This window comes from Flavobacterium tyrosinilyticum, assembly GCF_023656565.1.
Classification (GTDB): domain Bacteria; phylum Bacteroidota; class Bacteroidia; order Flavobacteriales; family Flavobacteriaceae; genus Flavobacterium; species Flavobacterium tyrosinilyticum.
In genome coordinates, this window is sequence record NZ_JAMOKG010000001.1 from 183,799 (window position 1) to 241,469 (window position 57,671).

Genomic DNA, 57,671 nt, shown 5'->3' on the forward strand with positions numbered 1-57,671 from the left:
CCTCGCGCATGTTTTCCAAATTGCGCTGTTCTAAGAAAAAGTTGATATCTCCTAAATATTCTTTAATCTTCTGATCTTTAAATTCGTAAACAATATTTGACATTCCTTGAAGGAAATCCCTGTCGTGAGAAACTAATAATAAAGTTCCGCCAAATTTTTGAAGAGCAGCTTTCAAAACGTTTTTAGATTTAATATCTAAGTGGTTCGTAGGCTCATCCATCAGCAAGACGTTAATTGGCTGCAACAACAATTTACAAAGTGCCAAACGGTTACGTTCACCCCCAGAAAGTACTTTCACTTTTTTCTCCACATCATCTCCACGAAATAAAAACGAACCTAACATATCACGTACTTTCATACGATTTGTATCAGTTGCTGCATCTTCCATAGTTTGAAGCAAAGTAATTTCTCCGTCTAAATATTCAGCCTGATTTTGAGCAAAATATCCTAACTGAACATTGTGTCCTAATTTGATATTTCCTTCATATTCAAATTCGTTTACAAGAGCCTTGATGAAAGTCGATTTTCCTTGTCCGTTTTGTCCAACAAAAGCAATCTTACTTCCTCTTTCAACCAGTAAACTTATATCTTTAAGAATCGTTTTGTCTCCGTAAGATTTTGTTACGTGTTCAGCTTCAATAACAACTTTCCCTGGTTCTTTTGAAACTGGAAACGAGATATTCATTACTGAGTTATCATCTTCGTCAACTTCGATTCTTTCTACTTTATCTAACTTTTTAATCAGCGATTGCGCCATTGAAGCTTTTGAAGCCTTTGCACGAAATTTCTCGATTAATTTTTCTGTTTCTTCAATCTTTTTCTGCTGATTCTTTTGAGTCGCCAATTGCTTTTCGCGAATTTCATGACGTAACTCTAAATATTGAGAATATGGCTTATTAAAATCGTATGCTTTTCCTAACGAAATTTCAATTGTTCTATTGGTAACATTATCTAAGAACATTTTATCGTGCGATACAATTACCACAACTCCAGGATAATTACGAAGGAAATTCTCTAACCAAATGATACTTTCGATATCTAAGTGGTTGGTTGGCTCATCCAGAAGCAATACATCGTTGGATTGTAATAATAATTTAGCCAATTCGATACGCATTCTCCATCCTCCGGAGAAGGTTTCAGTTTGATTATTAAAAACTTCTCTTTTAAAACCAAGACCTAAAAGAATTTTCTCTGTGTCTCCTACATAATTATAACCTCCAAGAAGTTCAAAACGATGTGTGTAATCAGATAAATCTTCAATGATTTGTCCGTATTCTTCACTTTCATAATCGGTTCTGGTAACCAATTGATGATTGATTTCTTCCAGCTTTTTCTCTACAACTTTAATCTCTGTAAAAGCTTCATACGCTTCTTCCAAAACGGTTCTTCCTTGTTCAAAATCAATATCCTGACGTAGAAAACCCATTCTGATATCTTTCTCTTGCGAAATAACTCCTGAGTCTGGTTTAAAATCTCCTGCCAGCATTTTTAGCATTGTAGATTTACCCGCTCCGTTTTTACCAACAAGACCTACGCGGTCGCCAGCCCCTAAACGGAAAGTTACTTCTTCAAATAAATAGGTTCCTCCAAAAGAAACAGAAAGATTGTGTATATTAAGCATAATTTGAGCAAAAACTAAAGGCTGTGAAAAACCTTTATTTTATTAATAAAAAACAAACTGTAAATAAACCTTTGGCATTTACAATTTTGAAAGTGCAAAAGTATAACTTTTAATTGAAGTTTTTGTACTGAAAAACAATCGCTTTTACAATATTCTAAACAAAAAACGGATTGAAAATTCAATGTGATTTTCAATCCGTTTTTTAAAATTTAAATTATTGAATACTTTTTTAAGCTTCTTTAGGCTCTGGCATTAAGATCGAAGCTAAAACAGAAATTAAAAGTACACCTCCAATTACTAATAAAGAATAAATAGATTCAATATGGTAGAATGGAGAAATAATCATTTTTATTCCGATAAATGACAAAATAATAGCTAGACCGTATTGTAATTTACTAAACAAGTGAATAAAGTTGTCTAACAAGAAAAACAATGCTCTAAGCCCTAAAATCGCAAAAATGTTAGAGGTATAAAGAATAAATGGATCATTTGAAATTGCGAAAATTGCTGGAATAGAATCTACTGCGAACAATAAATCTGTAAATTCAATTACGGCTACAACTACTAAAAGTGGAGTTGCTAATTTTTTACCATTTTCGTATGTAAAGAATTTATCTCCGTCATACTTATCGCTAACTTTAAAGAACTTTCTAATCAATCTTGCTCCTCTTGTGTTGTTGAAATCTTCATCTTCGTCATCGTCTCCAGAAGACCAAGATTTGATACCTGCGTATACAAGAAACAATCCAAAAGCAGTCATAATCAAGTTAATATCATACTTAAATCCTTCTAACCCTGCCAGACTTAAAAGCTTGTTTAAATACGTCAATTCGATTAAGAAAGCACCAGAGAAAATAAAGATTGCTCTTAAAACTAATGCTCCGATGATTCCCCAAAATAACACCTTGTGTTTGTTCTGATTCGCAACATCAAAAAATTTAAATACTAATATGAATACAAAAAGGTTATCAACAGAAAGCGCTTTTTCGATCCAATATGCCGATTGAAATTCATAGAATTTAGCCGCACCTGCAAAATAGTACACTAAACCACTAAAGATCATGGCTAAACTGATCCAAACTAATGACCATGTTATCGCTTCTTTATTTGTTACGACGTGACTTTTTTTGTTGAAGATTCCTAAATCTAGCAACAGCATAATAACTACTGCAACCGCAAAAACAATAATTAAACCGGGATGTTCCGAAAAGATTGGGTGTTGATTCATTTTTAGATATTAATTAGGTTAATTTTTTAAATTATGTATTGGCCATTGTTACCATAATGACTCTTCCGCCCTCTTCGTTAGAAAGCAGTATTTTTTTTCCGTGCGTAAGTTCTACCATTGTACCAATTGGAACTTCTTTGTCTTCGGTTAAATCTTTTAGCGAAGTCAGTTTTTGATTGACCAAAACCCACTTCCCATTAAAAAAAGTAAAGTAACCAACAGGCACTTTTTGCTGCGGTGTTAATTTCTCATTTCTGGCAATATTACGATTAACATGCCATTGAAACAAATATTGATCATTATAAACCATCAATCTATGATTCTCGGGCTTCCAAGTGGTTTCTTGAAACTGATAATACAGGTCTAGAACAGGAAGTGTTCCTTGATGTGGAGTACCACAGAAAGGACATTTTGGAGTATTGGTATTATCAAAAACATACCATTTTTGGTCGCATGTCGGATTATGACATTTCTGCATTAAATCGGTTGTTTTTAACAATGCTATTTCCCATTCTTCTGCATTTGGTCTTTGCATCGGATTGTGTAATCCGTCTATAAAAACTTTATCAAACAAAGTCTTTAAATAAGGCCCTGTGATGCTATAAGGCAATTTTGCAATATCTGCCCAAGGCAAATCCCACTTCGAAACTTGATTTAATTTTGGTCTGTTTGTGGCATCGGTTGGATGTTCGATAAACATCGCTTTCTCGCCCATTGACAACAAATCGTCTTTTTCGGTATCCAAATCATGGACTTTTCCTCCTTTTAACGGATGTCTATGCAATAGAAACATATAAATCAAAACCGGAAGTGCATGCAAATCAGTTAATCTGTTTGGTAATTTTCTGTTCGGGTCATTTTTATCTAAATGTTTGCTAGAAAGTACTTCTGGCGCTATAAATTCAGCTGTTCCAATTACTTCTGCAGGAAATAATCCCGGAACAACTAATCCGTCCAAATCTATCATACAAGCCGATCTTTCTATCGGATCGATCAACACATTATTATACGATAAATCAGAGTGTGCCAATCCCATGGCGTGCATTTTTTTTACGCCTCTAGAAAGATTTACGCAAACCTGAAAATAGCTTAACCAATCGCCCAATTCAGAATTTGCAACACGTAACGGAAAATGCGGGTTTCTAAATTTTGGTCCTGCAAACCATTTTCCGTTCTTTTCTTTTCCTTGAATTAATTCACTGGTTTGATATCCCTTTTTAAAGAAGAATTTTGGCTTATAAACAGGGACAATAATTCCCGTTAAACCATTGTATTCAATAACGTCCGTTGGCCATCTGAAAACTTCATTTAAATAATAATCTCCAGCTTCTCCATTTTGAATTTGAGAATAGTATTTATTGGTAATTTTTTGAAGTCTTTCTTTCTGATTGAAGTCTAATTTATCTCTAAAAATGGCGACTACATATTTTCTGTCGGGACTAAAATAAACATCTTTTACACCACCGCGCATGGGTTCTCCGTTATCAACAAATTGATACGTTTTTGTAGTGTCGTTTATTGATTTTACTGTAACTGTACTCATATTAGTAAATTATAGCAAGAGTTCTGTCATCATGATTTCCTGGACTCCAAAAGTCCATCCAAGTTGAAAGTTGCGCTGCAATATCTGCATTTTCATCTTCAAAATCAACTTTAGATCCGTCTTCATTTTTGCCATGTAAATCAGACAGAAACTCATTCCATTTTTCTATTTTTTCCAAATTGGCTTCGACCACAAATTTAGGATCGTAAATTCCATCTGTCATCAGCATTAAATAAGAGAAATCGTCTACCAATTTAAAGCCAAAACGCGAAGAAAGTTTATCGCTTTGAAAAATTTCAGGCATGGTAATAAATCGTGTTCCACCTCCAAATTCGCCGACATCGATAACATTCATCAATGTAATTTCGGTTAAATCTTTATTTAGCAAACCAATAGGACAATCGCCAACTCCAAAAGTTAAAATGGCGTATCCGAAATCATATTTTTTAACTAATGCGAAAATTAAAGTCGCATGAAATTTTTTCAGTTCTTCGTTATTTGCCGTTGCAAATTCTTCAATTTTCTGATTTACAAAATGAGCCGCTTTTGATAATATATTATAACCAAAATGACTTATTTTTTTTGATGAATCTGAATCTGTTTTATTATAATGATGAAGTAAAATCTCGTCAAATTCTTTTAAATTTTCTTTATCTAGATTTTCTTCGAAATACTCAATTAAAGTATCGCAAGCTAATTTTGAACCTTTTCTCGACAAAGCTGCCGAACCCGCTCCATCTGAAACAGCCAAAACGCTCCAGCCATTTGTATCAAAATTTTTGAATGCAAAATCGTCTTCTCTAAAAGAGCCCACATTAGCATGACTTCTTCCTCGTTTTGAAGCCACAACAATTTTTTTATCTAAAAAAGTACTCGCAACCGCAACATTATCTTCTTTAGCAAAAGGAGCATTTTTATCACTTTCGATATTTTTCCAAAGTGATTTCGGATCAGGATTTATAATTATGGTAAAAACCTTTTCATTTAAAGGCGCTTCTTCCGATTCTCCATCAATTTTAAAAAGCATTTTTATTTTTAAATCCCCGCTTATTTTCGGATTTCCAGAAAGCGCTTCTTCTTCGCGATCAAATGAAAGTCCGGTTTCTTCTAAATTTTCCATTTCGTACGCAATAATATCATCCCAGCCCAATTGCACGAAATCAATTTTTGCTTGGTATGCTTTATTTACAGTACCGTTTGGCAGAAAAACAGATTGATTCGTAATATCATCTATTCGATTTATTAAGTTCCAATTTTGCATGATCATCTGCTGTTTTTCTTTTATTGTTTTTACTGCTGCAATATTGTTTTCACTAGAAATAAAATCTTCAAAAAGCGATTGTTTGCCTTTTGGAATATCGATTTTATTCTGGAATAAAAAAGACTGAAGATATCTTTTGGTCTCTTCCATATGTATTATCCTTGCGTTCTGTTTACATCAAAACCACCTTCGCCATAACCGTAAGATCCTTGATTGTTACACCACGGGCATGTACTAATTTGCTCGTCGCCAATACAATGTATTTTTTCGCAAACACAAACTGCAAATGCAATTTGATTGCCGCAACATGGACAAGTTGGTGCACCAAACAATTCTTCTGTATTTACTTTTGTATTGAAATTACTAGTATCAGCCAATTCAAAATAATTATTGTCAACTTGATAAGCGCCAACTAATTTGTAATTTTTTGAAGCCAATTCGATTCCTGCATAAATAGATGGCGCAATATTTTTGCGGTATTTCATCAAATATGGTCTTTTGGTATTTTGACATTTTCCGCTCAAAACCACATAATTATCATCTACATATTGTTTGTTTGGCTCTTCTTTTGTCAAGTCAATTTTAGAAAGTGTTTCTCCGTCTAATTTTGCCAATTCAAATCCAGATGAATTATTTTCTACACTAATACTGCTGGTTTTAATAGAATCTGTAACCCATTTAAAAAACTCTTTGTACGATTGTACATTGGTGTTTTTAAAGTGAAGTACGTTTTCTGTCAGCTGCCCTAATAGTTTTGTATCAGTTTCGTTTCCAAATGAAACCGCAATTAAATTTGCTGTTCGCTGCCAATTATTTTTCCATTCGTTTATTGCCGCCTGCGTATCGTCTGTCGGAACTCCGTCGGTAAATAAGAAAACAATTGGTTTCCAGTCTCCTTTTACTTCATAAGTCGTTTTTACAATATTATTTCTTAATTCAAACATTAAATGACCTAAACCTTTACTAAGCGATGTCCCGCTTCCGATTGGAAATCTAGGCGGATAAAAACTCACTATTTCCTGCAAAGGCACTAAAGTTTTTGGCTGTCCAGCAAATACAATTATAGAAACATAAACGGTTTCTAAAGCATGCGGATCTGTTTTTAATGCCTGAATAATAGTAGCCAAACCCTCTTCAACTTGCTGAATAGGTTCTCCAACCATTGATTCTGAAATATCAATTAAAAAATATATTGGTAATCTTCTCATTTTAAAGGAATTTTAATAGCATTAAAAAAATAAATAAAAGGATAATTTGTGTCATATCAACTGCCAATCCAACGCCGACTTGAGCAGGTTTTACAAATGTTTTCAGAAAATTTAATATGGGGGAAAATATACTATTGAAAAAATCAAAATACGATTTAAACTGAGGATGAAGCTTATCTTTATATGGCAATAATTTGGAATAAAAAAATAATGCAATAATCAGAATTTCAATAAGAATTTTAATTGTATACATTATGAAAGTGCCTTGATTATCTCGCTCGCTATTTCCTTAAAAGCCTCTCTTTCTGCGGTATTTTTAGTTGGATAGCCGTAAACTGCTATTCCGTTATTTGGTTCCATATAATTTATAGAGAAACAAGCGCCATAACATTTATTTCCTCCATTTAAAGGTATATCATGTTTCACTTTTAGATAAGCACAACTTCTTCTAACAATAACATCGTGGATAATAAAATCCTTTTTCATGTAATTCTGCTTTAAGATCTGCTCTACATTTTTAATATTGAAATTTTCAATACCTGTTGTCCCGTAACACATATTGATATTATCTATATTCATGGTGTCTAATATCTCATCTGAAGTTTGCTCTAAATTTTCAAGCTCATTTTCTTTTCCTTCATAATAAGCTTCATCCACTGCTGTGGCAACATGTATAAGCACTTTTGAAAATGTAAATAGCATATCAAGCATTTTTTTTTAAAATTAAATCACAACTGTTATTTCGCTTGGCGGTGGCGGAAGTGTTACACTTTCTCCAGTTCCTTGGCTTTTATTACCTTGTTCGATAGTTTCAGAAACCCATTTAAAAAATTGCTTTAAAGTCGAACTATCAGCAGAATCTAAATGCACAACATTATCTGTAAGCTCTTTCAAAATACTGTCGTTCGCCATATGTCCGGCCGCACAACCTACAACTGCACCAAAATTTAAAGCTTTTATTTCTTGAATTTTCTCTCTGTAGAATTGTATATCTGATGGTTTTCCGTCTGTAAAAACAAATAATAATGGTTTCCAGTCGCCTTTTAAAGTTGCAGATCCTTTTATTACTTCTGTTTTTACTTTCTGAATTACAAAATCTAAACCTGCGCCCGTATTGGTCGGACCACTTTGCGGACAAGTTATTTCAGGAAGCTGAAAATGAACCAATTCGGTTAAGGGTACAATTTCTTTTACTTCTCTGTCGTAGGTTATAATACTAATCCAAAGAGAATCTAATGCCTGGGCGTCTGAACGCAATGTATTAATCATACCGCTCAAAGCATTATTCAAAGCCTGAATTGGCTCTCCGTACATTGAACCCGAAGTATCTAGCAAAAAATATACTGGTAGTCTTCTCATAATAATTTTTAAAAACTAATAAAACAATGAATTCGTGAACTATTAATTAGACGGTATAGCCCCGCCTTTTACTGAATTTAAACCACAATGTTTAATTCAGATGGTGGCGGAGGTAATTCTTTTACATTGGTAAATTCTCTGCCTAAATCTTCAATTTTTGTAGAAGTTACACCAATTGAAGCTGTTACCCATTGAAAAAACTTGCCAATACTAGCACTATCTGCATTTTCTAAACTTACTACAGTATCTGTAATTTGTTTTAGAACATTGGTATCTGCACCGCCTCCCGCTGCACAAGCAACCGTAAAAGCTGTTTTTACTTTTCTAAATTCTGCCAGACCGCTTTCCCAATTATCTGTCGGAATTCCATCAGTCATAATAAAAACCAATGGTTTCCAATCGCCTTTTTGTTCTGTTGTTGTTTTGGCAACTTCCGTTTCTATTTTCTGCGCGGTCAATCTTAAAGCATCACCCAAAGCCGTAACTCCAGTCGCTTTTAAATCAACCATTTGAAAAGATGCCAAATCCGTCAAAGGAATAATTTGCTGCGCCGTAGTGTCAAAAGTAATGACGCTTAAAAAAGCAGTTTCTATGGCTTGCGGATTTTGTCGCAACGAACTGATCATCATTTGTACGCCGTTTTTAACAGCTTCAATAGGTTCGCCAGTCATTGAACCAGATGTGTCTAAAAGTAAATATACAGGCAGTCTTCTCATGATATAACGATTTATACAGGAATAATATAGGTTGGAGTTTCAAAAGCGCTATAAATATTAGAGCTTCTTTTTAAAGTCGCTACTAAAAATGAAATAATGCATGAAAATATTACAAGTTTCTCAGCTTGATCATCAGAGATATATCACCTGAGAAACTGTAATCTATTAATGTTTTCAATTTATAGGTAAGATTGTACTATTTTATGAATAGTCTGTCCTAAAAAAGTATCGTCTGTTGGATCTCCAATTGCGCTGAATTTCCATTCTCCATTACGTTTGTACAATTTACCCATAATGATAGAACGCTTGTTTACATATTGACGGTCTGCGGCTACATTATACGAAGCAAATTCAGAAACTACTTTGGTTGGAGTTCCTTCATACATTCTAATTTTTGCATAAGGAATTTGAGAAAAGTCTTCTTTTCCTGCATTATTCAAAAAGAAAAATATCTGATTTACTTTGGCATCAACTTTTGAAAGGTCAACTGTAATAATTTCATTATCCAAACCATCGTCACCGCCTGTATCACCTGCAAGGTCATCACCAGTATGTTTCAATGCACCATCTACACTTATCAATTTACCTTTTGGCAAACCAAATTGTTGTAAAACCTCTACTCTGTAAAGTGGGGAATACAAATGATCGCATAGTTTGTTTTGATCGTCGATTAATACACAGCTTAAATCTAAATCAATATCCACTACATTTTTTGATAATCCTAAAAAGCCTTTTGTTTCAATAGCTCCCCAGTTTACTCCAACACAAAAGTTGGTTAATGTTTCACCACTAGTTTTTCTTAAATCAATTTTTTGACCTTTGGTTAAGTTAATTGCCATTTGAGTTAATATTTTAAAATTAATTATATTTATTTAAGTAATCTTGTAAACCGCCTTTCATTCCAATACCAACAGCTTCAAATTTCCACTCTTCATTTCTTTTGTAAATTCTACCAAATTCTACGGCCGTTTCTATAGAAAAATCTTCGTCAAGTTCATATTTTACTAACTCAACATTAGATTGATCTAAAATTCTAATAAATGAATTTCTAACTTGTCCAAAATTTTGTCTTTTTGTATCTGCATGATGAATGGTAACCACAAAACAGATTTCGTGAACTTCTGGAGAAATTTTCGATAAGTCGATGTATACTTTTTCATCATCGCCGTCACCATCTCCTGTTAAGTTATCACCTGCATGCGTAACTGCTTGATCTGGAGATTTTAAATTATTGTAATAAATAAAATGATTGTCATTTGGAATTTTTCCATTTGCACCAACTAAAAAAACTGAAGCATCCAAATCAAAACTTGATCCTGTGTTGCTTGAATTACTATCCCATCCTAATCCAACAGTAAATTTTGGAGCATCGATACTTTGTCTTTGTCCTTTTTCTAAGTTAATTGCCATTTTATTTTTTTAATTAATATTAATATTCAACATTGTTTTTAAAATATTAGTCTGTTCGTCAACATTCTGTAATTCATCCAGAAAATCGACAGACGAAATTTTTTCTAGATATTCATTTAGCACTTCTAAAACACTTTCAGGCAGTGTTGTTTTTATCGTACTAAGTTCATTTTTTAGGTCCGCATTTTTATTTTTCAGCCCTTTTATAATAACTTGTTTAGAAGAATCATTTTTAGAAAGATCAATTCCTTTTACAGCTTCTTCATTTAAGAAATAGAATGATTTTTCGTTAGCAACAAAAACAAATTTGTCATTAGAATCCCTGAATTCATAAACTTCTATAATCTCATTATTACAAACTAATCCGCAACAAAATTTGATCTTAAAACCTAAAATATTTAGTCGTCCTAAAAGCTTTCTTTCAAATCGTGCGTGTGCATTTTCATATACACTTTTATTAAACTGCGAAAGCTTCTCGTATTGATCAATAGTAATTTCTCTATAATATTCTGCTTGAATGCTTTGTGAGAAAGTCAACAAATCATTCCAATTAAAAAAAACATCTTTTTCTGTGACAAACAATTGATAGAGTTCTTCTATCTTTCTTGACATATTTTGAGCATGAAGCTGCAGTTGTTTTGCAAGCTTTGTCTCCCCGATTTCCGATTTTAATTTTGCTAAAATATCTTCGTTAATGTAAATCTCATCTGAAATTAAAACATACTGCTGTTCTTTTGATTTTTTTAGTTTTTGAAACAAATCAATTAAACTGTTAGTATATTGAATATGAAAAAGTTCCAATTTATTAATATCTAAAATTCTATTTTGTTCGAAGAGTTTATGAATGATTTTTGTTCGTACCAAAACTCCAACAAGATCCTTGTGATTAAAGAAATTGGCTAACAATTCTAAAACCACTAATTTTCTATTACTCTCTTTTATTATTTCAAGATATCTTTCCTCTTCCTCCTGCATTTATTTAATTTCCAAACATTCAATTTTTATTAATCTTAGCTTACAACGCCTTTTTTCAATTCTTGTTCTAGACTTTGTAAACCGGCATCAAGTTGTCTTCTGGTTTCTGCACCTTGCTCATGAATTTGCTTCACTTCTGTCAAAGTATCAATCAAAGATTTTGTTGTCATCTTAAGTGTTTCAAGAGAAACGACTGTATTTTCGTTTTCTTTAGCCACTTCAATACTATTTTGTTTCAGCATTTCAGCGTTTTTCTGTAAAATAGTATTTGTTGTTTCTGATACTTTTCTTTGTACTTCTATATTTTGTTTTTGTCTTTGAAGTGCTACCGCAAGTGTAAGCTGGTTTTTCCAAACTGGCATTGTTGTAGTCAGTATAGACTGTGCTTTTTCTGCAATAGAAGTGTTATTGTTTTGCACCACTCTAATTTGTGCCAAAGACTGAAGCATGATAAAACGTACAATCTTCATATCAGCAAGACGTTTATCTAAGCGATTGATGAAAGTTCTTTTATCTGATATTTGATAATCCTGATATTGAGCGCTATTTGCTTCCATTACAGCAAGCTCTTCGTTTAATTCTTTAAAACGAATTTGTCCTGCAATAATGTGTTTTTCCATTTCTTTGATAAGATTCACATTGCCATCAAACATAGTTTGAAGTGCGCTGTTATCTTTCACAGAATTAATCATTCCTGCTTTTACCTTATTACTGATTTTATCAATATTTACAGTAATTCTGTCGTATTCCTGGAATAACTTTTTTACATCAATAATAAACTTATTAAGCAATGGAATTTTTGAAATGAATCTTTTAAACGGACTTTGATTTAACTGTTCAACGTCTATATAATTCAATTCAGTCAATAAATCATTAATCAAACCTCCTACTTCGCCAGAATTATAAGTTCTTACATTCGTTAAGAAATTATCGCTTTGTTTAGCAATAGAATTTTGAATTTCGGCGCCATAATTCAGAATAGAATTGGCGTCATTTTCATTCAATTGATTCGAAATGCTTTTATAACTATTTACTTCTGCTTCTGTAATTGAAGCTAAGTTTACATTTCCATCTTTATCAATCAAAGCAGTATTCTCCTGAGTAACTAATTGATTTTCCATGATTTTTATAAGTGATTCTGTTGAATTGTAACAATAGTTTGTTCTAATTTTTTATCGCTTGTTGGTACTCCAACTGCATTAAATTTCCATTCGTCATTTCTTTTATAAAAAACACCTAAAATCATGGATACGTTTCCAGCAAAGGAAGCATCATTTGCAACATCGTAACGTGCAAATTCTTGAGTTACTCTAGTTGGAGTACCTTCGTATATTCTGATAGATGCGAAAGGAATATCTTTAAAATCCTGACCTCTAAAACTGTTTATAAAAAACGCAACATGACTTGCAGAAGGCGTTAACTGAGAAAAATCTAAAGTAATAACTTCATTATCCAATCCGTCGTCACCATTTAAATCTCCTGTTAAATCATCTCCACTGTGTTTAATTGCACGATCATTAGAAATTAATTTTCTAAAGTTTACCGAATCAATATGATTTTTCTTGTCGTCATAAACAGCACAGCTAGCATCTAGATCTACTGCTTCTTTTTTTGTACCAAAAAAACCTTTTTTCTCGATTGCTCCCCAATTCACACCTACACAGATGTTTACTAGTTTTGAGCCATTGCTTTTTTCAAGATTAATACGTTGTCCTTTTTCTAAATTAATTGCCATATCTTAGTTATATTTATTTAAATAATCTTCCAATCCGCCTTTCATTCCAACACCCATTGCCTCAAATTTCCACTGTCCATCTTTATTGTAAATTCTTCCAAATTCAACTGCAGTTTCGATAGAGAAATCTTCTTCCAATTCGTATTTAACCATTTCTGTATTGTTAGAATCATCTACAATACGAATAAATGAATTACGCACTTGTCCAAAATTCTGTCTTCTTTCTTGAGCATCATGAATTGTAACCACGATACAAACTTCTTTTACAGCGGGATTTATTTTAGTTAAATCTATTTTAATTTGCTCATCATCACCGTCTCCATCCCCTGTTAAATTATCTCCTGTGTGAATAACAGATTCGTCTGGAGCTTTTAGATTATTGTAAAAGATAAAATGAGAATCGGATAATATTTTTCCGTTAGCACCAACAATAAAAGCCGAAGCATCAAGATCAAAACTAGAACCTGTACTGCTGTTGTTTGTATCCCATCCTAGACCAATTGTAAATTTTGGTGCATTAATATTTTCTCTTTGTCCTTTCTGTAAATTAATAGCCATAATCTAATCTATTTTTATTACGTTAATATTGTTTTGATATTCTAAAATCTGATGATAATTATTACTAATTGCAAGATGAAATAATTCGTTACTTTTTTTTCTAGAAATATTAGAAATTAAATAAGCAAATTGTTTGTCATCAAGGCTTAATATATATTTTACGATTCTCGTATTGTATTGAAAATCTTCACTATTTACAATAGAGACAATATCTTCTACGTTTTTAACCGCAAAATAATTGTAATGATTTTCTATTTTCGGATGAATCTCTTTATTAGTCAATTCTGCGTAGTAAACAAATAGAAAATCTCCTTTCACATTATACTGATCCAAAATTTTATTTACTGTATGCTCGTGACTACCTGTTATTTTAATATCGTCTACAAAAATGCATAGTTTGCCTTCAATAAAATTACGATCGATGTAATACGTATCATTCGATATTAATTTTACTCTTTGTTCAAAATCTAAATTTCCGTAATCTGTTACGTAAGTTTGATTTCTATAAATTTTAGATTCAATACAAGCTTTTTTCCCATTTTTAAACAAATAGCTGTTTAGCTCTTTTTTAAAATAATAGCACAAAAAGTTGGATGCAGTTGGAATAGACAAATAAGGACTTGGTAAAATAACAATGTCTTTATTTGATAAAATTAAATCTTTATGTTGAGCAACAAATCCGTCGAAAAGATCTTCTGCAAATTTCTCTGCAAAAAACTTATCTCCAAACTTAAATCGGCTGTATTCTGCCTCTTCAAAAGGACAGATTTCTTCTTCAGCAATTTTATGTAAACTATAGCTTATATTCACTTTTATATTTTTAATAGATGTGCATCAAAACCAAACTTTAATGCTCCATTATAATCAGCAATACTATTATCGCCAATATGTAAAACATCCTTTTTTTCTATTTTTTTATACTTATTAACTTCATCAAATACCAGTTTAAAAATTTCAGTATTTGGTTTTGAAAATCCGACTTCATCAGAATATATCTGAAATTTTAAGTATTCGACCAGATCATAATGTTCCAATATTTTTCTTAAAACCTTCCCCTTAATAAATGCTGTATTACTCAAAATATTTATCGATTTACCTTGATTGGTCACTTCTTTAAACATCTTTTCAATATCAGAATAAATTAAAACTGGCTTATATTTTAAAAATAGTTCTTCTGTATGGCCATAAAACTCCTTTAAGCGATCTGTACCATTTTTATCAAAATCAACATTTAAAGCCGCTAAAATTAAATAATAAATTTCGTACGTATCAATATTTAATCCTGTTTTTTCGTTAATATTATTGCATAAAACATCGTAGTATCTTACGACTTCATTTACCCTTTCAATTCCATGCTCTATTTCAAAAAAGTCCTTAAATAATAGATTTCTTTTTTGTTTAAATTCTGGATTTGATTTTATTAATGTCAGCCACAAATCAAAAGAAAGATGGCTGTAATTTTCATGATTTATTTTCAAGTATCTCGTTTATTTAATTATTTCTCCCGAATAATATTTCTCCAAGAAGAAACCTAAATCGGCTCTGTAGCCAATTCCTGAAGCCTCAAATCTCCAGTTACCGTTTCTCTTATATAATCTTCCGAATTCGACACCTGTTTCAATAGAAAAATCTTCTCCTAATTCATATTTAGCAATCTCCTGACCATTGGCATCGTCAACAATTCTAATATAAGAATTTCGGACCTGACCAAAGTTTTGCTTTCTGCGCTCAAAATCTTCAATTGTAACTACAAAAAGAATTTCTTCTATTGCATCGTTAATTTTAGCTAAATCTACCTTTATCGCTTCATCATCGTCTCCATCACTATTTCCTCCAGTAGGATCGTCACCTGTATGCAATAAAGCTCCATCTGGAGATGATAAATTATTATAAAAAACAAAATAGCTTTCACCTAAAAGTTTTCTGTCAGCATTAATCATAATGGCTGAAGCATCCAAATCAAAATCATGGCCCGTTCCTTCATTTGGATCCCATCCTAAACCAACAGTAATATTAGACAGGCCTATATCAATTTTTTGTCCTTTTTGTAAATTTATTGCCATTATATTATTTTATATTAAAAAAATTAACTTGCACAATAATACGAAAAAGAAGACCATTAATAATGAGGAAAACCGTAAAAGCAAAAAAATTATCAACAAATTAAAGTACAATTCTATTAAAATTGCGTTGATTTAATTTTTACATAATAAATTATTTACCAACAAAAAATTACGACAAAGATTTATCTTAAACTAATGAGAATACAAGACCGAGCAAAAAACAAACATTATTGCTATATTTACATTTTATTCTAAAAACTCAAAATTGAAATTATAAGTGCTTTTATTAAAGATCAATTCTTAGTTTACAATATTTCTAAAATTACATCAGCATTAAAATGTTTAAAAGAGGTTCCAAATTAAATAGCATTATAACAGGAAGTTGTCCAAAATGCCAAAAAGAAAGCATGTATGAAGACAAAAATCCGCTTCATTTGAGTAAAGTTCTCAAAATGAACGAGCATTGCAGCCATTGCGGATTCAAATACCAAATTGAACCTTCTTTTTTTTATGGCGCAATGTATGTTAGTTACGGATTAAATGTTGCGGTAGGAATTGCAGCTTTTATTGTTTCGTTTGTCTTTTTTGGAGCCACAATCGAACAAGCCTTTATTGCAATTATCTTGACATTAGTTGCATTGTTTCCTTTTGTACTTCGTCTTTCAAGAAACTTATACATTAATATGTTTGTTTCTTACGATCCTAATGCCGGTCAGGAGTAAGAGATTTTAAATATCTTTTATGGAAGCGTTTTATATCTGCTTCTTTGTCTATTGGAGTTCCGCTTTCAATATTATCATACAACATTTTCGCTAAAGCCGGTCCGAGCATTACACCACGTGTCCCTAATCCGTTAAGAAGATGAATCGATTCGTATGCTTCATGAGTACCTACCAAAGGTCTTCTGTCGGCAACTGTTGGTCTAACTCCAGCAAAATGCTTTACAATTTCAAAATCGCAGGTAATAATTTCTTTAATGCGATCTAAAAGCTCTTGTTTTCCTTCTTCGGTGGGAAGATCTGTTTTATCATGCCAATTGTAAGTAGCTCCAACTTTAAATAAATTGCCACCTACTGGTAAAATAAAAACACTGGTATTAACAATTAAATCCAATTTTAAATCTGGCGCTTTTATTAAAAACAGTTCCCCTTTTGTTCCATCCAAAGGGAGATAATTAAAATAAGGGTTTTTATGCAGCCCAAAACCCTCTGCAAAAATGATGTGGCGTGCTTTAATATTTTTATACTGAATTCCTAAATCAAGAATTTCCAAGAAAGAACTATGGAAAGATTCTTCAAGAAGCAAGTTATTTTCCTTTAAGTAAGCTTTATAACTTTCCAATAGTTGTCCAGTTTTAACATAGCCGGTATGCAGAACTTCTCCATAATCATAAGGAGAATCAATACCTTGATACTTCTTAGTAATTAGTTTTGTTGACAAAAAAGGAGCTAAGTTTATTTTATCTGACGCTGCAAACCAGTTATTCTGTTCTTCAATTGAAAAAAACTTTCGAAGAATTGGCATTTTAAAATTGAATTTCTCCTGTAGCTTATCTTCAACCTGTTCGTAAAACTCATTCATTAAAACCAAATGTTCTTTAGCGTTCCAGACTTCACTAAATCGCTTCAGAATAACGGGATTGTACAAACCTCCAGCAATTCTCGAAGAATTCTGAGATTTGTCATCAACAATTAAAATAGATTTATTGTTTTTTAAGGCGATTTCGGCAAAAGAAATTCCAGCCAATCCAGATCCGACGATTAAATAATCAAGCATTGTGAAGTGTATAGATAAAATAAAAAAAACTCTAACTACAAAGGTAGCAAGAGTTTTTCTTATTATGAGTTTATGAACTTAGTAATTCCACATATCTTGTTCAAAATTACGAATCTTCTCTTTTACCCTTTCAGACTCTAGCAATTGGCTTTGTGCATTATCTCTAATATAATCTTTAATCTCACGATCACCATAGACATTTTCTTCCTTATATATCATAGCATTGAAACGTCTTGAGTTTAAAATCTGATCAAAGGAAATTGGTAAGGCCGAATTCTGATCATTAAAAGCTTTTCCTTCATGTAGTACTTCTCTAGCGTTGGGGAAGAAAACCCAGAATAGTTCAATATAATCTTTTTCATCACTATTCATGGTATAAACATCGGGCGTTACAGGGCAAATGCCAAGCAGACGATATTTCAAATCGCTCTGTCTTTTATCAAAATACCAAAACCCTTTAATTTTATATTGACTTACATCAGCAGCCGTAAGATCTTGCTTCAAAATATATTCAGCAGGAACTGTTCTAGTTGGTCCTACTGTCTGGTCAACATAAGTTACTTTCTTATTTTTTCCTGTGCCTGTAACTACTTTCTTCTTAACCACACGCGTTCTATAGTCATCAGGATATTGATTAATAAGCTCTCTCCCCGCATCTGTTGTATCAACACGAGATAAAGATCCTTGAATGTCTTTTAAAGTCTTTTTTGTATTAAAATAACTGTCTGTATAAACTTCTGTTATTTTACCGTTTCTCATTGCTTTGGTTAATATATCATAAAGCGAACGTCTATCTGGGCCAATATTGGCCGTATCCACAGGAAAATATAATGGAAAATTAATTTTTTCATTTAAATCAATAATTTCCCAAACCATCTTTCCCATCAAAACATCTCGATCATCAACATAACCATACGCTAGAGGCTTATCATTATCAGATATCATTTGAGCAGGTGTCTTATACCCTATCTGATCGGCAGTTTTGGCATTAAGTAAATTAGACTGAGCATTAGAAGATATGCCTCCTAGAACAGTAACAATAGCGATTAATAAATTTCTTACTTTCATCATGATAATTTTTACAAGACATTAAACGAAATTTTATTACAAATATTGTTATTTTTCTTACATAAATATAAAATAATATATTCAACCTATAGCAGACAGCTTATAATAATATATTGACATAAAAAAAACTCTTACTACAAAGGTAGTAAGAGTTTTTTAATTATCATGCTATGTATCAACTTAGTAGTTCCACATATCTTGTTCGAAGTTGCGAATTTTTTCTTTCACTCTTTCAGATTCCAACAACTGATTTTGTGCGTTGTCTTTCATATAATCGCTAATTGCCCTGTCTCCATAAAGGTTTTCCTCTTTGTAAACAACCGCATTAAAACGTCTTGAATTTAAAATCTGATCAAATGAAATCGGAAGAGCTGAGTTGTTGTCATTGAACGCTTTTGCTTCATGCAATGCTTCTCTGGCATTTGGGAAGAATACCCAAAACAATTCAATATAATCCTTTTCATCACTATTCATTGTATAAACGTCCGGAGTTACAGGACAAATTCCTAGTAAACGATATTTTAATTCACTTTGACGTTTATCAAAATACCAGTATCCTTTAATTTTATACTGAGTAACATCTGCAGCAGTAAGATCTTGTTTTAAGATATATTCAGCAGGAACCGTTCTTGTTGGTCCAACTGTCTCTTCAACATAAGAAACTGATTTGTTTTTACCTTTACCTGAAACAACTTTTTTCTTCACAACACGTGATTTGTAGTCATCTGGATATTGGTTAATTAACTCTCTACCTGCATCTGTTGTATCAATACGAGATAATGAGCCCTCGATGTCTTTCATAGATTTTTTAGTATTGAAATAACTGTCAGTATAAACTTCAGTAACTTTTCCACCTTTAATAGCTTTAGTTAAAACGTCATAAAGAGAACGTCTGTTAGGACCAATATTAGCTGTATCTACTGGAAAATATAAAGGAAAGTTGATTTTTTCATTTAAATCAATGATCTCCCATGTTGTTTTTCCCATCAAGATATCTCTATCATCTACGTAACCATAAGCCAATGGCTTATCATTATCAGATATTAATTGAGCAGGAGTTTTAAGTCCAATCTGAGCAGGAGTTTTAGCGTTTAGCAAATTAGATTGCGCATTAGAAGCAAAACCTCCAGCGATAGAAACAATAGCTATTAAAAAATTTCTTACTTTCATCGTGGTATCGTTATAAGATATTGAATGTAGCTTACACTACTTTATTATTGTATTTCGTAAATTACAGGAGCAGTTCTTGGCAATAAATAACTACCAGCTCCAACAAGTTTAGTTTTAATTTCAGAAATAGTAACTTGGTCTCCTTTACCTGCTCTTGAAAGTACTTGTTTACATTGTGCATTCATTTTGTTTCCTGTAACAACAACTGTAGGTTGTCCAGCAATTTTCATATTGAATCCAACAACATCTAAACCAACTTCAAAATCAAAATCAAGAAGTTTTGCACCAATAGTAGCAATCTCTAAGTTAGATTTAGGACCTTTAACAACTCCCATCTCACCTCTAATTGTTCCTGTTGGACCAGGAATACCTTTAATTCTGAATGTTTTCTTATCAGTTACTTTATCACCGTTTGGTAAAGTACCTGTTACAGAAATTGTAGTTTCAGTACCTTGACCTGGGCTCATGTTATATTTTCCTGGTTTTCCAGCAGAAGCTAAACCTGGAGCACTTGCAACAATTTTGTTTGCATCAACACCAGCAAAAGACACAGAGATTGGGTTAACAACTCCTCTATATACTACGTTCATTTTATCTGCAGAAATTGTAGCAGCGTTTGGTCTTGGAACTACAACATATTTTCCAGAGAATTTTAAAGGAATATTTTTTCCATCCTCTAAGAACGTAAATTGTCCGTTGATGTCTTGTTCTCCAACTCCACCAGCAGTTAAAGAGATAACAGCTTGTCCGTTTACGATTTGCCCTGGACCTTGGAAAGAAGTTGGTGTAGTGTTTTCATCGTAACGACCTAAAACAACTTTACCAGTAACTTTTTCTCCTTGGAAATAAGCATTTTTATCCAAAACAACGATTGCTTGGTAGTTGCTATAAGAAGCAGCAGCAACTGCAGCTTTACCTAAAGCACTGTTGTAAACGTCTGTTTCAACTTTTTTAACGTCATTCTGCCAAGCTGAAAGTTTTGCAGCTGTAGCGATTGCAGGAAATCCTTTAAAGTGGTACGCTAAGTATTTTTCTTTAATTCCCTCTTTGTTTTTAACATCAGAAACATCAAATTTCTTTTCAACCTCAGCAATAATTGATGCGTACTTTTTGTCTGTTCCTAAAGCTGCTTTGATATCAGCTTTATATTTTTCGATTTTAGATATAATTTCGTTACCTTTTTTAGTGTAACCGTCTCCTGTAAACCAGTCGTCGATATTATCTCCTCTATCCATAGCCTCATAAGGCATTTTTCCTGTTGCTTTATCAACTTCGAAACCTTTAACTGCCTGAGCTTTTAGAGTAGCTATATAATCATAAAAATCTTTTGTAATTGTTTCAACTTTGTGAGCTGTTACTGCAGCAATAGCAAATTCTCCTTTTGCTTCAGCAGCTTTTTGATCTAAAGAGCTTAATAAACCAGCGTTTGACTCTATAGAACTAGTGTTTGCACCTTCGAATTTTTCATTCATCAAACCAAAAGCAGAAATTACTTCTTTTGATACGTTCATTGCTAACATTGCGATGAAAACCAGGTACATCAGGTTAATCATCTTCTGTCTAGGGGTTAATTTTCCTCCTGCCATTTTTCTTTAATTAGTTCTTATTAATAAATTTAATATTTAGTTAAAAACTAATTATCCTTTGTTACTCATTGCAGAAAGCATACCACCGTAAACACTGTTTAAAGAAGCAATGTTTGCTGTCATAGAAGCCATTTGTTCTTTTAATTTAGTAGCGTTATCAGCGATTTCTTTGTTAGCCTCAGCATTTCTAGAAGCACTTTCCAATTGTACTTTGTACAAACTGTTTAATGATTCCATTTGAGTAGCAGCCAAAGTTAATTCATCAGAATATTTCTTTTGCCCAGCGATTGAATCTACAGTTGGAGCAATTCCTTTAGCAGCAGATTCGAAATTTTTGATGCTGTTTCCTAAACTTGACATTAATTCACCGTCAATTTTAGCTTCTTTTAATAATGTGTCTAATTTTTGAGATAATAATCCTTGAGCATCAGTTGTAGATTCAGGTTTAGCTTTTTTCTCTCTTGCTTGTCCATTAGCTAATTCTGGGTAAACTAGAGTCCAATCTAGTTCTTCTTCAACTGGTTCGAAAGCAGAAAGCGCAAAAATTAACGCCTCAGTAACTAATCCTACTGAAAGCATAACTGTACCTGTTAATGGTCCAATCTCAAAGTGAGTAATTTTGAATAACGCTCCAACGATTACCACTGCCGCTCCCATACCATAAGCGAAATTCATTGCTTTTTTACTTAATAATGCCATAATACTTTTTTTTTAGGTTTAAAATAGATTTGTTGGATATTGATAAAATTATAAAATTACTTTTTTCTGTTTCCTGTAACTTGAGTACCCATGTAATCTTGTACAGTTCTGAATCCGATATAACTTCTAGCAGAATCAGCATATTCGTGGTCACGAGTACTTACCTGTAGGAAATAAGCAACGTCTTTCCAAGAACCTCCACGAACTACTTTTCTTTGATTTTTACCATCAATTACGTTTGGATTCATTGTAGAAACATATTCGTATGCATTTGGATTGTAAGCTGAATCTGTCCACTCTGAAACGTTTCCTGCCATGTTATATAATCCGTAACCATTTACGTCATATGATTTTGCTTCTACTGTATATAAAGCTTCGTCAGCAGCATAATCTCCTCTACTTGGTTTAAAGTTTGCTAAGAAACAACCTCTATCACTTTTAGTATAAGGACCTCCCCATGGGTAAGTAGCAGACTCTAGACCTCCTCTAGCAGCGTACTCCCACTCTGCCTCAGTTGGTAATCTGAAAGAGTTTACAAGATCACGCCCTTTTTTCTTAGATTTAATATAACTGTTTTTGTTTAAAGTTCTCCAAGCACAGAATGCTTTAGCTTGTTTCCAAGTAACACCAACTACAGGATAATCTCCATAAGCTTTGTGCCAGAAATAATCGTTGTGCATTGGCTCATTATATGAGTAAGCGAAGTCTTTAATCCAAACTGCAGTGTCAGGATAAACATTTACCTGCTCTGTTTTTACGAAGTCACTTCTTTTTCCAACTTTAGCTTTTGCAGCAGCTTGAATATCCATCCAAGAATAACGGAATTTCAATTTATTTACGTCAATTGTTCTTAAACCATTGTATGATTCTTCAATTGGTAAATACATAGAATCCATTACTTCAGCATAATACTCATCTGGATATGCTTTTGTATCTTTAATTAACTTAACTTTTCTGTTTAATTTTCTTCCAGCATATGGATCATCCTTAGTACCAACACTATAGTAGTTGTCATACATGTATTTATCATAAGCTGTCATTTTTTCTGGATCAGAATCATTAAAAGCGTAATCAGCAATGCTTCCGCCTTTTTTACCTTTTCCATCAGTAGCTTTTTGTCCAGTTTCATCTGCAAGGATTGCTAAACGAACTCTCATTGTAGAATCTTTCACCCATTCTACGAATTGACGATATTCACTATTTGTAATTTCTGTTTCATCCATATAGAATGAACGCACGGTTACAGTTTTAGTTGGAGCATCTTCTACGTTAGCTAAATCAGCATCTGATTTACCCATAATAAAAGATCCGCCCGGAACTAATGTCATTCCATAAGGCTTCTCGGGATGCCATTTCCCTCCTGTAACACCAACTAATTCACCTTTGTCACCTGACTTACCACAGCCGATTACTAGTGTTAACATTGCTGCAAATGCAATAAACTTCTTCATATAAATTTGGGATTATCTATTCATTATTAAAAGTCCGTAAACGTATTTATTATTTATCTAAAAAACAATACTACTTGCGAATTTATTTTACCGTTCAAAAATAATGTTAAATAAAATAAAAAAAAAATATTTTATCGATAAACTGTTCTAAAAAATCGATGTAAAACGTTAATTTTTATATATTATACGTATTTTCTTACTAATTAATTTTAACTATTTTAAACAAGTTTTAAAAATTTAAGATTTCGCTTAAATTTTCGAACTACAAAGCGTTTTTTCGTTGCGCTTTCCACCATCTTTCTGGCAATTCTTGATTGCAAGCCGACAAATATTCGTCGTAAGAACAGGGTAATAACGTATTTCTTTTCAATTTATTGTTGCCGTTTGATTCGAATGGAATTTCGATCCACCAACGATCTGTTTTGTCACTTTTATAGAATATCAATTCTTCATCATCTAACGGAACTATATACTTTAAATAGTTTGCTCGGCTTCCAAATGGATATTCTTTTGAGCGATAGTGATAACCTTCAATAAAATACCAAACAATCTGAGCAATAATAGCCGACTCTGCCGTTGTACTGTTATGATTAAAGATTCCAAATGAAGATACTTTATCACTAATACCAGCATATCTTGCTAAAGCACAAATTTCTTTTCCATTAAATCCGTTTGGCTCAAAAGTAACCATATTTGCTGAAGCAGAAGATTTTACAGAATTCAAATCAATACTAACCAAGTCTGCATCTCTAAAAACTGGCTCAGCCAAAGTGATTTTGTTTGAAATTTCGCCCAATCGATATGCATCAAAGAATAACTTTTCGATTAGATCAATTTCTTCTTGCGAATTATAATAGGTTTGATACCCTATATTACAGTAATTGAAAAGGTTATTTGGTTCATCAATAATAATTTTTGTCAAGTACGAATTAGCCGAAACTGATTCATTTTCCTTTCCAAAATCAAATCTATTATCAACTGCAACCAAATTTACCATTTGCTCTAAATCATCGTAAGCACGATACAAAGCATAGGTCAAATCCTGAGAACCTCCTAGAACTATAGGAATGACTTTATTCTTAATTAATGTAGCCGTAACCTTCTTTAATGCATAATAAGTATCCTCTACAGAATCGCCTGCAAGTATATCTCCAAGATCTGCGATTGAAGCATCCCAATTGCCAGGAAACATCCCATAAAGCTTTTTACGCACAGCTGTTAGATTAACTTCATTAATCATATTGATATTTGTACGGTCTTCTAAAACCCCAATTATAGCAATATTAATCTGTGCAATATCAGGAAACTGATCTTGGGTATGGAAGACAACTTTGCTTCCAAGCTCTTGTGAAGACAGTGCGCCGACGAATTTTACAATTGCGTCATTAACTGGTTCTAGAAAATCAAATTCCATTTATACTTATTTCTTTTTAGCAGCCGTTTTTTTAGCTGGAGCTTTTTTAGCCGTTGTTGTTTTTTTAGCAGCAGTTTTCTTTGCTGGTGTTTTTGCCGCGATCATTTCTTGAACTTGAGCCAATGTTAATTTTGTTGCATCAACATCTTTACTTAATTCAATTTTGATTTTTCCTTTCAGAATCACAGAGCGTCCCCAACGGGCTTTTTCTACTACAATTCCTTCTTCTTCCCAATTATGAATAACCTTATCAATGTTTTTCTGAAGTTTATCTTCAATCAATTCCTCAACATCAGCTTGAGAAAGATTATCAAAATTATATTTCTTGCTTACGTTTACAAAAAGTCCGTTCCATTTAATGAATGGTCCAAAACGTCCCACTCCTTTTTGAACAGCTTCTCCTTTATAAACAGCAATTGGCGCATCAGCAAGTGCTTTTTCATCAATTAATTCCTGAGCTCTTTCTTTAGAAACACTTAGTGGATCTTCTCCTCTAGGCAATGAAATAAAAACGCTTCCGTGACGAACATAAGGACCGTAACGGCCATTGCTCACTTCCACTTCTTCTCCTTTATATTCACCTAAACTTTTTGGAAGCAAGAACAAATTCAATGCCTCTTCAAGTGTAATGTTTCCTATATTTTGGTCTGCCATTAAACTAGCAAACTTTTTATCCTCATCATCTGCTTCTCCAATCTGCGCCATTGGCCCAAATTTTCCTAAACGAACAGAAACTTGTCTACCGTCTGCATCTTTTCCTAGAATTCTTTCACCACTTTCACGTTCAGCATTTGCTTCAACTTCTTTTACATTTGGATGAAATTTATTGTAGAAATCCTGCATCATTTTTGCCCAGTCAATATTTCCTTCAGCAATTTCGTCAAAGTCCTGCTCAACTTTTGCAGTGAAATTATAATCTAGGATGTTTCCGAAATTCTTTACCAAGAAATCAGTAACAATAGTTCCGATATCTGTTGGAACCAATTTCCCTTTATCAGAACCTGTATTTTCTTTTAGAAGCTTCTCTCCTACTTTACTATTCTGCAAAGTAAGTTGTGTATAATTACGTTCTACACCCTCAAGAGTTCCTTTTTCAACGTAATTTCTATTGATAATTGTCGAAATAGTTGGTGCGTATGTAGATGGACGCCCGATTCCAAGTTCCTCTAATTTTTTAACCAAAGATGCCTCAGTGTAACGGGCAGGCGGTCTTGAATATCGTTCTGTGGCTGTAATATAGTTATTCGCCAGTTTTTCGTTTACTTTTAAAGCCGGAAGCATTCCTTCTTGCTCTTCTTCATCGTCATCGTGACCTTCTAAGTACACCTTTAAGAAACCTTCAAAAAGCAATACTTCTCCAGAAGCTGTAAAAATTTCGCTGTGATTATCTGCTTCGATTTTTACGTTTGTTCTTTCCAATTGTGCGTCGCTCATTTGCGAAGCCAAAGTTCTTTTCCAGATCAAATCGTATAAGCGAGCTTGGTCACGGTCAATATTTACGGTGTGACGAGACATATCAGTCGGACGAATTGCTTCGTGCGCTTCTTGTGCTCCTTTACTTTTATTAGCAAAAACTCTCGGCTTAGAGAATTCTTTTCCGTAAGATTTGATAATTTCTGCTTGTGCAGCATCCATTGCTTCTTTAGAAAGGTTTACCGAGTCGGTTCTCATATAAGTAATAAGTCCGGCTTCGTATAGACGCTGTGCTAATTGCATGGTAATTCCAACTGGCAAGTACAATTTTCTTGCTGCTTCTTGCTGCAATGTAGAAGTTGTAAAAGGTGCTGTTGGAGATTTTTTGGTAGGTTTAGTTTCTAAATCAGCTACCTTATATTTAGAACCGATGTTTTGATTTAAGAAATCTTCGGCTTCTTTTTTAGTGTTGAAGTTTTTTGGAAGTTTTGCTTTGAAAGCTTTTCCTGCTTCGTTTACAAATTCTGCAACAATAGAATATGTTGCAACTGCATTGAAGCTTTGTATTTCGCGTTCTCTTTCTACAATCAAACGCACAGAAACTGACTGTACACGACCAGCTGAAAGTCCGCCTTTAATTTTTCTCCATAAAACTGGAGATAATTCATAACCTACTAAACGATCTAAAACACGACGTGCTTGTTGTGCGTTTACTAAATTATAATCAATTTCTCTTGGATTGTCGATTGCCTTAAGAATCGCAGATTTTGTGATCTCGTGAAAAACAATTCGTTTGGTTTTTTTTCTATCTAGCTTTAATTCTTCCGCCAAGTGCCATGAAATAGCCTCTCCCTCGCGGTCCTCATCGGATGCTAACCAAACCGTTTCGGCATTTTTAGAAAGTGACTTCAGCTTCGTTACCAAGGCTTTTTTATCCGGAGAAACTTCATATTTAGGTTTAAAACCATTTTCTACATCTACTCCTATTTCCTTTGATGGTAAATCTGCTATGTGTCCATAACTTGACTCCACCTGAAAATCACTCCCAAGAAATTTCTCGATCGTTTTCGCCTTTGCAGGTGACTCCACTATTACTAAATTCTTTGCCATTGCTCTATTTTTCTGCAACAAAAGTATTTATTTTTTTTAAATATTAACCTTACGAATGCATTTTTGAGGTATTTTGATATTATGAAACTTAAAATTGCAGATTTATCTGTAATAATCTCGATAATATATATAGGTATAACTTTTAGTGATTTTTAACCAAGAAATCCCTTTTAATTTTAGATTTCAGAGCTGAAATTTTAAATTGTAAAAAACATTTCTTAAAATCTACGATTCAACCTACAATTTATTTTAATTACGTTTTCCTTTGAAATCGAATTTCCTAGCCCAGATTGTAGCGAAAAGCCCGGAGTAAAAAAAGCAAAAGTTTCTTGTTTTAAAAAAAGCGACCAACGGAAGCTCTTTTTGAAACATTAGAAACTTTGCTTTTTTTATGAGGACTTGAAGTGAAAAGCTGGAAATAGCTCCTAATTACCCTTAAATTGAGCTCAAAGCATTAGGTATCAACATTTCTCAAAACATTGTTAATTCTTTATCTGACATCTTGTCATATTAGATTCAATTACGCTATCTTTGCACTTTGAATTTTTACAATGGAAAAGATTATTGAAGAAAGCAAACAGGGCGAAAGTCTTGTTTTGGAAAATAAACCTGAAAATACTAAAAAACTATTTATAGAAAGTTACGGCTGTGCGATGAATTTTTCGGACAGTGAAGTCGTAGCTTCCATTTTGTCTGACGGAGGTTATAACACTACTTCTATTCTAGAAGAAGCCGATTTGGTTTTGGTAAACACTTGCTCTATTAGAGATAAGGCAGAACAGACTATTCGCAAGCGTTTAGAGAAATACAATGCAGTTAAACGCACGAATCCGAAAATGAAAGTGGGTGTTTTGGGCTGTATGGCGGAGCGTTTGAAAAGTCAATTTCTAGAAGAAGAAAAAATCGTTGACTTAGTTGTTGGTCCAGATGCTTATAAAGATCTTCCGAATTTATTGGCTGAAGTTGAAGAAGGACGTGATGCTATTAATGTAATTTTATCAAAAGAAGAAACGTACGGAGATATTTCGCCTGTTCGTTTAATGAGCAACGGAATTACAGCTTTGGTTTCGATTACTCGTGGATGCGATAATATGTGTACATTTTGCGTTGTACCTTTTACACGCGGACGCGAACGCAGTCGTGAACCACAGAGTATTATGGCTGAAATTCAGGATTTATGGAACAAAGGCTATAAAGAAGTTACTCTTTTAGGCCAAAACGTTGACAGTTACCTTTGGTACGGTGGCGGTTTGAAAAAAGATTTCGTAAATGCTTCTGAAATGCAGAAAGCAACTGCGGTTGATTTTGATCAATTGCTAGAAATGGTTGCTGTTGGTTTTCCAAAAATGCGTATTCGATTTTCGACTTCTAATCCGCAGGATATGCACGAAAGCATTTTGCATGTTATTGCGAAATATCCAAACATCTGTAAACATATTCACTTACCGGTTCAATCTGGAAGTAATAGAATTTTAAAAGAAATGAATCGTCTGCATTCTCGTGAAGAATATATGGCTTTGATTGATAAAATTAAGGCGATTATTCCTGACGCTTCGATTTCGCAAGATATGATTGCTGGTTTCCCAACAGAAACTGAAGAAGACCACCAAGATACAATGAGCTTGATGGAATATGTAAAATATAATTTCGGTTATATGTATTCGTATTCTGAACGTCCTGGAACTTTGGCTGGAAGAAAAATGAAAGATGATGTGGAGGAAGAAACTAAAGCAAGAAGATTACAAGAAATTGTCGATTTACAACAAAAACATGCTTGGTTTAGAAGCGAAGAATTTGTTGGAAAAACAGTTGAAGTTTTAGTCGAAAAAGTTTCTAAAAAATCAAAAGACGAATTTTCTGGAAGAAACTCTCAAAGTATTACGGTAGTTTTCCCAAAAGAAAATTACAAAATTGGAGATTTCGTAAACGTAAAAATCACAAGCTGTACTAGCGGAACTTTAAAAGGTGAAGCAGTGGGATATTCTGAAATGAATTAGTTTTTTTAACCGCAAATTTCACAAATTTCCGCAAATTAATTATTGATGATTGATACAAACGAATATTACTACAAGAAAGATCAAAATTATCAAATTGTAGGTATATGCATGGAAGTACATAGATTATTGGGACCTGGATTACTTGAAATTGTATATAAAGACGCATTAGAAATTGAATTTAAAAACAATAACATTCCTTATCATCGAGAAAAGGAATTTTCTATAGAATACAAAGGGGTTATTTTGCCTCATAAATTTTATGCAGATTTTATAGTTTATGAAGATATAATATTAGAAGTGAAATCAGTGAGAGAAATTAGCAATGACCATCTTGCCCAAACCTTAAATTACATGAAGCTTGCTGATACTCCTGTCGGAATAATTGCAAACTTTCAAAACAAATCATTAGTACACAAAAGATTGATAAATTCATAAACTGAATTTGCGCTAATTTGTGTAATTTGTGGTTAATTTCAATTACTTCTAAAAAAGAATTGATTAGCCCGATTTCAAGAAAAATTCGAGAAATTCGTGGCAAACAAAAATACAAGCCAAAGTTTTAGGCAAAACCTAAAACAAACAAAAAACTTGAAACAAAATCGATATGGAAACAGTTCAAGCAATAAAACAGCGATTTGAAATTATTGGAAATGATCCGAAATTAAATCGCGCCATTGAAAAAGCCATTCAGGTTGCTCCAACTGATATTTCGGTTATGGTAACTGGGGAAAGTGGTGTTGGTAAAGAAAATATTCCTAGAATTATACATTCGCTTTCGCACAGAAAGCATGGTAAATATATTGCCGTAAACTGTGGTGCAATTCCGGAAGGAACAATTGACAGTGAACTTTTTGGTCACGAAAAAGGAGCTTTTACAGGTGCAACAAGCACGCGTGAAGGTTATTTTGAAGTGGCTGATGGCGGAACAATATTTCTTGATGAAGTTGGAGAATTACCATTAACAACTCAAGTAAGATTACTTCGTGTTTTGGAAAATGGTGAATTTATAAAAGTAGGTTCGTCTCAGGTTCAAAAAACGAATGTGAGAATTGTTGCGGCAACAAACGTCAATTTATTCAATGCAATTGAAAAAGGTAAATTCCGTGAGGATTTGTACTATCGTTTAAGCACAGTCGAAATTACATTACCGCCTTTACGCGAAAGAAACGACGATATTCATTTGTTGTTCAGAAAGTTTGTAGCCGATTTTGCTCATAAATATAAAATGCCTCCTTTAAGACTGGATGATGATGCTGTTCAGCTTTTACAGAAATTCAGATGGAGCGGAAATATTCGTCAGCTTCGAAATGTGGCAGAACAAATTTCAGTTTTAGAAACTAATCGTGATATTACCTTAGCTACTTTACAATCTTATTTGCCTGCCGAAGGAAGCAATTTGCCTTCAGTTATTAGCGACAGCAAAAAAGAAAGTGATTTCAGTACCGAAAGAGATATTTTGTACAAAGTGCTTTTTGATATGAGAAGCGATTTGAACGACTTGAAAAAACTGACTCTAGAGTTGATGAAAAATGGGACTTCTAAAGTTCAAGACATTAACCCGAATTTGATCCAGAAAATTTACGGAAATCAGCAAAATGATAGCGAGATTGATTTTGAAGAAGAGCCAAGAACCGCTGTTGTGACCTCTCCTGTTGTTCGTGAAGATAATTATCAGATGCAAGACGATAATTATTTATTTGCTGAAACTATCGAGGAAGAAGAAATTTTACGTTTGGAACAAAAAGAAATCGAAATGATCAAAAAATCATTAGAAAAAAACAAAGGAAAACGTAAAGCCGCTGCTGATGAATTAGGTATCTCTGAAAGAACTTTGTACCGTAAAATCAAGCAATTCGATCTATAATAAATCTCAATTTTTAAATCCCAAATCCCAAATTACTATATTTGGCGAAATTTGAAATTTGGAATTCGACTAATACACATTATGAAAAAAATATATTCTCTTTTCGCACTATTAAGCCTTTTTATGTTGAGTGGCTGTTCTGTTTACAACTTTACAGGAACTGGAAAAATCGATGCCAAAACATTTCAGGTTAACTTCTTTCAGAATAATGCCGATTTGATTGAACCAGGAATCGATAGAACTTTTACTTTGGCTTTGCAGGATTTGATTATGAATCAGACCAACTTAAACTTGGTTAGCAATAGTGGCGATTTGGTTTACGAAGGTGAAATTACAGATTACCGAATTACACCAATGACGGCAACTGCAGATCAGCAGGCAGCACAAAACCGTTTATCTATTCGTGTAAATGTACGTTTTACAAACAAAAAGAAAGAGACAGACGATTTTGAAAAATCTTTTGAATTCTATTATGATTTCCCTGGACGAGATCTTCCAACAGGATCTGTTTTAAACGAGGCAATCAGAATAATTTTTGAAAGAATCACCCAAGATATCTTTAATCAATCATTGGCAAAATGGTAGTTTTGCCTGTTTATTTAGTCGTTAAACTATAAAAACCGTTTAATCGATAAAACAAGCAAAAACAAATAAACAATTAACCGATCAAACAAAAAAAACAAATAATGAACGTTAGCGATTATACCTACTTAATGAATAAACCCGATGCTATTACAGAAAAGCAGGCGGACGCATTAGGAAGTGTTTTGAATGAATTTCCGTATTTTCAAAGTGCACGCGCATTGCGATTAAAAGGACTTTACAATCAAAATAGTTTTAAGTATAATTATGCTTTGAAGGTTACAGCAGCATACACGGCTGATCGTTCTGTTTTATTTGATTTTATAACATCTGAAGCTTTCACTTCTATTCAAAATGATTTTTACGAACAGAAATTGAGAGATCTTCTTGAAATTACTGTTTTTGACAGTGAAATAATTTCACCAGAGCAGATTCAAAAAGCAATTGAAGTTAAAACCGATATTGAAGAACTGCCTGTTTCAGATACAACTAAAGAAGCTCAAACTTCTGTTGTTGAAACACCTTCAATTGTACAGTCTGTAAAAGTTGAAGAATCTGCAAAAATTGAAGAAACTTTAAAAGAAGAACCTGTACAAGTTGAGGAAATAAAAGCTCAAGAACCAGTAATTGCCGAAGAGCCTAAAAAATTTCCAGAAATAGATCCTTCTATTTTTCTTGCCATAAAAGAAGCTCAAACTATAACTTTTGAAAAACCATCAATTAAGGAAGAAGAGCCAAAACCAATTCCAGAAATAGATTTTTATATTTTTGCGATAAAAGAAGCACAAAATGTAACTTTTGAAAAGCCAATAATAGAAGAGGAAAAACCAAAACCACTTCCAGAAATAGACTTATCTACTGTAACTTTTGAAAAACCTGCATTAGAAGAACAACAGAAAATTGATTCTACTGAACTTACTATTTCAGATAATGTAGAAGAAGAAGTTGAAACAGCTCCGTTTTCAGAATCTAGACAAACTGAAGAACCTAAAATTGATCGTATAGAGAATTCGATCTTAAGTTCGATAAAGGGCTCTGAAACACCTTCTCTACCAGAACCTGTAAAAGCTGAAGAACCTAAAAATGAGCGTGTCGAAAACTCTATTCTAAGTTCGATTAAAGAAGCAGAAGCCAAAAATGCTGAACAACCTGTAAAAACTGAAGAAGTAAAAGCAGATCCTATTATAGAAGAACCTGCTCTAAATGCTGTTGAAGAAGATGAAGACGACAGCGTAATTGAAGAAATGATTATTCCAGAATTTAAAATGAATTCTGTTGAACGATCTATTCTTTCTTCGATTAAAGAAGCTGAAACAAAAACACCCGAGGAACCAAAAGCAGAAATTCTAGAAGTTCTTCAATCTGAGGATAAAGAAGAAGAGCCAATTATAGAAGAAAATGAAGAGCCGATTGAAGAAATAATCGAAGAGGAAGAGCCTAATGAGCCTGCAAGAACAGCTGCAGAACATTTAGAAATAGGAAAACCTTTGGATTTTTCTCTTAGCGAAAAACATTCATTTCAAGAATGGCTTCAATTGTCTCGAACAGAACCAATTGACCGCTCAAATGAAATTTCTCCAGAAGAACAAGCAAAAATTGAAGCGGCTAAAGAAGAAGAGAGACAAAAGAAGGCTGAAATTATCGATAAATTTATCGAAACCAATCCGAAAATCTCTCCAATTAAACCTGGAACAAGTGCTCCAGTAGTTCAAATTGAGCCTGTTATAGAGGACAATTCGTATTTAATGACCGAGACTCTGGCCAGAGTATATCTGGAACAAAAGAAATATACAAAAGCAATTCAAGCTTATGAAATATTAATTTTGAAATATCCAGAAAAAATTACTTTCTTTGCAGACCGCATATCGGATATAAAGATTTTACAACAAAATAACAATAACAATAATTAAGTAATGAGCACATTTTCAATTTTTTTAGTTTTAATTACAATAGTTTGTTTTCTATTGATCATCGTTATCATGGTACAAAACCCTAAAGGAGGCGGATTGTCTTCTACTATCAGCGGAACGCAGATGTTAGGTGGAGTACAAAAAACAACTGACTTTTTAGATAAAAGTACTTGGACTTTAGCTACTGTTTTAATTGTGCTAATTTTACTTTCTAGCTTAAGCTTCTCTGGATCTTTAAGCGACACAGATTCTAAAATCATTGATAAAACTGAAGCTCCTGTAAATGCACCTGCAGCTCCAGCACAAGGAACTACTCCTGCTCCTGCAACACCTGCACCAGCAAAATAAAAAGTAGCTCGATATACAATCTAATGCCAGCCTGTCAAAGCTGGCATTTTTTTTAAGAAATAATGTCAGTTTTTCCAGCATGGCACAGTTTCTGAAAGTTTATAGAACAGAAAAAAAACGTATAACTTATAATAATATAAAATCATGGCTTTAAACATTAAACCGCTTTCAGACCGCGTACTTATTGAGCCTGTTGCAGCTGAAACTAAAACTGCCTCAGGTATTTTTATTCCAGATACTGCCAAAGAGAAACCACAAAAAGGAACTGTAGTTGCAGTAGGAAACGGAACTAAAGATCACACAATGACTGTAAAAGTTGGAGATACTGTTCTTTACGGTAAATATGCAGGAACCGAGTTAAAACTGGAAGGCACTGATTATCTAATCATGCGCGAGGATGATATTTTAGCGATTATCTAAAAAATATTGTATTAAGTACGAAGTATTAAGAACTTCATTTAACTTGAAACAAATCAAACTTTAAACAAAAATTAAAATGGCAAAAGATATAAAATTTGATATTGAAGCACGTGACGGATTAAAACGTGGTGTTGATGCATTAGCAAATGCTGTAAAAGTAACTCTTGGACCAAAAGGTCGTAACGTAATTATCGGAAAATCATTTGGTGGACCAACTGTTACTAAAGATGGTGTTTCTGTTGCAAAAGAAATCGAATTAAAAGACGCACTAGAAAATATGGGTGCGCAAATGGTAAAAGAAGTTGCTTCTAAAACAAATGATTTAGCTGGAGACGGAACTACAACGGCTACAGTTTTAGCGCAAGCGATCGTAAAAGAAGGTCTTAAAAACGTTGCTGCAGGTGCAAATCCTATGGACTTGAAACGTGGTATAGACAAAGCTGTTGAAACTATCGTGGCTGACTTAGCAAAACAAGCTAAAGTTGTTGGAAGTGACTCAGATAAAATCAAACAAATTGCTTCTATCTCTGCTAACAATGACGAAGTTATTGGTGAATTAATCGCTACAGCTTTCGCTAAAGTTGGAAAAGAAGGTGTTATCACTGTAGAAGAAGCTAAAGGAACTGATACTTTCGTTGACGTTGTTGAAGGAATGCAGTTTGACAGAGGATACCTTTCTCCTTATTTCGTTACAAATCCAGAGAAAATGGAAGTTGAATTAGATTCTCCATATATCTTATTATACGACAAAAAAGTATCTTCTTTAAAAGAATTACTACCAGTTTTAGAGCCAGTTGCTCAATCAGGAAAACCATTATTGATTATTGCTGAAGATGTTGACGGAGAAGCTCTTTCTACATTAGTAGTAAACAAATTAAGAGGTGCTCTTAAAATTGCTGCTGTAAAAGCTCCAGGTTTTGGAGACAGAAGAAAAGCAATGTTAGAAGATATCGCAATCTTAACTGGCGGAACTGTAATTTCTGAAGAAAGAGGTTATACGCTAGAAAATACAACTATCGAAATGTTAGGAAACGCAAAAAGAGTTTCTATCGATAAAGATAACACAACTATCGTAAGCGGTGCTGGCGAAGCTGATATCATCAAAAACAGAGTAAACCAAATTAAAGGTCAGATGGAAACTACAACATCTGATTATGATAAAGAAAAATTACAAGAGCGTTTGGCTAAATTAGCTGGAGGTGTTGCTGTTCTTTACGTTGGTGCAGCTTCTGAAGTTGAAATGAAAGAGAAAAAAGACAGAGTTGATGACGCTTTACACGCAACTCGTGCTGCTGTAGAAGAAGGAATCGTTGCTGGTGGTGGTGTTGCTTTATTAAGAGCTAAACTTGCTTTAGCGGACTTAAAAGCAGACAATGCTGACGAAGCTACTGGAATCCAAATCGTTTCTCGCGCGGTTGAAGCTCCATTAAGAACTATCGTTGAAAACGCTGGTCTTGAAGGTTCTGTTGTTGTGGCTAAAGTTTCTGAAGGTTCAGGTGATTTTGGATACAACGCAAAAACTGACGAATATGTAGATATGCTTACTGCTGGAATTATCGATCCTAAAAAAGTAACTCGTGTTGCATTAGAAAATGCTGCATCTGTTTCTGGAATGATCTTAACTACAGAATGTGCATTAATTGATATTAAAGAAGAAAATGCTGGAGGCGGAATGCCAATGGGAGGCGGAATGCCAGGAATGATGTAATTCATTCTCTTCTTAAAAATTAAAAGCGCTAGATTTACTTCTAGCGCTTTTTTTGTTCGCCACGAATTCACGAATTATATTTTCAAATCTGTGTGTTTATTTTTTGCCACAGATTTCATTGATTTAATGGATTTTCCAAGCTTTGTCTATAATTTTTTTCACGCAGATTTTACTGATTTTGGCAGATCTATGCAGATTAAAATTTAAAAAATCTGCTTAAATCTTTTTTAAATCTGCGTGAAAATTTACTCCTAAAGATTTCGCAGATTTTATTTTAATCCTTTTAATCTGTGTAATCTGTGGCTAACAAAATAGATACAGATTATAAAAAATAATTCGTGAATTCGTGGCTATTCTCAATGGTCAAATCGTGGCTATCTTTTTATTTAACATTCTCTTTTTCTTTAAAAAATCTGTTATCTCTACCTTTGCAGGCATAATATATTCAAAAAATGAAAAAGTATTTTACTTCACTCCTATCTTTAGTTTTTCTTTCTCTTTCATTCGTTTTACAAGCCCAAAATAGCAAAGACAATTATGTTGTTTTAATTTCGATGGATGGTTTCCGTTGGGATTATGACAAAATGTATAATCTTCCGAATCTGAAGCAAATTGAAAAAGAAGGCGTTCATGCCAAATCAATGAAACCTTCTTACCCAAGTAAAACTTTTCCAAATCATTATTCCATTGTAACGGGACTTTACCCAGATCATCACGGAATCATCAATAATGTTTTTTACGATGCTTCTTTGAATCAATCTTTCTCATTATCTAGTAATGCTAAAAACGATTCGAGATTTTATGGCGGTAATCCGATTTGGAATTTAGCGGAGCAGCAAGGTGTAAAAACCGCTTCTTTCTTTTGGCCAGGTTCTGATATTGACAAAAGAAATCCGAGTTATTTCAAGAACTACGATGGTAAAGTTCCATACGGCGCTAGAATCGATACGGTTATGAAATGGTTACAGCTTCCAGAAAAGCAACGTCCGCATTTGGTTACTTTATATTTTGACGAACCCGATCATACGGGCCATAATTTTGGTCCGCTTTCGCCAAAAACCGAAAAAACAGTAATCAAAATGGATTCGATTATGGGCGAAATATCGAGAAGATTAGATCAATTGCCTATTGGGAAACAAATCAATTTAATTATCGTTTCAGACCACGGAATGGCCACTATAAGTAACGATAAAAAAGTAGCGGTTTTAGATTATTTAAAACCAGAATGGCTAGGATATAAGGATGTTGTCAATCCAATTATGAGTTTGCAGGCAAAACCAGGCTATCAGGATTCTATTGCCAATGCTTTGAAAAAAGTGCCTCATATTAAATTTTGGAAATCGACAGAAGTTCCGAAGAGACTACATTACGGAACAAATCCACGTGTGCATGATTTCGTTATAGAAGCCGATAAAGGTTGGAGTTTAGTAAGCAAAGAAAGCACACATATAAATGGCGGAACGCATGGTTATGACAATGAAGAAAAAGACATGCATGCTATTTTTTATGCAAAAGGCCCTGCTTTTAAAGTTGACAAAACAGTAAAAACATTTCAGAATGTTTCGGTTTATCCTTTAATTGCTCATATTTTAGGTCTGCAAATTGGCGAAATTGACGGGAAGTTAAGTGATGTCAAATCGATGCTTCGCTAATTAGAGAATGAGGCAATTAGAAAATTTGATAATTAGAAAATTCTTGAATTAAATAATTAATTGAATTGCCTCCAGCTAAAGCTGGAGGCAATTCAAAAAAAAACAAATTCGCACAGTATATATCTGTAGAGATACACTGCGGTGCGTCTCTAAAGATATACATGATGTAAAATCATTTTCTAATTGACAAATTTTCTAATTATCAAATTGACACATTATCAAATTAGCCCATTAAAAACCAGTCGAAACCGAAACCGATTTCCATCCTTCTAATTCTTTCTGAACACTTGCTATTTTTTGATTTGCCATATTAAAAGCATCTTCACCTAAAAATAAATGTAAAGGCGGATTTTGGTCCTGACTTACTTTAATTAAAGCTTCAGCCAATTTAACTGGATCTCCTGGCTGATTTTCATTGATGTCGTCTTTATGAGCACTTTGAGACTGTCTCACTTCTTTATACTCCGCAATTGGATTTTCTGGCACTAAAAGCGAGCTGTCTTTTAAGAAATCGGTTCTAAAATAACCTGGATAGACAATTGTAGCATGAACTCCAAAAGGCTTAATTTCTGTTGCTAAAGATTCCGTTAGGCCTGCAACCGCAAACTTAGTCGAGCAGTAAATTCCCCAACCAGGAAATTCTCCATAATATCCTCCAACAGAAGAAATATTAAAAATATGCCCCGATTGATTGGCACGAAGAATAGGCATTGCATTTCTAATTACATTTAATAATCCGAAAACATTTACTTCGTAGTTTTTTCTAGCTTCTGCATCTGTTAATTCTTCTAAAGCTCCTAATAATCCGTAACCAGCATTATTGACTAAAACATCGATTGTTTTAAAATGGTTTACGGCTCTATCAATTGCTGTTTTTACACTTTTTTCATCCACTAAATCCATCTCAAGAGGAAGAAAATTTTCTGATGCTTTTCCTAATGCTACACTTAAAGAAGCTTCATTTCTTGACGTTGCAGCCACTTTAAAACCCTCTGCTAATAATTTTTTAGCTAACTCTAATCCAAGTCCTTTTGAAGCACCTGTAATAAACCAAACTTTGTTATTTTCCATGATCTTAAATTTTTACGTTTATAATTACAGGACAAAGGTATTGGCAAAGTGCTTCTTAAAAATTAAAGCAATCAAGTAAGAAGTTGCAAAAATCAATCAATTTCTGCTAATCGATAGTTTTTAGGAGAAACCTGAACATTTTTTTTGAAGAAATTAATAAAATGGGACAATTCTTCAAAACCTAAACACCAAGCAATTTCATTAATATTCCAATTGGTTTGTTTTAAAAGAATCATCGCTTCCTGAACAATTCTTTCCGAAATGATCTGAGAAGTTGTTTTTCCTGTTGTTTCTTTTAACGCTTTATTTAAATGATTCACATGTACATTTAACTGATTGGCATATTCTGACGGCGAACGAAAATTAATTTGCTGTGAAATGGATTCTACAGGAAATTGTCTTTCTAATAATTCTAAAAACAAAGAAGAAACTCGAATTGTAGCATTCGATTTACTATATAATGAAGCAGTTACGGTTTGTGTTTTTAATGCTAAATGAATAATTTCAAAAACCAGATTTCGAAGCACATCATATTTAAAAGCATAATCAGAATTGATTTCTTCGAACATTTTTAAATAAATTGTTTTTAGAGATTCTGCTAATGCTGCAGAAACAGGAACAACAGGATTCCCGCCTGGCTGAAATAATGGATATTCTTTTAGATTGCCAAACTGACTAAAAAATGCATCTGTAAAAATACAGAAAAAGCCCGTTTGATTTTCATCAATATGCTCCCAACTATACGGAATTTGTGGATTTGCAAAAAACAAGGCTTGATCTTCAATCGTTACAATTTTATCTGCATAATGCACTTTGTTTTTACCAATGATTAAACTTATCTTATAAAAGTCTTTTCTGGTATAAGGCAATGGATTGCAAGTACTTCCAATATATTCGTCTAGCTTAAAAACATTAAAATGTCCGATCTCCTTTTTAAGATTCTCGGGCATTCCTTTTATTTTTACTGTATAAAAGTCTTCTAAAGTTTCTGTCAGTTTCATTTGGCAAAGTTACGAAAATCAAATTATTCTAATTAGATAATTTTAGAATGTGCCAATTAGAAAATTAGAAAATTTGATGATCAACTGATTGTCACCCTGAGCGAAGTCGAAGGGCGTTCTAATTAGCACGTGGGCTTCGACTTCGCTCAGCCTGACAAAAACAGCAAACCCGACAGGTTTTAAAACCTGTCGGGTTTAATTTTTTGAGATACTTTGTGTAGACGCACTGCAGTGCGCCTCTACAGATACACGTCTCCAAAATCATTATCTAATTATCTAATGGACACATTCTCAAATTATCTAATTATCAAATTGCCCCATTTTCTAATTAACTAACCACTTTATATGTCGGATCTTCAATAACATTAACATTTATAACCGCATCTGCATTTTTGAGTAATTGCCTGCAGTCTGGGCTTAAATGCTGCAACTCTACTGTTTTATTTAGCTGATTGTATTTTTTTGTCAGATTATTTAAAGCTTCTATTGCCGACATATCAGAAACTCGACTTTCTTTAAAATCTATTATAATATGATCCGGATCGTTCTGAATATCAAATTTTTCTAAAAAAGCAGCAGTTGAACCAAAGAATAATGGACCATAAATTTCGTAATGTTTTACTCCGTTTTCATCTATATAATTTCTTGCGCGAATTCGTTTTGCACTTTCCCAAGCAAAAACCAAAGCCGAAATAATTATGCCAATTAAAACTGCCAAAGCCAGATTATGCAATACAATCGTGATTAAAGCCACTAGAATTCCAACAAAAATATCATGTCTTGGCATTTTATTGATAATCTTAAAACTAGCCCATTCAAAAGTTGTAATGGCAACCATCATCATCACTCCAACTAAGGCCGCCATGGGCAGTTTTCCAATTACGGGCGCTCCAAAAAGTATGATAATCAAAATGGTTAGAGAAGCAATAATTCCCGAAAGTCTGGCTCTAGAACCAGCTCCAAGATTTACCAATGTTTGTGCAATCATTGGGCATCCACCCATTCCGTAAAAAAAGCCGTTTAAGATGTTCGAGCTTCCTTGCGCAATACATTCTCTATTGCTGTTTCCTCTTGTTCCTGTAATTTCATCAACTAAATTCAGCGTAAGCAAACCTTCTGTTAAACCTACAGCCGCAACAATTACCGAATATGGGAATATCACTTTAAAAGTCTCAAAAGAAAATGGAATATTCGGAATATGAAACGGAGGAAATCCGCCTTGAACCGATGCGATATCTTCTACCGTTTTAGTTTCAATATTAAAAACAATGACCAAAGCAAAAACGACCATAATAGCTACTAAAGATGCTGGAACCGCTTTTGTAATCTTTGGAAAAATCAAAACAATTGCAATAGTCAAAGCCACCAAACCTAACATAATATAAAGAGGAGTTCCCTGAAGCCAAGAAACCTGACCGTTCACCATGGTTTTAAACTGTTCTAGCTGCGACATAAAAATCACAACCGCCAAACCGTTTACAAAACCAAACATTACGGGCTGCGGAACTAATCGAATAAATTTTCCAAGTTTAAAAAGTCCGATACAAATTTGAACCACGCCGCCCAATGCGACTGCGGCAAAAACATATTCTATTCCGTGCGATTTCATTAAGGCAATCAAAACAATTACCGTTGCCCCTGCACCGCCTGAAATCATTCCGGGTCTTCCTCCAAAAATAGCCGTAACCAATCCCGCAATAAAAGCAGCATACAACCCAACCAACGGCGGAAATCCAGCTAAAATAGCAAACGACAGCGATTCTGGAATCATAGTCATCGCCACAGTTAAACCCGCTAAAATTTCGTTTTTGTAATTGACTTTCTGGCTAAAATCGAAGAGTTGGAATGCTTTTTTCATGGGCACAAAATTAGAAAAATAATATGCAAAAAAGCACAAACCTTTTCGTATTGAAAAAGCAGTAATGATAGGATAATTTAAACAGCTTTATTAAGTTAGCTGTTCTAAAAGAAAAAGTAAAATCGAAAGTATAAAACCGATCATTTCTGTATTTAATTTTAAATTAAAATATTATGCAAAATACTTACAAAAAAAGCAAATACAGCTGCGTATTTTCACCCGATTTAATTTTTGATGGTTTTAAAACATTATTCCAATCTTACACAAGTATAACCTAAACCTGCAACATGACTCGCAACATTATCGTATTGCAAATCAATGCCTTCAATTCTTAATATCTTATCACAATCTTCCAAATCAAAATTAATTTTGTATTCTGGAAACTGCTTTTGCATCATGGTTACCACATAGTCTCGATCAGATTCTTTCTGAACATTTGTTTTAAAAATTTCCACGACCATATCGGCATCTTTTAATTCTTTAAACTGGTACATTTTTATTTTTTATTAAAAAGAGATTAGAAATTCGAATTCAAAAATAAAGGAGAAGTCCCTATTTTAACAGCAATTTTATACCAATGGCGTATGATTTATACGAATGGCGTTGGTATAAATTATTCCTGATAAATGCCTACAAACTATACGATTGTATTATTTTTGCCGCTATGACAATTGCAAAAATCTACCAGAACTTTTTTCTACGAAACCTAATCGTAAACACACTTGTTTATTTAGTTATTTTCGCCTGTATTTACGACGAAGTCAAACTCGACGGACATAGCTGGTCTTATATTCTGGGTAAAATTGCCATGGGCTATTTTCCTTGTATTGTCTGGATTACGATCTTTAATATCTGTATTATTAAGCCTTTTTTATTTCATAAAAGGTTTAAAATCTTTTTTACGCTTCTTGCCATTTATTGGACTTGTTTTTATTTCTTCATGAACTGGTTCCTTCCGCTTGTAGAGTTAGGAAATCTAAAAACCCTTCAGATCGTATCTTTAATCATAAATGGATGTTTCTTTTATTTCCTGCATATTGTTATTAGCAAAAAAATGAGTCAGGCCGATAAAGACATTATGAATTTTAAGTCTGAACTTTCGTTTTTAAAACAGCAGCTGAATCCGCATTTTTTACTGAATGCAATGAATAACCTTTATGGCGAAGCCCTTGCAGAACCCGACAAAGTTCCTGATCGAATTCTAAATCTTTCAGAAATGCTGCGCTACCAAATTGAAGCTTCTAAAAAGGATTTTGTTTCAATGGAAGAAGAAATCGCTTTTATTAAAAAATACATCGAATATTATACCTTTAGAAACGAAAGACTGGCCGTAAAACAGAACATTGAAGGTCTGCACGGTCAAATCGAAATTCCGCCTTTGTTTTTTCTGCCTTTGGTTGAAAACGCTGTCAAGTTTTCTGCCGAAACAGTAGAACCGTTTATTAATCTGGATTTGAAAGTACAATGCCGAGGCGTTATTTTTACCTTAAAAAACAATTATCTCGATTCGGGTTCGCGACTTTCGAGCACAGGAATCGGAATTGAAAATCTAAAAAGACGTTTGGAAGTTTATGGCTTAAAACACAATTTAAGCTGTAAAAAAGATAAAAATATATTTACCGTAAAATTGACCATATGGCACTTACCTACCGCTGTCTGATAATTGATGACGAATCGCCGGCACATAAGGCCTTGATTTCGCACATCTCCAAATTTGACGAACTGGAACATTCTGGAAGCGCTTTTAATGGTATGGAAGCCATAAAACTGCTCAACGAAAACCAATACGATATTATTTTTCTCGACATTAATATGCCTGTAATTTCGGGTGTAGAATTAATGGAACTGCAGCCCAAACGCCCAATTACGATTGTAACAACGGCTTATTCTGATTTTGCGCTTTCGGCTTACCAAAACGATGCGATAGATTATTTAATGAAACCCATTTCGTTCGATAAATTCTCAAAGGCAATAGAAAAAGCCAAAACGTATCATTCTGGAAATAATCTTAAAAAAGAAAACAGCACCGACGAAAAAGTGCTTTCTTACCGCTCGAACGGACACGTAATTGAAACACCTCTTTCTGATATTTTATACATAGAAAGTCTAGGCAATTACATGAAATTGTACAACTGCAAATTAAAATCTCCTATTGTCATTTACGGTTCGCTTGCGAGTATAAGCGCCGAAATTGATTGTGCACATTTCGTACAAGTTCACAGATCTTATATTGTAAATACAACCAAAATTTCTGCTGTTACTACTAAGAATCTTACGATGTCTAACGGTGATATTATTCCTGTGGGAAGGAAGTATCAGATTTTGTTAAATAATTTGTCAATGAGATAATCTTTTTTTAATGAGATAATTTGTCAATTTGGATAATGAGATAATTTTTGAAAAGCTCAACTTTTTTAGGTTGGGCTTTTTTGTTTTTTAAGGGTTTGTAAAAATGCGTAAAAGTACTTGGTGATGAGTTTTTATTTATTGAATTACGGTTTTCCATAAAACCTACAGCTCCACTATTAAGATATTTGTTTTAATCTTTTATCAAAAACATAATATTAAAAAATTTAGCTATGAAAAAAACTTACCTAATTGGCTATGATTTAAATAAATCTGGTCAAGATTATAAAACTTTAATAGAAGAAATTAAAAAATTAGGAGATTGGTGGCATTGTCTTGATAGTACATGGATAATAAAATCAGCATCAAGTGCGTCTATAATTAGAGACCATTTAAAAAAATTTATTGATAGCAATGACAGACTATTAGTTGTCTGTCTTTCAGGTGAAGGAGCTTGGACAGGTTTTTCTGAACAATGCTCAACATGGTTAAAAAATAATCTTTAATTTAAATTCAATTATTTCTTAATTATTCCCCTAACAAGCGCGAGCGTCTCGCTCGGGAAATCAAAGTATTTCTAATATATTTGCGTGAGCGAGACTTTCAAGCTAACAAGATCAAATAAATACATCCCAAAAATGAATAAAATTATTATTGTATTTTTAATATGCGTTTACAATTTTACCAACGGACAAGAATTAAAATCCCATTCTTTTATAAAAAAAGAGTCTAATATAGTAGACAGAGAACAGGAAACAGAAATTACTATAACTGACTCAGAAATCATATTAAAAAATTACGCAAACAATAACACAAAAGATCTAATAAGAATAATTGAAAGATCAGAAATGAAACCCTACAATGGAATAAATTGTATTTGGTACTATTGTATTTCTGCCGAAAAAGATCTTTTTAGAGGAGGCTATAGAAAAAGCATATTCATCTATGATAAAGTGGGCAAGAATATAGTTTTTGCAGATTTTGCCTCTGAAATTGATGTATACTGGACAAAGTTTCTAATATAAATATTTTTTCTCTTACCAATACCCACTCAAACAAATTCTTAAAAGAAGAAACAAAAAAAGAGACTTTCTCACAAAAGTCTCTTTTTCCATTTTTATATTATTCTCGAAAATATTATTTCTCCTTCAACAACTTCTCTAAATACTCCACTTTTTCCTTCTCCGCTTGAACCAAACGCTCATAAAGTTCTACAACTTTATCTAAAGGATTAAATGAGCAACTATTATTTTGACCAAATGCACCATTACTATTTGCAAAATTAGGCTCGTTAAAAGTATTAAAGTAATTGAATACTCCTTCATCACTAAAATTCTTAATAGTTTCTACAGAAACCCCTAAAGCTTCGGCAATTTTAGTTAGTCTTTCATCATCAATGTTTTCACTTCCTTCAAGAGTAGAAACATATTGCTGGCTCATACCAAGGGCAATCGCTAGCGCTTCTTGTTTCATACCTCTAAACTCTCTAATTCGGCTGATATTTCTGCCAATATGTTTTGGTTTTGTTGCTGTGCTCATAATTCAAAGATATTTAAAATTCTTTAATTTTTTTTAATTTCAAGAAATCTCTTACTTTAAAAAAAACTAAATATTTTGCTCTCCGTATTTCTTATTTCTAAACAACGCTGCAAGTGCCCCAGTTGACCATAAAGCCAGGAAAATTAAAACGGGTTGAAAAAACAAACGTATTAAACGCGCCTGATCTGTGTCGAGTCCAAAGGCAGAAGTTCCGTTTAGGTATTGTGCTATATTTCCTGGGAAAACTAACACGTAAAATATGGCCAGCGTTATTCCGACTTTCACTTTGTATTGGGTTAAAAATACCATTGCCAAACCTAAAGCAATTTCGACAATTCCAGAAAGTATAACTACCAAATCTTTGTCCAGAGGAACCCAATTGGGAACCTGTGCCTGAAAATCTGTTCTCTGAAAAGTAAAATGTCCGATAGCAGCTGTTATCATAAACAATCCCAAAAATATTCGAATAAAATTTTGAAGCTTTGAAGTTTTTATATGTTCCATATCTAATTATTATTTTTTTAAATGAACTTTCTACCAAATTTACAAGAATTAAAGTGAGATTTTTTCTATATTTTTAATATCATTTTTGTTTAATAACCATATCATCTTATTTTAATTGAAAATAAAAAATGATTTCTTTCGTTTTTGTCATCGCCTAATATTGTTACCGAAACTATTTTTTTCCTGCCTCTAATCCTCTCTCAAAATATACAAATTTGCAATTTTGTTAATTCTTTTCTTAAAAAAAGTATAGATTAAAGTAACTTTTCCTACTTAATTCTTTAAATTCGCCGCCAACCAACCCCTAAGCTATTTAATAACCAATGTCCATTTTTAATCTTTTTAAAAGATCTACTGTAAAATGTCCAAGATGCCTTGGAAAAAGATTTGTTGATTGGGATGATATCCGCCGTTTAAACCGACAATTGAAATGGGTTCCCGCACCATGCGCCTATTGCGATGCAACAGGAAGAGTCCCAAAAGAAATGCTTTCAAAGGTTTCTGTCGATTGTATGTATCTCACAATCGATTTACCAGAATCTGTAATCGAAAAAATAAAAGAAGGCGATCCTGAAACAGTCGAAAAAGGAAAGCTACGCGAACTTTTTGTAGATCATCTTATACAATATTCAGAACATCATTACCTTACAGAAAATCTTGATGCCGAAAGCATTGCCAATTTGTATTTAAAATTTGAGGCAGAAAAAGCTCCTTTTGCTGTAACCAAAGAAGAATTAATAAAATACATTCAAGGCGTAATCGAACTAAAGAAAACGGTGTTACAATAATATTCGCGGCTCAGCTACTCAAAATCTACAACCGTTTACAAAAACAGGTAAAAACACCTATAGCCACCATTTTATTTAGTGGTAATATTGCGGTAAATAATTTTTAGTTTCTAAAAAAGCTTCTAGAGAGCTTCTTAATTTTTTGTCACTTTTTTTTTGGAACAGAAAGTGGAATTTCAAATCGCTGGTACCGATTGGAAATTTCACTTTTTTTTGTTTTTAACTGTGATGTTTTTTTACCGCAAAGTGCGCAAAGAATTTACGCAAAGTTCACAAAGTTTTTTTTTTGAAAAGCTTGTGAAGACTCAAAGCTTTATCTACACAAAGCTTTGTCCACTTTGCGTAATTCTTAAACACAAAGCACACAAAGATTTTTTTAGAAAACCAAGAAGGAAAGCTTTCTTTGCGAACTCACAAACCTATTATGCATCACTTAAAAAACTTGGCGAACTTTGCGTAAATTCTTTGCGCACTTTGCGTTAAAAAACACGATCTTTAATCCAAAAAACTTTTCAAAATCAAATTTCAGGCTGTACTTTTGCGTTCTGTAAATGCCACGAAATTAAAGTCCAAATGACTAGAGAACATTATATTCCATTCAACAAAGAATTCTTACTGGAACAGCAAATCGCAGCTTTTGCTGAAAATCCAGAAAAGGTTAGCGATTTTAAGAAATTGTTCGAAATTATCGAACATTATTATCATTACGAATCTTTTAATCTTAATCGAAATCTAAAACAGCATTACGCGCTTTACGATCCAGATTTAAGCGAAAAAGAACGTGAACAGTTTATTAATAAAAGTGATTTTCCTGTTTTTAAAGAAACGCTTTTAAAGGTTTTAGAACGTGGAAATTATTATAGAATTGACCAAGAAGCTTTAGACGAAGCCTTTAATGAATCTGATTTGGTGGGCCTGAATCTTGCGATCGATTTTAACGCTTTTAAAGATTTTGAACTCTACGCACGCGGGCATCATAAAGCAAAAGAAAAAGTCAAAAAATACTTTTTCTGGACCAAAGAAGTGGAGATTGAATATTACGATCGTGTTCTCATTTACCTCAATTACAGCGATGCAGATTACCTCAAAGAAAAGAAAGTCAAATTGGGCAAAATGCCAATCGATCCAGGTTCTATTGCATTAAAGATCTTTAAACGCGTTCCTAAGAATGATCTCGAAACGGTTTTCCCCAATGCTATTCCGAAAATGTCTCTGAAGGATAAATTATTGCTTTGGGTTCCGGGTGTTTTTGGTGGACTTTCTCTATTAAGCGCCAAAGTGATTCCTGCTTTGATTAATATGTACGAAGCTTATCAAACGGGCGAAACAATTGATCTCTTAAACAGTAAGACGTCCTTAAATCAAGGTTTAATTGCATTGGGAATCTTAGGAGCGTATTGTTTCCGTCAATACAATAACTTTATAAACAAAAAAATCCGATATTCTAAAACACTTTCAGACAGTTTGTATTTTAAGAATGTTGGTAACAATAGCGGCGCATTTTATTCTTTATTAAATTCTTCTGAAGAAGAAGCTTTGAAAGAAACGATTCTTGCCTATACTTTTTTGCACGAAAGTGAAAAATCTTTAACTGCCGAAGAGCTAGACGATAAAATAGAATCTTGGTTTAAAACCAAACTAAATACCGATTTGGATTTTGATGTAAACGATGCTTTAGCAAAACTAAAAAGCATTGGTTTAGGAATAGAAACTAACGGAAAATGGAATGTCATTCGACTCAATGAAGCACTTGTTGCCATTGACGAATTATGGGATAATGTTTTTCAGTATAACCAGAAAGTTGATTCTTTAAAAAATTAAAAATGTATACCTACACATGTTCTTGCTGCGGAGAGGTCTTTGATGAAATGCCTTTGTGTTTTGGAAATGAATTTCCTGCTTATTATTTTTCCATTCCGCCCGAAGAAAGAGAACAAAGAATTGAATTCGGAGGAAGCTGGTGCTACATCGATGAAGAACATTTTTTTCATCGTGGCAGATTAACCATTCCTATTCTAGATTATCATGAAGATTTGGTTTTTAATGTTTGGACAACGATAAGTGAAGATAATTTCTGTGTGCGAATGGAATTATGGGAAGATCCAAATCGAGTAAATCAAGAGCCTTATTTTGGTTGGATGCAAACCAATGTGCCTACTTATGGCAAAACTATTTCGCTTAAAACAATTGCAATCGAACAAGGTTTAGGATTAATTCCCGAAATAAAAATGATTGAAGAAAATCATCCTTTGATGCTAGATCAAGAAAACGGAATTACATTAGAAAAAGCCATTTCTATTGTCGATGAAATAATGAAAATAGAGCACGGTAAAACCTAAAAGAAATTTCATTAGATTTACGCATCTAACCTTAAAACCACAAAAATGAGAACATTAGATCAATGGTTTGCAGAATATGCCGTAAGTCATCAGAACCCAAAAAACAAAGCGATACATTATATTTGTGTACCTGCTATTTACTTTTCGATCGTTGGTTTACTTATGAGTATTCCGAGTACGATAATCTCTCATACCTTACAATTAAATGCACCTATTATTGAAAATTGGGCATTTCTGGTTTTGCTTTTTGTTCTCGTTTTTTACATCAGATTATCGATTGCCATGGCTGCTAAAATTGCCATTTTTTCTATGCTTTGCTTAGTTGTCAATTATTACATCTCGCAATTGGTTCCATTATGGATCTTCTCGATTGGTGTCTTTGCTTTGGCATGGATTGGACAATTTTACGGGCATAATATCGAAGGTAAAAAACCTTCATTCCTTAAAGATCTTCAGTTTTTATTGATTGGTCCAGCTTGGGTGGTAGAGAATTTATTTTCGAAGAAATAAAAGCAGAATGAAAGCTGCAAAAACAAGTAGAACGGCCCAATATATGGCCTTCTTTAGAGCATTGGAAACTAAACGGAATGCGAACGAAAGATTGTTTTCTGATCCTTATGCCATACATTTTATAGACTTTAAGCTGAGACTTGCAGTACGTCTGTCTCAATTTCCTTTTTTTAGGAAATATATCAATGGCATCATAAACAAAAAGATTCCAGGAGCTCTTTCTTCTGGAATTGCAAGAACAAAATATATTGATAGTCTACTGGAAAATTCGATCTCCGAAGGCGTAAAACAAGTCATCATTTTAGGTGCCGGATTTGATACTAGAGCAATTCGTCTTGATGCACTAAAATCGATTCCCGTAATAGAAATCGACCATCCGAATACTTCAAATTTTAAGGCTGAAATCCATAAGAAACGTATCGGTAAAATTCCAGAAAATGTGGCTTTTCTTCAAATTGATTTTAATAAAGAAGATCTAAATCAGCTGGCATTAAAACACAATCTCGACTTTTCAAAACCTACCACGATAATCTGGGAAGGTGTTACCAATTATTTAACCGAAGAAGCGGTAAAAAGTACTTTTTCATTTATTTCAAAATTTGCCCACAACAGTCAAATTATTTTTACTTACGTACATAAAGACATCCTTCAAAATCCTGATGCTTTTTTAGGAGGAAAAAAATTGTTAGAAGATCTTAAAAGCATAGAAGAACATTGGACTTTTGGTTTACTTCCTGAAGAAGTGCCTAGCTTTTTAAATCTGTTTGGAATTAAACTTTTGGAAGATTTGGGAGCCGATGAATACCGCGAAAGATTTCTCCCCGATCGCTCTGAAAAAGGTTACGAATTTTATCGGACTGCAATTGGCATAAAAGAACCCCATTTTTCTTCTACGATCTAACTTATTTTTTGATTGTTCTGAAACTATTCTATGTTTTTTATGCTAACATTTTCTTAATAAAAATCGTACAAAGGCAACATTGTATAATTTAGCATTCGTTAAAATTTAAGAAATCATCAATCAAAAAACCAAAAACAAATGAAAAAAACCATTCTTTTAGTCCTCTTTGCAATCTTTAACACCGCTTTTTCTCAAAGTGGGAAAGTCTATTTAAAAAACAATAAGTTCAATGTAGGCAAACCCAATACCTATATTTACGAACCACCGCAAGGTCTTGTTATAGAAGAAAATGCTAAAGCCAATGTTTTGTACGCTACTCCTGACGAATTTTCTAATGATTTAGTTTCTTTAAAAAAGGACGGAAAACGTTATGAATTCACCACAAAAGTTTCCGATTCGGCTAGAGTGCTTATGGTAGCTATAAATGATCTGCACAAAATTGCTGACAGCAATAAAGACCAAGGCTATTCGGTATTACTGAAAACACAAAATGATATTGAATTAGGAAAATCGCTGATGAACCAAATTTTCATGAGAAATTATGGGAATCATTTTTTAAACCTAAAATTAGATACCAAAAAAGAAAATGTTATTGCCGCTTATGACGCTTTATTTGCAAAATATCCAAAACTAAGAGTAGACAAAGATGCTGTAAATTATTTGTATTTAAAGAAGTCTCTTAATGCCGAAGAAGGCCAAAAAGAGCTGCTTGCTTTCGCTTCAAAATGCATCGAAAAAAACAAAGAAGAATATTTAACTCTTGCTTACAATATCTTTCAAGGCAGCAATAAGCCCGACGAAACTGAAAAACTCGGAAAAGAAATTTCGGCTAGGTATCCTACAGGTAAACTTGAAAAAATGTTTTTTATGCGAAGCTTCTACGATCAGCCTAATAAAACGGAGGCTTCGATTATGGAAAGCATGAAGACTTATAACGCCAAGTTTAAAGATATTTCAGCAGAATCTTCGAGAACTTTTTATCGCGCTTTACTAACGGTATATTTGGAGAATGGACAATATGAAAAGGCAATTGCATTAGAACCACACTTAAAAAACGCTAGTGACTTGTACAACGACTTTGCTTGGGGCAAATCGGGAGGAGATCTAACTACACCCGTAAAAGATCTAGATTTTGTTGTAAAAGTATCTGAGAGAGCAATGTATTTGCTTGAACAAAGAAATAAAGAAAGCTTTTATCCTGCATATAAAGAGTCGTTTAATATGTTTGCAGACACTTATGCCCTTTTGCTTTACAAACAAGGCAAATATGAAGAGGCGTTTAAATATCAAAGTGGCGTTAAAGAGAATAACGGTTTGGATTCTGGAGGAAAAGACCGCTATTTGACCATGATGGATAAGGTGAAAAGCAAAGACGAAGTAAAAGCTTATATTGATGACGAAATTAGTAAAGGCAATACATCGTCAGTATTTCTGGCTAAACTAAAAGAGATTTATATCGAGAAGAAATTGCCTCTTGCAGAATTTAATGCCATTGAGCAAAAAACAGATGCAAAAGCAAAAGAGAACAAAAGCAAAGATCTAATTGAAAGATTTGGAAGTACGAATGCAATTGATTTTACCTTAAAAAATCTAGACGGAAAAGAGACTAAACTTTCTGATTATAAAGGTAAAGTGGTCGTTCTTGATTTTTGGGCAACTTGGTGCGGACCATGCAAAGCTTCTTTTCCGAAGATGCAGAATTTAGTGACTAAATACAAAGGGAAAGATGTTGCTTTTTTGTTTGTAAACACTTGGGAAAATGGCAAAGAAGAAGACATATTTAAAAAAGTTTCTGCGTATATCACTGATAAAAAATTTGACTTCAACGTTGTTTTTGATTCAAAGACAGAGGTAGTTACCAGTTACAAAGTAAACGGCATCCCGACTCGCGTTGTCATTGACAAAAACGGAACTATTCTGGCTTACGATTATTCAAATACCGATATCGCAGCAATTATTGATGAACAATTAAAATAAGTATTCTCTTATTTTTAAAATAAAATGTACATTTGATATACCAAAACTAAATTTATGATACAGTTAATTTGGGCGATAGTAAACATTGCCACAGTATTAGGGCTTGTCATTTTTTGTACAAAAACGGCTTCAGAAATTCGCAACAAAATTAGCCTTTCAGCTGCGATTCTTTTTTCTTTTTTTGCTTTATCTTTTATCACAAGACCTAGCAAAGAAGAAAAAGATAAAAAATTTGAATTTGAAAATAGGGAAACCAAAACGCAGTCTTTAAATCATAATAACTATTTTTCAAATATTATTCTTGAAGAAGATCTCCTTTCAAAAATCGAATTGTATGCTAATTCCGATGGCGAAAATGCTACTTCAGCAATGATTCGAAGAACTGGATTTGTTTGTGGTACAACATGGTCTACACAGTACATTATTATAAATAAAACAGAAAAGAAAAACAGCTTTCAATATGAGGTTGGAGGAACTAGAAAATGGATGCTTCTTGGTATAGAAGTATACTCAGAGTTAAAAGACTTTAAAGGCTCAGGCGAATTTAAGTCTTTATAATTTTCTTTAATCTAATTCATTTCTAAAAAAATAAAGGGCAAAGAAGAATTTTATCTTTTTGTCCTTTTTTATTTAAAAAACACTACAAAAAAATTCAACCTATAAAATGAAAAATTTCATTATCGCTATTACTTCTTTAATTTTACTTTCTTCTTGCAAACAAACAGCTAATAAAAGTGTTTCTGGCAAAGCAGAAATAAAAAAAGACAGTGTTAAAGTTGAAGATGGTGCCAAAACAGCACAATCAGATTCTAACTTATTAGAACAGTTTTCTAAAAACAAAAATGAAGTGGTTCTCCAATTAAAATCATTACCCAATAGAGAAGCTGCCAATGCATTGTATGAAAAATATTTTGAAGCAAATGGCACTTTATTGCAAGAGATCGCCACAAAAGAATCTGGAGTATTGGATAAGTTTTATAATGAAGACGAAGCCGACAAAAAAGCGGTTAAACTTTTGGGCGAAAGACTTTCTAAACATGAATTGGAATTTTCTGAAATTGGAGAAGGATATGTTGAAATAGATCCGCTTCATGATTTCTATTATAAGATCTTCAAAGATTATGTAACGAATGATTATAAAGATTATTTGTACTTAAAGAGTGAAGAAAATAAGTCGCTCTATTCTGCAGATGCAGGACTTGTAATCTCTTTTAAAGATTTGGGCGATCGAATCATTTCGTGGGAAAATTTTATGGCCAAATACCCGAACTCAAAATTAATTCCATCTGTAAAAGAGCAATACAAAAGCTATCAAATGGATTATCTGGTGGGTCAAGACAATACGCCCACAGCCGAAAGGTCTTCAGACGAAAAATATATTTATCCAGAAAACATTCAGGAATTTAATCGTTTCTTGAAAAAATATCCAAAAAGCCCAACGGTTCCTCTAATCAATTTGTTTCTAGAGAACTTTAAGAGTGAAACTATTTTTGATATTTTAAGTGCTGAACAAAGTAAACTGTAAAGAAAAAAATTATAATGGGAGATTGGAATACCTTACATTTTTTTAGTGACAAACACTTTTATGAAAAAGTAGTTCCTGATCTAACAGGTGAAGGAACTTTGCTTAAAAAATACTTTGATTCAAAATTAGGCAACTATCTTTTGTTTCATAATTCTGATAATGACAAAAGAATTAATGCTGTCTTAGAATATTGTCAATTTTTTGGCGAAGATTTCAAAACCCATAAACTTCTTTATGAGATCGAAACTCGGAAGAAAAAACCAGACGAGGAATATCCAACATTCATGCAGAAGATGCTACAAGATACAGACGAATTCTACAAACAAAATGGAAACGCAGCTGATGATCTTGCTACGGCACTACCATTAATAATGTTTTCTGAATGTGCTGCATTTAATCCGCATCTCATTTTAGGACGTAGAATTTTTTCTGGAAATGTTGGGGCAAAACCAAAATCTGTTGCTGAAGCAATTATTTCGCAAATAGACAATTCACCATCCGGATCGACGCACTCTTACGGTTCGGGAATCATGAACTGGATTACAAACGAAGACTTAAAATTATTATGGCTAGACCGCGCTAATTTAGTTCCAACTAATTCCAAAAAATATTTCAATGATTTTTTAAAGTTTATTGAAATTGCCATTGAAAATGATTTTGGAGTCGTTTCTGGAACTAATATGCGAGAATCAATCTTAAAACTGGCAGAAAATCCCAATATAAATATTGAAGTAGATTTAGAAAAACTCGGACTTCAAAGTGTTATCATATACGATGGCAACTAATCGACATTAAAATTAACTTTAAACTTAGAACCATGGAAAATAAAAACCAACCTATTACATTTGTTTTTTGGATTGTTGCGATCATTTTAGGCGTAACTTTATACAAGCAATTTGATTTTAAAAGTCTAAAATTTGAGAATCCTGCAATGGCAGTTATTTACAGTATTGTCTTTGTGTTTTCGGTTTATTACATTATTAAAAATTCTAAGAAAAAATAATACAACAAACCAAAGCTGAAACATAGCCAAATCAAATTGAAGTAATTAATTTTAGCTATTATGAGAAAGATAATTGTTTTATCGATGATTTCATTAGACGGCGTAATGCAAGCTCCAGGCGGACCAAAAGAAGATACCTCGGAAGGTTTTAAATTTGGAGGTTGGACAGTTCCATACGGTGACGAACTTTACGATAAAGCGGTTCAAAACGAACTGCAACCGGCAGATTATCTTTTGGGTAGGAAAACATTCGAAATTTGGGAAAATTATTGGCCTGACCATTCCGAATTTTGGCCAGGAATTAATAATGGAAATAAATATGTTTTGTCTACAACCAGACAAAAATCAGATTGGAAAAATTCCATTTTTATCGAAAGTCTTGATGCTATCAAAAAACTCAAAAATTCTGATGGAAAAGATATTCAAGTTTGGGGCAGTAGCGAACTGATCCATTTATTATTGCAAAATGATCTGGTTGATGAACTTCGCTTAAAAATTCATCCTTTGTTACTTGGAAAAGGAAAAAAGCTTTTTGATGATAATGCAAATCAATCGGGATTTTCCTTAATAGAAAGTACGGTAACTACAACAGGAGTAATTTTAGCCAATTATATCCGAAATGGGGAAGTAAAAACTGGGAATGCAATAATCTAGAATATATATATGAAGAAAAATATCTTAACGTTCATTTTAATCTTTTTCAGCTTAGTGATTCTCGCTCAAGATAAAGTAACAAATGAACTTAAAAACTTATCGGACAGTCAGCAATTTGACAAAATAATTAGCCAATACACTTCTGAATACAAAGATTTTTCAGCAAAATCTCTCTATTATATTGGACTTGCTTATTACATGAAAGAAGACGATGCAAATTGCATTAAATTCATGGATTTAGCTATAAATAAAGACAGCAAAGATCCTGCACCCGCTTATATAAAAGCTTCTACATTAAACTATATGGGTAAATACAATGAAGCTATAACTTATTTTCAAAATGCAATCAATTTAAATCCAAATGATGCAGAATCTTATAGCGGAATTGGTGATTCTTATTATCAAATCAAAGAATTCAATTTAGCCCTTGAAAATTATAAGAAAGCAACATTGCAAAAAGTATGTCCAAACAGACCTTATTTAATGTTAGCTCAAATCTATTACGAACAAAAAGAAAATGACAAAGCTCTAGAAACCTATTATACAGCAAAATCAAAAATATCAAAAGAATCTGATTCATACATAAATGTCTTATTTAACATTGGACTTTTAGAATCTTTAAAAGGAAATTACGAAAAAGCAGAGCCCGTTTTCATCGAACTCATTCAATTAGATCCTGCTGATTATCATTCTTATGCAAAACTTATTCAAATTTATTACTATAGAAAAGAATATGAAAAAGCAAAACCTTACAAAGACAAGCTCTATGAAGCATATGCAAAAGGAGAATTAAAAGACAATTTAAAAGATATGTTTTGTTATGATCAATTTAAATGGAATGGCTATCAGGTACAAGCATTTGAGCGCTACGAAAATAAAAATAAAGGAAATATTTATAATAAACATCTCTTCTATTTAATAGACAATTCAGGTCAAATTGTCTTGAGAGTACAAACGGAGTTTTCACCAATTTCGATTGAATTAGGCGGAACAAAATACCTTCTTTGCGCCACTAAAGGGAACACACATTACAACTCAGGAATAGGGTTTAATGATGACTTAAATTATAGTGACTTAAAAACGGAGGCTATTAAACTCTTTGAAAAATATAATAAGTAAAATTATTTCATTTGTTTTGAATATTCTCGAGCACATATAAGGAAATTACATAAATAAAAAAGCGCAAGGCCTATTTTTACTGGCTTGCGCTTTTTTTAAGTGACCCCGGAGGGGTTCGAACCCCCAACCCTCAGAGCCGAAATCTGATATTCTATCCAGTTGAACTACGAGGTCAAAATTTTTAAATTTTCAATTTTTTAAAATCCCAAATTCCAAGTTTACTATTGGAATTTGGAATTATATATTGAGCTTTCCAATTTGGAATTTGGAATTTCTTTATTGGAATTTATTACGAAAGTAATTTCTTTACAATTGTAGAAATGGTTTTTCCTTCAGCAGTTCCTCCTAATTGAGCAGATGCTAATCCCATTACTTTACCCATTGAAGCGATTCCAGAAGCTCCTGTTTCAGCAATAATTTTTGCTATTACAGCTTCTACTTCTTCTTCGCTTAATTGAGCTGGTAAAAACTTCTCGATTACAGCCACTTGAGCCAATTCTGGTTCTGCTAAATCTGGACGGTTTTGCTCTGTAAAGATTCTTGCGCTTTCTTTACGAGTTTTAACCAATCTCTGAAGTAATTTAATTTCTTCATCTTCTGATAAATCTTCTTTAGATCCAGAAGCTGTTGAAGCCAATAATAATTCTGATTTTACAGCTCTTAATGCTTCTAAAGCTACAGTATCTTTTGC

At 33.1% G+C, this 57,671-nt stretch carries 58 protein-coding genes and 1 tRNA gene (2 of these 59 only partly in view); 26 read left to right on the top strand and 33 right to left on the bottom strand.

Annotation, left to right across the window (positions count from 1 at the left end):
* The 17 genes from NCC77_RS00800 to NCC77_RS00880 form a co-directional block, all read right to left on the bottom strand.
* A protein-coding gene (locus NCC77_RS00800; RefSeq protein WP_250833959.1) for an ABC-F family ATP-binding cassette domain-containing protein crosses the window boundary here: on the bottom strand, window positions 1–1,621 show its 5' portion. 299 nt of this gene lie to the left of the window's left edge; only the first 1,621 of its 1,920 coding nucleotides appear in the window; its start codon is at window positions 1,619–1,621; the stop codon falls past the left edge of the window.
* Between the two features lie 229 nt (window positions 1,622–1,850).
* Window positions 1,851–2,849, bottom strand: coding sequence for a TerC/Alx family metal homeostasis membrane protein (locus tag NCC77_RS00805; RefSeq protein ID WP_250833960.1), 999 nt, complete (start codon window positions 2,847–2,849; stop codon window positions 1,851–1,853).
* A 31-nt stretch (window positions 2,850–2,880) separates the two neighbouring features.
* The gene (locus NCC77_RS00810; RefSeq protein ID WP_250833961.1) at window positions 2,881–4,392 is read right to left on the bottom strand and encodes a helix-hairpin-helix domain-containing protein; all 1,512 of its coding nucleotides are present in this window, start codon (window positions 4,390–4,392) and stop codon (window positions 2,881–2,883) included.
* Window position 4,393: 1 nt separating this feature from the next.
* Window positions 4,394–5,803 carry a PP2C family serine/threonine-protein phosphatase gene (locus NCC77_RS00815; RefSeq protein WP_250833962.1) on the bottom strand — a complete coding sequence of 470 codons (1,410 nt, stop codon included), beginning with the start codon at window positions 5,801–5,803 and terminating at the stop codon, window positions 4,394–4,396.
* 5 nt (window positions 5,804–5,808) lie between these two features.
* Window positions 5,809–6,861, bottom strand: a complete 1,053-nt coding sequence (locus NCC77_RS00820) for a TerY-C metal binding domain-containing protein (protein ID WP_250833963.1) — start codon at window positions 6,859–6,861, stop codon at window positions 5,809–5,811.
* A gap of 252 nt (window positions 6,862–7,113) precedes the next feature.
* Window positions 7,114–7,572: a hypothetical protein gene (locus NCC77_RS00825; protein ID WP_250833964.1), complete on the bottom strand. Its 459-nt coding sequence runs from the start codon at window positions 7,570–7,572 to the stop codon at window positions 7,114–7,116.
* Window positions 7,573–7,584: 12 nt separating this feature from the next.
* Window positions 7,585–8,220, bottom strand: a complete 636-nt coding sequence (locus NCC77_RS00830; RefSeq protein ID WP_095928647.1) for a vWA domain-containing protein — start codon at window positions 8,218–8,220, stop codon at window positions 7,585–7,587.
* A gap of 77 nt (window positions 8,221–8,297) precedes the next feature.
* Window positions 8,298–8,936 (bottom strand): vWA domain-containing protein, encoded by a 639-nt coding sequence (locus NCC77_RS00835; RefSeq protein WP_250833965.1) that lies wholly within the window; start codon window positions 8,934–8,936, stop codon window positions 8,298–8,300.
* A 179-nt stretch (window positions 8,937–9,115) separates the two neighbouring features.
* Window positions 9,116–9,775 carry a TerD family protein gene (locus tag NCC77_RS00840; protein WP_095928645.1) on the bottom strand — a complete coding sequence of 220 codons (660 nt, stop codon included), beginning with the start codon at window positions 9,773–9,775 and terminating at the stop codon, window positions 9,116–9,118.
* A gap of 19 nt (window positions 9,776–9,794) precedes the next feature.
* Window positions 9,795–10,346, bottom strand: coding sequence for a TerD family protein (locus NCC77_RS00845; RefSeq protein ID WP_250833966.1), 552 nt, complete (start codon window positions 10,344–10,346; stop codon window positions 9,795–9,797).
* A 9-nt stretch (window positions 10,347–10,355) separates the two neighbouring features.
* Window positions 10,356–11,321, bottom strand: coding sequence for a hypothetical protein (locus NCC77_RS00850; RefSeq protein WP_250833967.1), 966 nt, complete (start codon window positions 11,319–11,321; stop codon window positions 10,356–10,358).
* A 35-nt stretch (window positions 11,322–11,356) separates the two neighbouring features.
* Window positions 11,357–12,442, bottom strand: a complete 1,086-nt coding sequence (locus tag NCC77_RS00855) for a toxic anion resistance protein (RefSeq protein ID WP_250833968.1) — start codon at window positions 12,440–12,442, stop codon at window positions 11,357–11,359.
* Between the two features lie 5 nt (window positions 12,443–12,447).
* A complete protein-coding gene (locus NCC77_RS00860; protein WP_095928641.1) occupies window positions 12,448–13,056 on the bottom strand; it encodes a TerD family protein in 609 nt (202 codons plus the stop codon).
* A 3-nt stretch (window positions 13,057–13,059) separates the two neighbouring features.
* Window positions 13,060–13,614 (bottom strand): TerD family protein, encoded by a 555-nt coding sequence (locus tag NCC77_RS00865; protein WP_095928640.1) that lies wholly within the window; start codon window positions 13,612–13,614, stop codon window positions 13,060–13,062.
* Between the two features lie 3 nt (window positions 13,615–13,617).
* On the bottom strand, window positions 13,618–14,424 hold the full coding sequence (locus NCC77_RS00870) for a phosphoribosyltransferase family protein (protein ID WP_250833969.1): 807 nt from the start codon (window positions 14,422–14,424) through the stop codon (window positions 13,618–13,620).
* Window positions 14,425–14,426: 2 nt separating this feature from the next.
* A complete protein-coding gene (locus NCC77_RS00875) occupies window positions 14,427–15,092 on the bottom strand; it encodes an HAD family hydrolase (RefSeq protein WP_250833970.1) in 666 nt (221 codons plus the stop codon).
* 9 nt (window positions 15,093–15,101) lie between these two features.
* Complete coding sequence (locus NCC77_RS00880; protein ID WP_250833971.1) at window positions 15,102–15,677, bottom strand: TerD family protein; 576 nt, start codon at window positions 15,675–15,677, stop codon at window positions 15,102–15,104.
* 338 nt (window positions 15,678–16,015) lie between these two features.
* On the opposite strand from NCC77_RS00880, the gene NCC77_RS00885 reads away from it, so the two are divergent.
* Window positions 16,016–16,399, top strand: coding sequence for a DUF983 domain-containing protein (locus NCC77_RS00885; protein WP_250833972.1), 384 nt, complete (start codon window positions 16,016–16,018; stop codon window positions 16,397–16,399).
* Here the strand turns inward: NCC77_RS00885 and NCC77_RS00890 are convergent.
* The 8 genes from NCC77_RS00890 to topA all read right to left on the bottom strand — a co-directional run bounded on the left by NCC77_RS00890 (window position 16,380) and on the right by topA (window position 27,364).
* Window positions 16,380–17,453: an NAD(P)/FAD-dependent oxidoreductase gene (locus NCC77_RS00890; protein WP_250833973.1), complete on the bottom strand. Its 1,074-nt coding sequence runs from the start codon at window positions 17,451–17,453 to the stop codon at window positions 16,380–16,382. The genes NCC77_RS00885 and NCC77_RS00890 overlap by 20 nt on opposite strands.
* A gap of 78 nt (window positions 17,454–17,531) precedes the next feature.
* Entirely contained in the window at window positions 17,532–18,521 is a 990-nt protein-coding gene (gene porN, locus NCC77_RS00895; protein WP_250835056.1) for a type IX secretion system ring subunit PorN/GldN, read from the bottom strand.
* A gap of 180 nt (window positions 18,522–18,701) precedes the next feature.
* Complete coding sequence (porN, locus tag NCC77_RS00900; RefSeq protein ID WP_095928633.1) at window positions 18,702–19,691, bottom strand: type IX secretion system ring subunit PorN/GldN; 990 nt, start codon at window positions 19,689–19,691, stop codon at window positions 18,702–18,704.
* 44 nt (window positions 19,692–19,735) lie between these two features.
* A complete protein-coding gene (gene porM, locus NCC77_RS00905; RefSeq protein WP_250833974.1) occupies window positions 19,736–21,277 on the bottom strand; it encodes a type IX secretion system motor protein PorM/GldM in 1,542 nt (513 codons plus the stop codon).
* Between the two features lie 51 nt (window positions 21,278–21,328).
* Window positions 21,329–21,976, bottom strand: coding sequence for a type IX secretion system motor protein PorL/GldL (porL, locus tag NCC77_RS00910; RefSeq protein WP_250833975.1), 648 nt, complete (start codon window positions 21,974–21,976; stop codon window positions 21,329–21,331).
* Window positions 21,977–22,032: 56 nt separating this feature from the next.
* Entirely contained in the window at window positions 22,033–23,427 is a 1,395-nt protein-coding gene (porK, locus tag NCC77_RS00915; RefSeq protein WP_095928630.1) for a T9SS ring complex lipoprotein PorK/GldK, read from the bottom strand.
* A gap of 262 nt (window positions 23,428–23,689) precedes the next feature.
* On the bottom strand, window positions 23,690–24,841 hold the full coding sequence (locus NCC77_RS00920; RefSeq protein ID WP_250833976.1) for a formimidoylglutamase: 1,152 nt from the start codon (window positions 24,839–24,841) through the stop codon (window positions 23,690–23,692).
* 6 nt (window positions 24,842–24,847) lie between these two features.
* Window positions 24,848–27,364, bottom strand: coding sequence for a type I DNA topoisomerase (gene topA / locus NCC77_RS00925; protein ID WP_250833977.1), 2,517 nt, complete (start codon window positions 27,362–27,364; stop codon window positions 24,848–24,850).
* A 551-nt stretch (window positions 27,365–27,915) separates the two neighbouring features.
* On the opposite strand from topA, the gene miaB reads away from it, so the two are divergent.
* The 9 genes from miaB to NCC77_RS00970 all read left to right on the top strand — a co-directional run bounded on the left by miaB (window position 27,916) and on the right by NCC77_RS00970 (window position 37,845).
* Entirely contained in the window at window positions 27,916–29,361 is a 1,446-nt protein-coding gene (gene miaB, locus NCC77_RS00930) for a tRNA (N6-isopentenyl adenosine(37)-C2)-methylthiotransferase MiaB (protein ID WP_250833978.1), read from the top strand.
* Window positions 29,362–29,406: 45 nt separating this feature from the next.
* Window positions 29,407–29,796 carry a GxxExxY protein gene (locus NCC77_RS00935; RefSeq protein ID WP_026730541.1) on the top strand — a complete coding sequence of 130 codons (390 nt, stop codon included), beginning with the start codon at window positions 29,407–29,409 and terminating at the stop codon, window positions 29,794–29,796.
* 169 nt (window positions 29,797–29,965) lie between these two features.
* Window positions 29,966–31,225 carry a sigma-54 interaction domain-containing protein gene (locus NCC77_RS00940; RefSeq protein WP_250833979.1) on the top strand — a complete coding sequence of 420 codons (1,260 nt, stop codon included), beginning with the start codon at window positions 29,966–29,968 and terminating at the stop codon, window positions 31,223–31,225.
* Window positions 31,226–31,306: 81 nt separating this feature from the next.
* A complete protein-coding gene (locus NCC77_RS00945; RefSeq protein WP_250833980.1) occupies window positions 31,307–31,810 on the top strand; it encodes an LptE family protein in 504 nt (167 codons plus the stop codon).
* Window positions 31,811–31,911: 101 nt separating this feature from the next.
* On the top strand, window positions 31,912–33,717 hold the full coding sequence (locus NCC77_RS00950) for a tetratricopeptide repeat protein (RefSeq protein ID WP_250833981.1): 1,806 nt from the start codon (window positions 31,912–31,914) through the stop codon (window positions 33,715–33,717).
* Window positions 33,718–33,720: 3 nt separating this feature from the next.
* A complete protein-coding gene (gene secG, locus NCC77_RS00955) occupies window positions 33,721–34,065 on the top strand; it encodes a preprotein translocase subunit SecG (protein ID WP_095928621.1) in 345 nt (114 codons plus the stop codon).
* A gap of 144 nt (window positions 34,066–34,209) precedes the next feature.
* A complete protein-coding gene (locus NCC77_RS00960; protein WP_008467105.1) occupies window positions 34,210–34,485 on the top strand; it encodes a co-chaperone GroES in 276 nt (91 codons plus the stop codon).
* 76 nt (window positions 34,486–34,561) lie between these two features.
* Window positions 34,562–36,193: a chaperonin GroEL gene (groL, locus tag NCC77_RS00965; protein ID WP_095928620.1), complete on the top strand. Its 1,632-nt coding sequence runs from the start codon at window positions 34,562–34,564 to the stop codon at window positions 36,191–36,193.
* 452 nt (window positions 36,194–36,645) lie between these two features.
* Window positions 36,646–37,845, top strand: a complete 1,200-nt coding sequence (locus NCC77_RS00970) for an alkaline phosphatase family protein (RefSeq protein ID WP_250833982.1) — start codon at window positions 36,646–36,648, stop codon at window positions 37,843–37,845.
* A 231-nt stretch (window positions 37,846–38,076) separates the two neighbouring features.
* Here NCC77_RS00970 and NCC77_RS00975 read toward each other — a convergent pair whose 3' ends face one another.
* From NCC77_RS00975 to NCC77_RS00990, 4 genes are all read right to left on the bottom strand, one after another.
* Window positions 38,077–38,916 (bottom strand): oxidoreductase, encoded by an 840-nt coding sequence (locus NCC77_RS00975; RefSeq protein ID WP_250833983.1) that lies wholly within the window; start codon window positions 38,914–38,916, stop codon window positions 38,077–38,079.
* A 92-nt stretch (window positions 38,917–39,008) separates the two neighbouring features.
* Window positions 39,009–39,917, bottom strand: a complete 909-nt coding sequence (locus NCC77_RS00980; protein WP_250833984.1) for a helix-turn-helix domain-containing protein — start codon at window positions 39,915–39,917, stop codon at window positions 39,009–39,011.
* 328 nt (window positions 39,918–40,245) lie between these two features.
* Window positions 40,246–41,775, bottom strand: a complete 1,530-nt coding sequence (locus NCC77_RS00985; RefSeq protein ID WP_250833985.1) for a SulP family inorganic anion transporter — start codon at window positions 41,773–41,775, stop codon at window positions 40,246–40,248.
* A 248-nt stretch (window positions 41,776–42,023) separates the two neighbouring features.
* Window positions 42,024–42,269 carry a hypothetical protein gene (locus tag NCC77_RS00990; RefSeq protein ID WP_250833986.1) on the bottom strand — a complete coding sequence of 82 codons (246 nt, stop codon included), beginning with the start codon at window positions 42,267–42,269 and terminating at the stop codon, window positions 42,024–42,026.
* A gap of 83 nt (window positions 42,270–42,352) precedes the next feature.
* Between NCC77_RS00990 and NCC77_RS00995 the strand changes: the two genes are divergently transcribed.
* The 4 genes from NCC77_RS00995 to NCC77_RS01010 all read left to right on the top strand — a co-directional run bounded on the left by NCC77_RS00995 (window position 42,353) and on the right by NCC77_RS01010 (window position 45,146).
* A complete protein-coding gene (locus NCC77_RS00995; protein WP_250833987.1) occupies window positions 42,353–43,435 on the top strand; it encodes a sensor histidine kinase in 1,083 nt (360 codons plus the stop codon).
* On the top strand, window positions 43,411–44,124 hold the full coding sequence (locus NCC77_RS01000; protein ID WP_250833988.1) for a LytR/AlgR family response regulator transcription factor: 714 nt from the start codon (window positions 43,411–43,413) through the stop codon (window positions 44,122–44,124). Before NCC77_RS00995 ends, NCC77_RS01000 begins: the two co-directional genes overlap by 25 nt.
* 230 nt (window positions 44,125–44,354) lie before the next feature.
* Complete coding sequence (locus tag NCC77_RS01005) at window positions 44,355–44,627, top strand: hypothetical protein (protein WP_250833989.1); 273 nt, start codon at window positions 44,355–44,357, stop codon at window positions 44,625–44,627.
* A 132-nt stretch (window positions 44,628–44,759) separates the two neighbouring features.
* Complete coding sequence (locus NCC77_RS01010; RefSeq protein ID WP_250833990.1) at window positions 44,760–45,146, top strand: hypothetical protein; 387 nt, start codon at window positions 44,760–44,762, stop codon at window positions 45,144–45,146.
* A gap of 112 nt (window positions 45,147–45,258) precedes the next feature.
* Here NCC77_RS01010 and NCC77_RS01015 read toward each other — a convergent pair whose 3' ends face one another.
* On the bottom strand, window positions 45,259–45,660 hold the full coding sequence (locus tag NCC77_RS01015; protein WP_250833991.1) for a helix-turn-helix domain-containing protein: 402 nt from the start codon (window positions 45,658–45,660) through the stop codon (window positions 45,259–45,261).
* Window positions 45,661–45,726: 66 nt separating this feature from the next.
* Window positions 45,727–46,164, bottom strand: a complete 438-nt coding sequence (locus NCC77_RS01020; protein WP_250833992.1) for a DoxX family protein — start codon at window positions 46,162–46,164, stop codon at window positions 45,727–45,729.
* A 323-nt stretch (window positions 46,165–46,487) separates the two neighbouring features.
* Between NCC77_RS01020 and NCC77_RS01025 the strand changes: the two genes are divergently transcribed.
* From NCC77_RS01025 to NCC77_RS01080, 12 genes are all read left to right on the top strand, one after another.
* A complete protein-coding gene (locus NCC77_RS01025) occupies window positions 46,488–46,952 on the top strand; it encodes a hypothetical protein (protein WP_095928610.1) in 465 nt (154 codons plus the stop codon).
* 573 nt (window positions 46,953–47,525) lie between these two features.
* Window positions 47,526–48,773, top strand: coding sequence for a TMEM143 family protein (locus tag NCC77_RS01030; RefSeq protein ID WP_250833993.1), 1,248 nt, complete (start codon window positions 47,526–47,528; stop codon window positions 48,771–48,773).
* A gap of 2 nt (window positions 48,774–48,775) precedes the next feature.
* Entirely contained in the window at window positions 48,776–49,291 is a 516-nt protein-coding gene (locus NCC77_RS01035) for a DUF2199 domain-containing protein (RefSeq protein ID WP_250833994.1), read from the top strand.
* A 45-nt stretch (window positions 49,292–49,336) separates the two neighbouring features.
* Window positions 49,337–49,801 carry an Mpo1 family 2-hydroxy fatty acid dioxygenase gene (locus NCC77_RS01040; protein WP_250833995.1) on the top strand — a complete coding sequence of 155 codons (465 nt, stop codon included), beginning with the start codon at window positions 49,337–49,339 and terminating at the stop codon, window positions 49,799–49,801.
* A gap of 7 nt (window positions 49,802–49,808) precedes the next feature.
* Entirely contained in the window at window positions 49,809–50,702 is an 894-nt protein-coding gene (locus NCC77_RS01045) for a class I SAM-dependent methyltransferase (RefSeq protein ID WP_250833996.1), read from the top strand.
* A 138-nt stretch (window positions 50,703–50,840) separates the two neighbouring features.
* Window positions 50,841–52,679, top strand: coding sequence for a TlpA disulfide reductase family protein (locus NCC77_RS01050; protein WP_250833997.1), 1,839 nt, complete (start codon window positions 50,841–50,843; stop codon window positions 52,677–52,679).
* Between the two features lie 54 nt (window positions 52,680–52,733).
* A complete protein-coding gene (locus NCC77_RS01055; protein WP_250833998.1) occupies window positions 52,734–53,237 on the top strand; it encodes a hypothetical protein in 504 nt (167 codons plus the stop codon).
* A gap of 106 nt (window positions 53,238–53,343) precedes the next feature.
* Entirely contained in the window at window positions 53,344–54,204 is an 861-nt protein-coding gene (locus NCC77_RS01060; protein ID WP_250833999.1) for a tol-pal system YbgF family protein, read from the top strand.
* Window positions 54,205–54,218: 14 nt separating this feature from the next.
* Complete coding sequence (locus NCC77_RS01065; RefSeq protein ID WP_250834000.1) at window positions 54,219–54,989, top strand: hypothetical protein; 771 nt, start codon at window positions 54,219–54,221, stop codon at window positions 54,987–54,989.
* Between the two features lie 32 nt (window positions 54,990–55,021).
* Complete coding sequence (locus NCC77_RS01070) at window positions 55,022–55,207, top strand: hypothetical protein (RefSeq protein ID WP_250834001.1); 186 nt, start codon at window positions 55,022–55,024, stop codon at window positions 55,205–55,207.
* 60 nt (window positions 55,208–55,267) lie between these two features.
* Window positions 55,268–55,861, top strand: coding sequence for a dihydrofolate reductase family protein (locus tag NCC77_RS01075; RefSeq protein ID WP_250834002.1), 594 nt, complete (start codon window positions 55,268–55,270; stop codon window positions 55,859–55,861).
* A 9-nt stretch (window positions 55,862–55,870) separates the two neighbouring features.
* Window positions 55,871–56,980 (top strand): tetratricopeptide repeat protein, encoded by a 1,110-nt coding sequence (locus NCC77_RS01080; RefSeq protein WP_250834003.1) that lies wholly within the window; start codon window positions 55,871–55,873, stop codon window positions 56,978–56,980.
* 100 nt (window positions 56,981–57,080) lie between these two features.
* Here NCC77_RS01080 and NCC77_RS01085 read toward each other — a convergent pair.
* Window positions 57,081–57,154 (bottom strand) — tRNA-Arg (locus tag NCC77_RS01085).
* Between the two features lie 115 nt (window positions 57,155–57,269).
* Window positions 57,270–57,671: the 3' portion of a GatB/YqeY domain-containing protein gene (locus NCC77_RS01090; protein ID WP_198854339.1), read on the bottom strand. It continues 48 nt past the right edge of the window; the window shows 402 of its 450 coding nt (coding positions 49–450); its start codon lies beyond the right edge, outside the window — the gene reads right to left on this strand; the stop codon is at window positions 57,270–57,272.

Bases quoted from the DNA above. Each gene is read 5' to 3' on its own strand.
- NCC77_RS00805 (WP_250833960.1), bottom strand. From the start codon at position 2,849: ATGAATCAACACCCAATCTTTTCGGAACATCCCGGTTTAATTATTGTT.
- NCC77_RS00810 (WP_250833961.1), bottom strand. From the start codon at position 4,392: ATGAGTACAGTTACAGTAAAATCAATAAACGACACTACAAAAACGTAT.
- NCC77_RS00815 (WP_250833962.1), bottom strand. From the start codon at position 5,803: ATGGAAGAGACCAAAAGATATCTTCAGTCTTTTTTATTCCAGAATAAA.
- NCC77_RS00820 (WP_250833963.1), bottom strand. From the start codon at position 6,861: ATGAGAAGATTACCAATATATTTTTTAATTGATATTTCAGAATCAATG.
- NCC77_RS00825 (WP_250833964.1), bottom strand. From the start codon at position 7,572: ATGCTTGATATGCTATTTACATTTTCAAAAGTGCTTATACATGTTGCC.
- NCC77_RS00830 (WP_095928647.1), bottom strand. From the start codon at position 8,220: ATGAGAAGACTACCAGTATATTTTTTGCTAGATACTTCGGGTTCAATG.
- NCC77_RS00835 (WP_250833965.1), bottom strand. From the start codon at position 8,936: ATGAGAAGACTGCCTGTATATTTACTTTTAGACACATCTGGTTCAATG.
- NCC77_RS00840 (WP_095928645.1), bottom strand. From the start codon at position 9,775: ATGGCAATTAACTTAACCAAAGGTCAAAAAATTGATTTAAGAAAAACT.
- NCC77_RS00845 (WP_250833966.1), bottom strand. From the start codon at position 10,346: ATGGCAATTAACTTAGAAAAAGGACAAAGACAAAGTATCGATGCTCCA.
- NCC77_RS00850 (WP_250833967.1), bottom strand. From the start codon at position 11,321: ATGCAGGAGGAAGAGGAAAGATATCTTGAAATAATAAAAGAGAGTAAT.
- NCC77_RS00855 (WP_250833968.1), bottom strand. From the start codon at position 12,442: ATGGAAAATCAATTAGTTACTCAGGAGAATACTGCTTTGATTGATAAA.
- NCC77_RS00860 (WP_095928641.1), bottom strand. From the start codon at position 13,056: ATGGCAATTAATTTAGAAAAAGGACAACGTATTAATCTTGAAAAAAGC.
- NCC77_RS00865 (WP_095928640.1), bottom strand. From the start codon at position 13,614: ATGGCTATTAATTTACAGAAAGGACAAAGAGAAAATATTAATGCACCA.
- NCC77_RS00880 (WP_250833971.1), bottom strand. From the start codon at position 15,677: ATGGCAATAAATTTACAAAAAGGACAAAAAATTGATATAGGCCTGTCT.
- NCC77_RS00885 (WP_250833972.1), top strand. From the start codon at position 16,016: ATGTTTAAAAGAGGTTCCAAATTAAATAGCATTATAACAGGAAGTTGT.
- NCC77_RS00890 (WP_250833973.1), bottom strand. From the start codon at position 17,453: ATGCTTGATTATTTAATCGTCGGATCTGGATTGGCTGGAATTTCTTTT.
- porN (WP_250835056.1), bottom strand. From the start codon at position 18,521: ATGAAAGTAAGAAATTTATTAATCGCTATTGTTACTGTTCTAGGAGGC.
- porN (WP_095928633.1), bottom strand. From the start codon at position 19,691: ATGAAAGTAAGAAATTTTTTAATAGCTATTGTTTCTATCGCTGGAGGT.
- porM (WP_250833974.1), bottom strand. From the start codon at position 21,277: ATGGCAGGAGGAAAATTAACCCCTAGACAGAAGATGATTAACCTGATG.
- porL (WP_250833975.1), bottom strand. From the start codon at position 21,976: ATGGCATTATTAAGTAAAAAAGCAATGAATTTCGCTTATGGTATGGGA.
- porK (WP_095928630.1), bottom strand. From the start codon at position 23,427: ATGAAGAAGTTTATTGCATTTGCAGCAATGTTAACACTAGTAATCGGC.
- NCC77_RS00920 (WP_250833976.1), bottom strand. From the start codon at position 24,841: ATGGAATTTGATTTTCTAGAACCAGTTAATGACGCAATTGTAAAATTC.
- topA (WP_250833977.1), bottom strand. From the start codon at position 27,364: ATGGCAAAGAATTTAGTAATAGTGGAGTCACCTGCAAAGGCGAAAACG.
- miaB (WP_250833978.1), top strand. From the start codon at position 27,916: ATGGAAAAGATTATTGAAGAAAGCAAACAGGGCGAAAGTCTTGTTTTG.
- NCC77_RS00935 (WP_026730541.1), top strand. From the start codon at position 29,407: ATGATTGATACAAACGAATATTACTACAAGAAAGATCAAAATTATCAA.
- NCC77_RS00940 (WP_250833979.1), top strand. From the start codon at position 29,966: ATGGAAACAGTTCAAGCAATAAAACAGCGATTTGAAATTATTGGAAAT.
- NCC77_RS00945 (WP_250833980.1), top strand. From the start codon at position 31,307: ATGAAAAAAATATATTCTCTTTTCGCACTATTAAGCCTTTTTATGTTG.
- NCC77_RS00950 (WP_250833981.1), top strand. From the start codon at position 31,912: ATGAACGTTAGCGATTATACCTACTTAATGAATAAACCCGATGCTATT.
- secG (WP_095928621.1), top strand. From the start codon at position 33,721: ATGAGCACATTTTCAATTTTTTTAGTTTTAATTACAATAGTTTGTTTT.
- NCC77_RS00960 (WP_008467105.1), top strand. From the start codon at position 34,210: ATGGCTTTAAACATTAAACCGCTTTCAGACCGCGTACTTATTGAGCCT.
- groL (WP_095928620.1), top strand. From the start codon at position 34,562: ATGGCAAAAGATATAAAATTTGATATTGAAGCACGTGACGGATTAAAA.
- NCC77_RS00970 (WP_250833982.1), top strand. From the start codon at position 36,646: ATGAAAAAGTATTTTACTTCACTCCTATCTTTAGTTTTTCTTTCTCTT.
- NCC77_RS00975 (WP_250833983.1), bottom strand. From the start codon at position 38,916: ATGGAAAATAACAAAGTTTGGTTTATTACAGGTGCTTCAAAAGGACTT.
- NCC77_RS00980 (WP_250833984.1), bottom strand. From the start codon at position 39,917: ATGAAACTGACAGAAACTTTAGAAGACTTTTATACAGTAAAAATAAAA.
- NCC77_RS00985 (WP_250833985.1), bottom strand. From the start codon at position 41,775: ATGAAAAAAGCATTCCAACTCTTCGATTTTAGCCAGAAAGTCAATTAC.
- NCC77_RS00990 (WP_250833986.1), bottom strand. From the start codon at position 42,269: ATGTACCAGTTTAAAGAATTAAAAGATGCCGATATGGTCGTGGAAATT.
- NCC77_RS00995 (WP_250833987.1), top strand. From the start codon at position 42,353: ATGGCGTATGATTTATACGAATGGCGTTGGTATAAATTATTCCTGATA.
- NCC77_RS01000 (WP_250833988.1), top strand. From the start codon at position 43,411: ATGGCACTTACCTACCGCTGTCTGATAATTGATGACGAATCGCCGGCA.
- NCC77_RS01005 (WP_250833989.1), top strand. From the start codon at position 44,355: ATGAAAAAAACTTACCTAATTGGCTATGATTTAAATAAATCTGGTCAA.
- NCC77_RS01010 (WP_250833990.1), top strand. From the start codon at position 44,760: ATGAATAAAATTATTATTGTATTTTTAATATGCGTTTACAATTTTACC.
- NCC77_RS01015 (WP_250833991.1), bottom strand. From the start codon at position 45,660: ATGAGCACAGCAACAAAACCAAAACATATTGGCAGAAATATCAGCCGA.
- NCC77_RS01020 (WP_250833992.1), bottom strand. From the start codon at position 46,164: ATGGAACATATAAAAACTTCAAAGCTTCAAAATTTTATTCGAATATTT.
- NCC77_RS01025 (WP_095928610.1), top strand. From the start codon at position 46,488: ATGTCCATTTTTAATCTTTTTAAAAGATCTACTGTAAAATGTCCAAGA.
- NCC77_RS01030 (WP_250833993.1), top strand. From the start codon at position 47,526: ATGACTAGAGAACATTATATTCCATTCAACAAAGAATTCTTACTGGAA.
- NCC77_RS01035 (WP_250833994.1), top strand. From the start codon at position 48,776: ATGTATACCTACACATGTTCTTGCTGCGGAGAGGTCTTTGATGAAATG.
- NCC77_RS01040 (WP_250833995.1), top strand. From the start codon at position 49,337: ATGAGAACATTAGATCAATGGTTTGCAGAATATGCCGTAAGTCATCAG.
- NCC77_RS01045 (WP_250833996.1), top strand. From the start codon at position 49,809: ATGAAAGCTGCAAAAACAAGTAGAACGGCCCAATATATGGCCTTCTTT.
- NCC77_RS01050 (WP_250833997.1), top strand. From the start codon at position 50,841: ATGAAAAAAACCATTCTTTTAGTCCTCTTTGCAATCTTTAACACCGCT.
- NCC77_RS01055 (WP_250833998.1), top strand. From the start codon at position 52,734: ATGATACAGTTAATTTGGGCGATAGTAAACATTGCCACAGTATTAGGG.
- NCC77_RS01060 (WP_250833999.1), top strand. From the start codon at position 53,344: ATGAAAAATTTCATTATCGCTATTACTTCTTTAATTTTACTTTCTTCT.
- NCC77_RS01065 (WP_250834000.1), top strand. From the start codon at position 54,219: ATGGGAGATTGGAATACCTTACATTTTTTTAGTGACAAACACTTTTAT.
- NCC77_RS01070 (WP_250834001.1), top strand. From the start codon at position 55,022: ATGGAAAATAAAAACCAACCTATTACATTTGTTTTTTGGATTGTTGCG.
- NCC77_RS01075 (WP_250834002.1), top strand. From the start codon at position 55,268: ATGAGAAAGATAATTGTTTTATCGATGATTTCATTAGACGGCGTAATG.
- NCC77_RS01080 (WP_250834003.1), top strand. From the start codon at position 55,871: ATGAAGAAAAATATCTTAACGTTCATTTTAATCTTTTTCAGCTTAGTG.